The organism is Pseudomonas sp. Q11, from assembly GCF_024494355.1.
Classification (GTDB): domain Bacteria; phylum Pseudomonadota; class Gammaproteobacteria; order Pseudomonadales; family Pseudomonadaceae; genus Aquipseudomonas; species Aquipseudomonas hefeiensis.
In genome coordinates, this window is sequence record NZ_JAKNQY010000013.1 from 93,721 (window position 1) to 150,779 (window position 57,059).

55 protein-coding genes, 1 tRNA gene and 1 pseudogene (1 of these 57 running past the window's edge) are annotated in these 57,059 nt (G+C 60.2%); 21 read left to right on the plus strand and 36 right to left on the minus strand.

From position 1 onward, the window contains the following. The first annotated feature begins 283 nt into the window (after positions 1-283). Together MA884_RS15435 and MA884_RS15440 are read left to right on the plus strand one after the other, a co-directional pair. On the plus strand, positions 284-1,471 hold the full coding sequence (locus MA884_RS15435) for a cyanate transporter (protein ID WP_256231332.1): 1,188 nt from the start codon (positions 284-286) through the stop codon (positions 1,469-1,471). 111 nt (positions 1,472-1,582) lie between these two features. Further along, positions 1,583-2,494: a DMT family transporter gene (locus MA884_RS15440; protein WP_256231333.1), complete on the plus strand. Its 912-nt coding sequence runs from the start codon at positions 1,583-1,585 to the stop codon at positions 2,492-2,494. A gap of 6 nt (positions 2,495-2,500) precedes the next feature. Here the strand turns inward: MA884_RS15440 and MA884_RS15445 are convergent, their stop codons facing one another. From MA884_RS15445 to MA884_RS15470, 6 genes are read right to left on the minus strand one after another with little or no spacing between them, the layout of a single operon-like run. Next, positions 2,501-3,922, minus strand: a complete 1,422-nt coding sequence (locus tag MA884_RS15445) for an amidase (protein WP_256231334.1) — start codon at positions 3,920-3,922, stop codon at positions 2,501-2,503. Next, positions 3,919-5,259, minus strand: a complete 1,341-nt coding sequence (locus MA884_RS15450) for an aspartate aminotransferase family protein (protein WP_256231335.1) — start codon at positions 5,257-5,259, stop codon at positions 3,919-3,921. The genes MA884_RS15445 and MA884_RS15450 overlap by 4 nt, the downstream gene beginning before the upstream one ends. Continuing rightward, positions 5,237-6,361 carry an aminotransferase class III-fold pyridoxal phosphate-dependent enzyme gene (locus tag MA884_RS15455; RefSeq protein WP_256231336.1) on the minus strand — a complete coding sequence of 375 codons (1,125 nt, stop codon included), beginning with the start codon at positions 6,359-6,361 and terminating at the stop codon, positions 5,237-5,239. Before MA884_RS15455 ends, MA884_RS15450 begins: the two co-directional genes overlap by 23 nt. 8 nt (positions 6,362-6,369) lie before the next feature. Then, positions 6,370-7,251 (minus strand): TauD/TfdA family dioxygenase, encoded by an 882-nt coding sequence (locus tag MA884_RS15460; RefSeq protein WP_256231337.1) that lies wholly within the window; start codon positions 7,249-7,251, stop codon positions 6,370-6,372. After that, the gene (locus MA884_RS15465; protein WP_256231338.1) at positions 7,226-8,791 is read right to left on the minus strand and encodes an AMP-binding protein; all 1,566 of its coding nucleotides are present in this window, start codon (positions 8,789-8,791) and stop codon (positions 7,226-7,228) included. The genes MA884_RS15460 and MA884_RS15465 overlap by 26 nt, the downstream gene beginning before the upstream one ends. After that, positions 8,788-9,405, minus strand: coding sequence for a thermostable hemolysin (locus tag MA884_RS15470; protein WP_256231339.1), 618 nt, complete (start codon positions 9,403-9,405; stop codon positions 8,788-8,790). The genes MA884_RS15465 and MA884_RS15470 overlap by 4 nt, the downstream gene beginning before the upstream one ends. A 171-nt stretch (positions 9,406-9,576) precedes the next feature. On the opposite strand from MA884_RS15470, the gene MA884_RS15475 reads away from it, so the two are divergent. Then, on the plus strand, positions 9,577-10,512 hold the full coding sequence (locus tag MA884_RS15475) for a LysR family transcriptional regulator (RefSeq protein WP_256231380.1): 936 nt from the start codon (positions 9,577-9,579) through the stop codon (positions 10,510-10,512). Positions 10,513-10,640: 128 nt separating this feature from the next. Here MA884_RS15475 and MA884_RS15480 read toward each other — a convergent pair. The 18 genes from MA884_RS15480 to MA884_RS15565 all read right to left on the minus strand — a co-directional run bounded on the left by MA884_RS15480 (position 10,641) and on the right by MA884_RS15565 (position 24,435). Beyond that, positions 10,641-10,716, minus strand: a tRNA-Lys gene (locus MA884_RS15480). Positions 10,717-10,779: 63 nt separating this feature from the next. Then, positions 10,780-11,454 (minus strand): 7-cyano-7-deazaguanine synthase QueC, encoded by a 675-nt coding sequence (gene queC, locus MA884_RS15485; RefSeq protein ID WP_256231381.1) that lies wholly within the window; start codon positions 11,452-11,454, stop codon positions 10,780-10,782. A gap of 19 nt (positions 11,455-11,473) precedes the next feature. After that, a complete protein-coding gene (queE, locus tag MA884_RS15490) occupies positions 11,474-12,121 on the minus strand; it encodes a 7-carboxy-7-deazaguanine synthase QueE (protein ID WP_256231340.1) in 648 nt (215 codons plus the stop codon). A 166-nt stretch (positions 12,122-12,287) separates the two neighbouring features. After that, a complete protein-coding gene (gene ybgF, locus MA884_RS15495; RefSeq protein WP_256231341.1) occupies positions 12,288-13,118 on the minus strand; it encodes a tol-pal system protein YbgF in 831 nt (276 codons plus the stop codon). Between the two features lie 6 nt (positions 13,119-13,124). Beyond that, on the minus strand, positions 13,125-13,622 hold the full coding sequence (gene pal, locus MA884_RS15500) for a peptidoglycan-associated lipoprotein Pal (RefSeq protein WP_256231342.1): 498 nt from the start codon (positions 13,620-13,622) through the stop codon (positions 13,125-13,127). Between the two features lie 52 nt (positions 13,623-13,674). Beyond that, a complete protein-coding gene (gene tolB, locus MA884_RS15505; RefSeq protein WP_371134782.1) occupies positions 13,675-14,976 on the minus strand; it encodes a Tol-Pal system beta propeller repeat protein TolB in 1,302 nt (433 codons plus the stop codon). Further along, positions 14,973-16,016: a cell envelope integrity protein TolA gene (gene tolA, locus MA884_RS15510; protein WP_256231343.1), complete on the minus strand. Its 1,044-nt coding sequence runs from the start codon at positions 16,014-16,016 to the stop codon at positions 14,973-14,975. The genes tolB and tolA overlap by 4 nt, the downstream gene beginning before the upstream one ends. Next, positions 16,016-16,468: a protein TolR gene (gene tolR, locus MA884_RS15515; protein WP_162277330.1), complete on the minus strand. Its 453-nt coding sequence runs from the start codon at positions 16,466-16,468 to the stop codon at positions 16,016-16,018. Before tolR ends, tolA begins: the two co-directional genes overlap by 1 nt. A gap of 23 nt (positions 16,469-16,491) precedes the next feature. Beyond that, entirely contained in the window at positions 16,492-17,187 is a 696-nt protein-coding gene (gene tolQ / locus MA884_RS15520) for a protein TolQ (protein ID WP_047227067.1), read from the minus strand. Continuing rightward, positions 17,177-17,644, minus strand: a complete 468-nt coding sequence (gene ybgC / locus MA884_RS15525) for a tol-pal system-associated acyl-CoA thioesterase (RefSeq protein WP_256231344.1) — start codon at positions 17,642-17,644, stop codon at positions 17,177-17,179. Before ybgC ends, tolQ begins: the two co-directional genes overlap by 11 nt. A 127-nt stretch (positions 17,645-17,771) precedes the next feature. Continuing rightward, on the minus strand, positions 17,772-18,833 hold the full coding sequence (gene ruvB / locus MA884_RS15530) for a Holliday junction branch migration DNA helicase RuvB (RefSeq protein WP_047227069.1): 1,062 nt from the start codon (positions 18,831-18,833) through the stop codon (positions 17,772-17,774). Next, a complete protein-coding gene (gene ruvA, locus MA884_RS15535; RefSeq protein ID WP_058542614.1) occupies positions 18,834-19,442 on the minus strand; it encodes a Holliday junction branch migration protein RuvA in 609 nt (202 codons plus the stop codon). It lies immediately after the preceding gene. Between the two features lie 114 nt (positions 19,443-19,556). Next, positions 19,557-20,081, minus strand: coding sequence for a crossover junction endodeoxyribonuclease RuvC (ruvC, locus tag MA884_RS15540; protein WP_030140802.1), 525 nt, complete (start codon positions 20,079-20,081; stop codon positions 19,557-19,559). Between the two features lie 168 nt (positions 20,082-20,249). Continuing rightward, entirely contained in the window at positions 20,250-20,996 is a 747-nt protein-coding gene (locus MA884_RS15545) for a YebC/PmpR family DNA-binding transcriptional regulator (protein WP_256231345.1), read from the minus strand. Between the two features lie 118 nt (positions 20,997-21,114). Then, on the minus strand, positions 21,115-22,890 hold the full coding sequence (aspS, locus tag MA884_RS15550) for an aspartate--tRNA ligase (RefSeq protein WP_256231346.1): 1,776 nt from the start codon (positions 22,888-22,890) through the stop codon (positions 21,115-21,117). A 75-nt stretch (positions 22,891-22,965) separates the two neighbouring features. After that, on the minus strand, positions 22,966-23,187 hold the full coding sequence (locus MA884_RS15555) for an FmdB family zinc ribbon protein (protein ID WP_003178589.1): 222 nt from the start codon (positions 23,185-23,187) through the stop codon (positions 22,966-22,968). A 253-nt stretch (positions 23,188-23,440) separates the two neighbouring features. Beyond that, positions 23,441-23,755 (minus strand): ribbon-helix-helix domain-containing protein, encoded by a 315-nt coding sequence (locus MA884_RS15560; protein ID WP_256231347.1) that lies wholly within the window; start codon positions 23,753-23,755, stop codon positions 23,441-23,443. A 206-nt stretch (positions 23,756-23,961) separates the two neighbouring features. Continuing rightward, positions 23,962-24,435, minus strand: coding sequence for a Dps family protein (locus tag MA884_RS15565; RefSeq protein WP_256231348.1), 474 nt, complete (start codon positions 24,433-24,435; stop codon positions 23,962-23,964). 371 nt (positions 24,436-24,806) lie between these two features. Between MA884_RS15565 and MA884_RS27885 the strand changes: the two genes are divergently transcribed. Next, positions 24,807-25,412 (plus strand): cold-shock protein, encoded by a 606-nt coding sequence (locus tag MA884_RS27885; RefSeq protein WP_305388417.1) that lies wholly within the window; start codon positions 24,807-24,809, stop codon positions 25,410-25,412. Positions 25,413-25,482: 70 nt separating this feature from the next. Here the strand turns inward: MA884_RS27885 and MA884_RS15575 are convergent, their stop codons facing one another. Together MA884_RS15575 and MA884_RS15580 are read right to left on the minus strand one after the other, a co-directional pair. After that, positions 25,483-25,689, minus strand: a complete 207-nt coding sequence (locus tag MA884_RS15575) for a SlyX family protein (protein WP_214915133.1) — start codon at positions 25,687-25,689, stop codon at positions 25,483-25,485. Between the two features lie 4 nt (positions 25,690-25,693). After that, entirely contained in the window at positions 25,694-26,119 is a 426-nt protein-coding gene (locus MA884_RS15580) for an HIT domain-containing protein (RefSeq protein ID WP_256231349.1), read from the minus strand. A gap of 854 nt (positions 26,120-26,973) precedes the next feature. On the opposite strand from MA884_RS15580, the gene MA884_RS15585 reads away from it, so the two are divergent. Further along, complete coding sequence (locus tag MA884_RS15585) at positions 26,974-28,257, plus strand: OprD family porin (RefSeq protein WP_256231350.1); 1,284 nt, start codon at positions 26,974-26,976, stop codon at positions 28,255-28,257. Positions 28,258-28,407: 150 nt separating this feature from the next. On the opposite strand, the gene MA884_RS15590 is transcribed toward MA884_RS15585, so the two are convergent. Next, entirely contained in the window at positions 28,408-29,250 is an 843-nt protein-coding gene (locus tag MA884_RS15590) for a mechanosensitive ion channel family protein (RefSeq protein ID WP_256231351.1), read from the minus strand. Between the two features lie 181 nt (positions 29,251-29,431). Further along, positions 29,432-29,917, minus strand: a complete 486-nt coding sequence (locus tag MA884_RS15595) for a YajQ family cyclic di-GMP-binding protein (protein WP_256231352.1) — start codon at positions 29,915-29,917, stop codon at positions 29,432-29,434. A 142-nt stretch (positions 29,918-30,059) separates the two neighbouring features. On the opposite strand from MA884_RS15595, the gene MA884_RS15600 reads away from it, so the two are divergent. The 3 genes from MA884_RS15600 to MA884_RS15610 are packed head-to-tail and all read left to right on the plus strand — an operon-like array spanning position 30,060 to position 33,644. Next, positions 30,060-30,977 (plus strand): putative 2-dehydropantoate 2-reductase, encoded by a 918-nt coding sequence (locus tag MA884_RS15600; RefSeq protein ID WP_256231353.1) that lies wholly within the window; start codon positions 30,060-30,062, stop codon positions 30,975-30,977. A gap of 46 nt (positions 30,978-31,023) precedes the next feature. Then, a complete protein-coding gene (locus MA884_RS15605) occupies positions 31,024-33,060 on the plus strand; it encodes an ATP-binding protein (RefSeq protein WP_256231354.1) in 2,037 nt (678 codons plus the stop codon). A gap of 2 nt (positions 33,061-33,062) precedes the next feature. Beyond that, complete coding sequence (locus MA884_RS15610; protein WP_256231355.1) at positions 33,063-33,644, plus strand: cob(I)yrinic acid a,c-diamide adenosyltransferase; 582 nt, start codon at positions 33,063-33,065, stop codon at positions 33,642-33,644. A 141-nt stretch (positions 33,645-33,785) separates the two neighbouring features. Here the strand turns inward: MA884_RS15610 and MA884_RS15615 are convergent, their stop codons facing one another. The 4 genes from MA884_RS15615 to secA form a co-directional block, all read right to left on the minus strand. Then, positions 33,786-34,730: a Nudix family hydrolase gene (locus MA884_RS15615; RefSeq protein ID WP_256231356.1), complete on the minus strand. Its 945-nt coding sequence runs from the start codon at positions 34,728-34,730 to the stop codon at positions 33,786-33,788. Continuing rightward, the gene (locus MA884_RS15620) at positions 34,727-35,359 is read right to left on the minus strand and encodes a glutathione S-transferase family protein (RefSeq protein ID WP_256231357.1); all 633 of its coding nucleotides are present in this window, start codon (positions 35,357-35,359) and stop codon (positions 34,727-34,729) included. Before MA884_RS15620 ends, MA884_RS15615 begins: the two co-directional genes overlap by 4 nt. 160 nt (positions 35,360-35,519) lie before the next feature. Continuing rightward, positions 35,520-36,737: a bifunctional glutamate N-acetyltransferase/amino-acid acetyltransferase ArgJ gene (gene argJ, locus MA884_RS15625; RefSeq protein WP_256231358.1), complete on the minus strand. Its 1,218-nt coding sequence runs from the start codon at positions 36,735-36,737 to the stop codon at positions 35,520-35,522. 122 nt (positions 36,738-36,859) lie between these two features. After that, entirely contained in the window at positions 36,860-39,595 is a 2,736-nt protein-coding gene (gene secA, locus MA884_RS15630) for a preprotein translocase subunit SecA (RefSeq protein WP_256231359.1), read from the minus strand. A 307-nt stretch (positions 39,596-39,902) separates the two neighbouring features. Here secA and MA884_RS15635 point away from each other — a divergent pair, with 307 nt between their 5' ends. Then, on the plus strand, positions 39,903-40,358 hold the full coding sequence (locus MA884_RS15635; protein WP_256231360.1) for a DUF721 domain-containing protein: 456 nt from the start codon (positions 39,903-39,905) through the stop codon (positions 40,356-40,358). A gap of 208 nt (positions 40,359-40,566) precedes the next feature. Here the strand turns inward: MA884_RS15635 and MA884_RS15640 are convergent, their stop codons facing one another. Beyond that, the gene (locus MA884_RS15640; protein ID WP_256231361.1) at positions 40,567-42,054 is read right to left on the minus strand and encodes a helicase HerA-like domain-containing protein; all 1,488 of its coding nucleotides are present in this window, start codon (positions 42,052-42,054) and stop codon (positions 40,567-40,569) included. Between the two features lie 188 nt (positions 42,055-42,242). Between MA884_RS15640 and MA884_RS28055 the strand changes: the two are divergent. The 5 genes and pseudogenes from MA884_RS28055 to MA884_RS15660 all read left to right on the plus strand — a co-directional run. Next, positions 42,243-43,274: pseudogene (locus MA884_RS28055) on the plus strand (cache and HAMP domain-containing protein); the annotation flags it as partial. Positions 43,275-43,367: 93 nt separating this feature from the next. Then, a complete protein-coding gene (locus MA884_RS28060) occupies positions 43,368-44,132 on the plus strand; it encodes a methyl-accepting chemotaxis protein (RefSeq protein ID WP_371134783.1) in 765 nt (254 codons plus the stop codon). A 187-nt stretch (positions 44,133-44,319) separates the two neighbouring features. Beyond that, the gene (locus tag MA884_RS15650; RefSeq protein ID WP_256231363.1) at positions 44,320-45,441 is read left to right on the plus strand and encodes a glycosyltransferase family 1 protein; all 1,122 of its coding nucleotides are present in this window, start codon (positions 44,320-44,322) and stop codon (positions 45,439-45,441) included. Positions 45,442-45,457: 16 nt separating this feature from the next. Further along, the gene (locus MA884_RS15655) at positions 45,458-46,225 is read left to right on the plus strand and encodes a DUF2334 domain-containing protein (RefSeq protein WP_256231383.1); all 768 of its coding nucleotides are present in this window, start codon (positions 45,458-45,460) and stop codon (positions 46,223-46,225) included. Next, on the plus strand, positions 46,222-47,217 hold the full coding sequence (locus MA884_RS15660) for a lysylphosphatidylglycerol synthase transmembrane domain-containing protein (RefSeq protein WP_256231364.1): 996 nt from the start codon (positions 46,222-46,224) through the stop codon (positions 47,215-47,217). Before MA884_RS15655 ends, MA884_RS15660 begins: the two co-directional genes overlap by 4 nt. A 7-nt stretch (positions 47,218-47,224) precedes the next feature. Here the strand turns inward: MA884_RS15660 and MA884_RS15665 are convergent, their stop codons facing one another. After that, positions 47,225-47,416 carry a hypothetical protein gene (locus MA884_RS15665; RefSeq protein WP_256231365.1) on the minus strand — a complete coding sequence of 64 codons (192 nt, stop codon included), beginning with the start codon at positions 47,414-47,416 and terminating at the stop codon, positions 47,225-47,227. Between the two features lie 58 nt (positions 47,417-47,474). Continuing rightward, entirely contained in the window at positions 47,475-48,323 is an 849-nt protein-coding gene (gene purU, locus MA884_RS15670) for a formyltetrahydrofolate deformylase (RefSeq protein ID WP_256231366.1), read from the minus strand. A gap of 304 nt (positions 48,324-48,627) precedes the next feature. Here purU and mvaT point away from each other — a divergent pair, with 304 nt between their 5' ends. Further along, positions 48,628-49,005: a histone-like nucleoid-structuring protein MvaT gene (gene mvaT / locus MA884_RS15675; protein WP_256231367.1), complete on the plus strand. Its 378-nt coding sequence runs from the start codon at positions 48,628-48,630 to the stop codon at positions 49,003-49,005. A 97-nt stretch (positions 49,006-49,102) separates the two neighbouring features. On the opposite strand, the gene sbcB is transcribed toward mvaT, so the two are convergent. Beyond that, a complete protein-coding gene (gene sbcB / locus MA884_RS15680; protein WP_256231368.1) occupies positions 49,103-50,530 on the minus strand; it encodes an exodeoxyribonuclease I in 1,428 nt (475 codons plus the stop codon). A gap of 493 nt (positions 50,531-51,023) precedes the next feature. On the opposite strand from sbcB, the gene MA884_RS15685 reads away from it, so the two are divergent. The 6 genes from MA884_RS15685 to MA884_RS15710 all read left to right on the plus strand — a co-directional run. Continuing rightward, on the plus strand, positions 51,024-51,749 hold the full coding sequence (locus tag MA884_RS15685) for an RDD family protein (RefSeq protein ID WP_256231369.1): 726 nt from the start codon (positions 51,024-51,026) through the stop codon (positions 51,747-51,749). Continuing rightward, positions 51,746-52,720, plus strand: coding sequence for a stage II sporulation protein M (locus tag MA884_RS15690; protein ID WP_256231370.1), 975 nt, complete (start codon positions 51,746-51,748; stop codon positions 52,718-52,720). Before MA884_RS15685 ends, MA884_RS15690 begins: the two co-directional genes overlap by 4 nt. After that, positions 52,707-54,245, plus strand: a complete 1,539-nt coding sequence (locus MA884_RS15695) for a DUF4129 domain-containing protein (RefSeq protein WP_256231371.1) — start codon at positions 52,707-52,709, stop codon at positions 54,243-54,245. Before MA884_RS15690 ends, MA884_RS15695 begins: the two co-directional genes overlap by 14 nt. Next, positions 54,242-55,405, plus strand: coding sequence for a DUF4350 domain-containing protein (locus tag MA884_RS15700; protein WP_256231372.1), 1,164 nt, complete (start codon positions 54,242-54,244; stop codon positions 55,403-55,405). The genes MA884_RS15695 and MA884_RS15700 overlap by 4 nt, the downstream gene beginning before the upstream one ends. Next, positions 55,402-56,406 (plus strand): MoxR family ATPase, encoded by a 1,005-nt coding sequence (locus MA884_RS15705; protein ID WP_256231373.1) that lies wholly within the window; start codon positions 55,402-55,404, stop codon positions 56,404-56,406. The genes MA884_RS15700 and MA884_RS15705 overlap by 4 nt, the downstream gene beginning before the upstream one ends. A 235-nt stretch (positions 56,407-56,641) precedes the next feature. Next, positions 56,642-57,059: the 5' end (the start) of a DUF58 domain-containing protein gene (locus MA884_RS15710; protein WP_256231374.1), read on the plus strand. It continues 914 nt past the right edge of the window; 418 of the gene's 1,332 nt are visible here — the first part of the coding sequence; the start codon lies at positions 56,642-56,644; the stop codon falls past the right edge of the window.

Below are 57,059 nucleotides of genomic sequence, written 5' to 3' on the forward strand. Positions count from 1 at the left end.
GCGGTTCAATGTGGGAGCAAAGCTTGCTCGCGAGGACTGAGCCACATTCAACATGGATGCAATCTGCCCCCGCGCTGTCGCGAGCAAGCTTTGCTCCCACAGAAGATGTGTTGAACATGGATGCACGCTAGCGTACCCGCCATCGCGAGCAGGTTCGTACACAGGGGCGGTGGCCAGACCGGCTAGTGAACCAGCTGATTTTTAAATACCCCCCACCAGATTTCAGTTTGCTCCGCCCCTCACATCCCAGCCTAAATGGAGCTTTATTCAGCAAGGCTCTGTTATGGAAAACGTTCGAACTTCAAGCACCCACGCCGTCTGGCTGATGGTCAGCGTGGTGTTGGTGGCACTGAACCTGCGCCCCTCTATGGCGGCGGTCGGGCCGTTGTTGTCAGCCATTCGCGGCGAGGTGCCGCTGAGTTTCAGCACCGCTTCGTTACTGACCATGTTGCCGGTCATGGCCATGGGCCTGGCGATGTTTTTGGGCATGCGCATTGCCCTGCGCATCGGTGAGCACCGCACCATCGTGCTGTCGCTGCTGATCATCGGTATCGCCACGGCATCGCGCCTGTACCTGGACAGCGCTGCCGAGCTGATTATCAGCGCGGTGCTGGCGGGGATCGGCATCGCCCTGATCCAGGCCGTGATGCCGGCACTGATCAAATCGCGCTTCGCCAACAATGTCTCGTTGTTCATGGGCCTGTACGTCACGTCCATCATGGGCGGCGCGGCGATTGCCGCGTCGTTTTCACCGTTCGTCCTGGCGCAGACCGGCAGTTGGCGTATCGGCCTGGCGATCTGGGCACTGCTGGCGCTGATCGCCCTGGGCTGCTGGTATGCCCAGCGCGCGGCCGTCACGCCTTTGCCCGAAGCTGCGGCGCAGCGCCAGGAATCGTTTTTCAGCAATTCGCGGGCCTGGCTGCTGGCGATCTTCTTCGGCCTCGGCACCGCCTCCTACACCTGCGTACTGGCGTGGCTGGCACCGTACTACGTGGAGAAAGGCTGGAGCGAACAGCACGCCGGCCTGCTGCTGGGGTTCCTCACCGCGATGGAAGTATTGTCCGGCCTCGTCACCCCGGCGATTGCCAACCGCAGCCAGGACAAGCGCCTGGTCCTGGCCGTTTTACTAGCCCTGATCATCGCTGGTTTCTGCGGCCTGATCCTCAGCCCGGACCGCTTCAGTCTGTTGTGGCCTTGCCTGCTGGGGCTGGGCATTGGCGGTCTGTTCCCGATGAGCCTGATCGTGTCCCTTGATCACCTGGACAACCCACGTCGGGCCGGTGGTCTGACGGCGTTCGTGCAAGGTATCGGCTACCTGATCGCCGGGCTCTCGCCGTTGATTGCCGGGATGATCCGCGATCAGTTGGGCAGCTTCGAATGGGCCTGGTGGTCGCTCACAGCGGTCATGGCGCTGATGATCGTGATGGTCCTGCGCTTCAATCCCAACCAATACGCGCGACATATCAGCTAGTTGCGTCACGGGCCGCGGTTACCGCGGCCCTGTGTTTGACACTCACCCATGACGGCCGGCCAATTTGTCTTTCATGACGTTCCGGTATTTGAAAGCAGGAATAAGACCTTGATGAAAAACGTCGGTTTTGCGGCCGCTCACTGGGGCATGCTCATCTGGGCGATGCTGATCGCGGCGTCATTTTTTGCCGCGGCGCAGGTCAGTCAGTCAATCGATCCGATCCTGCTCACGGGACTGCGACTGCTGTTTTCCGCCCTGATGTTCCTGCCGTTGTTACTCCTGAACAACACCTCGCCGGTCTCCGGCAAAGGCCTGCTGGCCCACGCCGTACTTGGCCTACTATTGGCGACGTACTTCGGTTCGTTGTTCGAAGCGTTGCGCTACACCTCGGCGGTCAATACCGCGACGCTGTACACGCTGGTGCCGTTGATGACCTTGTTCTTCGAGGTATTTCTGTTGCCCAACCCGAGCCTCAAGACCCGCCTGCTGCCGATGTCGGTCGCGGCGATCGGCGCTGTGCTGCTGACCCTCAAGGGTTCGGCCCCGGGACAATTGCCGGCACTCTATCCCGTGCTGGTTTTCGGTGCCGGCTGCCTGGCGATGGCGTTGTATTCACCCCTCAGCCAACGATTCAAGGCCACCGCGCTGAAAGGTCGCGACCCGGTGACGATGACGTTCTGGAACATGCTGTTCGGTGCGCTGTTTCTGCTGGTGTTTTGCCTGTTCAGCGGCGGCTGGCGCAGCGCTGTGCAGTTGTCGACGCTGGACATCGGCTGGCTGATGTACCTGGCCGTGTTCGGCACCCTCGCCACGTTCTGGCTGTTGCACCGGGCAATCGGAGTGATCGCGCCGTCCACGGTGATTTCCTATGTCTACCTCAGCACCCTGTTCGTGACCGTGCTGCACTGGTTCTGGCTCCGGCAGCTACCGTTGATGATCGAGATCCTCGGTGCTGCACTGGTGGCTATCGGCATGTTGGCACTGGTGCTCAGCAGCCGTAACGCCAGAGCCGTTACGGCTTGAGGGTGGTCAGTACGTCGATGCCGGACGGGGCGTAACCGGACTCCAGCGCTCCAGCTCACGCTCCAGGAAAGCGGCCACCGCCAACAACCGTTCTTCCTGCCAGTGGGGTCCGACAATCTGGATGCCGATGGGCATCCCGGTGGCCGGGTCAGTTCCGGCGCGGATCACCACGGCCGGGGAACCGCTGAGGCTGAACGGGAACACGAAGGCATACTGGTCGCGATCCTTCAGGGACTCTCCATGGCGGAACGCGACGTCCGGAAAGACCGGGCAGATGAACAGGTCGTGCTGCTTGAAGAACTTCGCCAGTTGATAGCGAAACGTATCGATCATGATCCAGTCGCGTTTGACTTCATCCACGGTCAACTCCACCGCCTCGCTCATGTCCAGCAGTTGAGCGATGGCCGGGGTAAAACGTCGCTTGTTCATGGACTCGAACAGTTGCCGCCAGCCGCGACCGGCGTCGGCGCCGGTGATGAATACCCGCCACAGCACATCGCAGGCCTCATCAAGCATCGGCGGCGCGACCGTACTCACCTCGGCCACCACCGGGCCCAGGCACCGTTCGACGTGTTGCAAGACCTGGCTCACCGCCGCGCTGACCGGCGTGCGGCTCGACGCCGAGAACAGCGCCACCCGCAGGCTGGCCAGCGGCTCGCTGTCGGCGAACGGTACATCGACGGTGTCCGGATCCTGCCCGTCGGCACCGCTGATCAATTGGCCGAGCAGCGCCAGGTCATCGACATAGCGGCCCATCACGCCAAAGGCCGAGGTCATGTGAAACAGCCCGGAACGGTCATTGGGAAACTGACCGGTCAACGGCACCCTTCCCTGGGTCAGTTTCAAACCACAGATGCCATTGAAGTGCGCCGGTATCCGCACACTGCCGCACGCATCGGACGCCAGCCCGGCCGGCGAACATCCTGCAGCGATCGCCGCCGCCTCACCGCCGCTGCTGCCGCCGGCGGAGCGTTGCAGGTCGTGGGGGTTCAGGGTCCGGCCGTAGACCAGGTTTTCGGTTTCGAAGGCCATGCACAGCTCGGGCACATTGCTGATGCCCAGGATGATCGCCCCGGCCTGGCGAAGCCGAGCGACGGCCGTTGCGTCCTGCTCGCTCGGCTCGCCCAACAGCTCCCCCAGCCCCCGGGACATCTTGAACCCGCGCACATGCAGGACATCCTTGATGGTGATGGGAATGCCATGCAACGGACCGCTGATCTGGCCAACGCGCGCCATCTCGTCCGCCTCGCGGGCCTGGCGCCGCAGTTCCTCGACCGGCGCCAACTGGATCAGTGCGTTGATCTGCCGGTTACGCTCAGCGATGCGTTGCAGGTAAAACTCCAGCAACGTGACACTGGTCAGTACGCCACGTCGCAGCAAACCGGCCATTTCCCGCAGGGTCAGCGTATCGGGGTTGAACAGGCTCATGACGCCTCCTTGCCGCGCAGCCACTTGTTGGGCAACTGATACATGTTGCGCACCACCAGGGAAAACGCTTTCACCGCCAGCGCCGGGCGCCGATCGATGGCTTGCAGGGACTCTTCGATCATCGCCAGGACATGCCGCAAGGCTTGCGGGGTGATGTTCAGCGGCGGATAGAACCGTAACACCGGGCGTTCGGCCTTTTCATTCATCGAATGCCCGGCGTGGACGCCACGCTTGCCCAGTTCCATGCTCATCAGGGCCTCATAGACCGAACCACGCAGGCGCAGGCCCGTCATCAAGCCTACGCCCGGCACATCCTCGACGATGTGCGGATAACGCAAGGCCAGTCGTTGCAGGCCGTGGCGCAGCACCCCGCCGTTGACGCGCGACAACTCCACCAGGTTGTGTTGCTCGATGTAGTCGATGGCCGCGAGCGCCGAAGCGCAGGCTAGCGGATGCCCGCCATTGGTTCGCGTGTCGGGTTCGATTTCGCTGAGCGGATACTGGGTGGCCAGGCGCTGGCTGTACATGGCACAAGCGAACGAGGTGTAGCCGCCGGTCAGGCCCTTGGAGAGGATCATGATGTCGGGCACCACGTCGTCATATTGCACGGCGAACCATTTGCCGCAGCGCCCGAAACCGGTTTGGATTTCATCCGCCACCAGCAGGGTGCCCGTGGCGTCGCACAAGGCTCGAAGGTTGGCCATGTAGCCCACCGGGGGCACCTGTAGATGAGCACCGCCCAGGATCGGCTCGACGTACACCGCACAGACACCCTCGCCCATGGCCTTTTGCAAGGCGGCGAAATCGCCGTAGGGGACACACGTTACGTCGGGGCAAGCGATGCCATAACTGCTGTGATGCTGTTGCTGGCCCAGAATGCTCATCGCTGCCAGGGTCTTGCCATGGTAGGAGCCGCTCATTACCACGATCCCGCGCCGCTGGGGCTGGATCCGCAGCGCATAACGCAGGCTCTGCTCGACGGCCTCGGCGCCCGAGACCATGAATTGCACGTCGCCCCATTCTCCCGGCACCAGTTGGCAAAGCCGCTCGGACAGTTTGTCTTGAAGCGGATGGCGCCGGCCTTCCGGGACCCAGGCCAACTGATTCAATTGCGTCTGCACCTGCTCACGCACCGTCGGGTTGCGATGCCCGACGATAAACACCCCGTAGCTGCACGCACAATCAATGAAGCGCTTGCCGGTGTGGTCGGTGACATGAATGCCATCGGTCTGCTGTTCAACGCTGGTCTTGCCCAGGCGATACAGCTTGGCCGCCGATGCGCTCCAGTACCGCTGGCAATCATCCAGCAGTTGTTCATGCGGCCTGAGTAAGGACATGGCTTAGCGTCTCCTTGATGAGGTGGGCGGCACGTTGAATCTGTTCGGGACGTGCAGTGATCGGGCAGCGCAAGATCAATTCGCGGCCCTGGGGTGGGCTGATATAAACGCCTTGCTGGTAAAGCGCTTCGCACAACAGGGACGGTTGCAGATCATCGGCCAGCGGCAGGCTGACCCAGCCGCCCACGGCTACGGCACCGAATGAAGCAAGGGTTTGCGCCAACTGCTGACCGTTCTCCAGACAATGACGAGGCGAGTCGTGGGCCTGCACATAGTCCAGGGCGGCCAGGGCCGCGACACACGCCATCGGGTTACCGGCGGTGGTGCTGCCGTGTTTGGCCGGACTGCTTCGCCCATAGACCTGCCAGGCCATGCGCTCGCTGCAGGTATAGGTGCCGATGGGAATCGCGCTGCCCCCCAAGGGTCCCCCAAGCACGACAATGTCCGGGACAGGACGATAACGCTGGAAACCGAACAGCGTACCCAGGCTACCGAGGCAACTGTGGGTGTCGACCGCGATGACCGGCGCGCAAGCCTGTGCTGCGCGGGCATGCAACTGCTCGAGCAGGGCAGGATCGAGCAGTTGCAATCGGCCATTGGCGTCCACGCGGATGTTGCTGTGGCACACCGCGAAACAATCACTCCAGTCCACCGTGTCCAGGTCAGCGAGATGCCGAATCGCCACTCGCTTGAACCCTAGAAAATTCTGCACGGCCAGATCATCTTGCGCGGCGCTGAGGCAACGTCCGTAGGTCAGCGCGCCATAATCACCACCCTGGATGAACACGATGGTGTTGCCCTTGGGCTTGAGGCCCTTGCACAACTTCAATGCACCCTCGAACGCCTCATCCCCGGAGCTGCACACATAAGAGTTGACGAGCGGCGCGGGCAGCAGCTCGGCCAGGCGTCGGCACAAGGCAATCAGCGGTTCGGACATCAGCACCCGGTTGGATAGCCCCATGATGTCCGCTTGGCGACTGACCGCCTCGATCACGGGCGGCACCTGGAAACCGAATCCGCCGGTCAGGTCGATAATCTGCCGGCCATCGCCGTCGAGGTAGGTCTCGTACTGTCCGCTGATGATGTATTTGTTGTTCTTCATGATGAGTCTCAGCGATAGCTCAAGGCGTTGAAGATGCGTCGACGTTCGTCGACGATGGTTTCACGACCGTGCATGACCCGACGGTTGTCGATCATCACCACGTCATGGTCGCGCCAGCCAACCGGGCAGGTGTACTGGCCGGACACTTCGGCAATTTCCAGCAGAAACCCGGCAGGGATCGGCTGCCCACCCACGGTGTCGATCACCGGAGCTTCGTAGTTGAAGGACGGTCCCAGGATGCTGTTGGCAAAGGCCGGACGCTGGCTGAACGCGGACGTGAGGATCGCCGGGGTGCTGAAGGCGTAATGAATCGAATCATCGGCCGGGTTGAAGGAAATAACCGTCTGCGGGTCCTCCCCGATGATTTGCCACAGATCCTCGATTTCGACGGCCGCTGGGTCCGACAACGCTGGCGAATAGTGGCAAACCAGGCGACGCCATTTTTCCCCCGCAACGGTACGGCTGTAACGGATAGGGTTTTCTTCAAAAAATCGGCGGCAGGCTGGGGACAGTTTCGCCAACACCTTCTCACCGTCACACAACGTCGTTTGCGAGCCCTTGCGTGGTGCTTCCTGGCAATAGAACCAAGTCATGTCCGGCCAGAACGGCGAGTTGCCGTTTTCACAGTGCAGACCAACCGCCTGATGCCCGGCGTCCACCAACTGTGCCGCGCCGCCCACCATGACACGGGCCGGATCCAGGCTCAGCCGTGAGCTGTTTTGCGTGACGTAGGCGCTGAAATCTTCAGCACTGTGGATACAGTTGCGAAACAGCACGACCCCGTAATGACCCAGCAGCTCATACAGCTCGCTCTTGCCCAGGCTGGCAAAGTGGTGCGACTCGACGATGGAGATGTCCGCGGTTTCAAAGTGAAAGGCAGGTGTGGTCATTGGATGCAGTCCCTTGCAGAGTGGAAAAAACAGTGGCGATGTCGGCGCGTTTCGGTCGGCCGGTAACGGTGTAAAGCTGCTCGATCAACGGGTCATCCTGGGTTAATAACCAGAGTCGACTCGGTCGTTCGATGTCGGAAAAACGCCCGGCGGACCAGGCCACCAGTTCATCGCGCGCCGGTGCCGACTCGACACACAGCAACGCCACCAGGCCGTGGCGCTCATCGAAAAACACCGCGGCATCGTTGACGCCGGGGTATTTGCGATACTCCAGCTCAACCTGTTCGGGGCTGACGTTGCGCCCGTTGGGCAGGCAGATCACGTTCTTCTTGCGCCCGTGCACGTAGAGGTAGCCATCAGCGTCCAGCGCTCCCAGATCGCCGGTGTCCATCCAGCCATCACCGGACATGGAGCAGGCGCTGGGGTCCGTGCCGGAATAGCCGCTGAACAGTGAGCTGCTCTTGACCTCGATGGTCTGGTCAGCGCCGATACGCACCTGGACATGGGGCAAGGGTTTGCCCACGCTGCCCAGGCGCTGCTGTTCGAAGGTGTTCATGCTGACCACCGAGGCGTTCTCGGACAGGCCGTAGCCTTGGTACACAGCAATGCCCCGCTCAGCCAGACCGCGCAGCACATCGATGCTGACCGCCGCGCCGCCGCAGGTAATATGCACACCCGATTGCAGATAGCCCGCCAGGCGCTCGCCCTGCTCGCCTCCCTCGTCCATTTGTTCCAGGAAGCGATTGACCATGACCGGCGGCACCGTCAAGGCCGTTGGCTGGACCTGCAGGATCCAGTCGACCAGACGCTGTGGCGAGGCCCCTGGCTCGCCGAGCAATGCTTCGTTCGGCGGCAAGAAATGCACGGTTCCGCCCGCCAGCAACGGCAGATAGGCGGCAGTCACCTGTTCGAGCAGCAAACTCAAGGGCACCAGCGACAGGTAACGGCGATGAGCATCGGCGGGCATGCGTTGACGCAGCGATGCCAGCACCGCACCGACCGCCTGATTGCTTAACTGCACGCCCTTCGGCCGACTGGTCGTGCCCGAGGTGTGAATGATTTTGCAGATCCAGTCGTCGTCACCGTTGGGCCTGTGCAACAACGGCTGTTCGATGACCGGCTCGCTGATGTGGCGCAAACGGCTTTCAGGGAAATTCAACTTCCAACGCTGCGCCAGTGTCCGCTGCCCGGCGGCATCCACCACAAACCCGTCGCAACGCTCGGCCAGGTGTTCAGCCTGGGCCTGGCTGAAAGCCAACGGCAACGGTAACGCGGTAATCCCGGCAAACAGGCAAGCAAGGTCGGCCACCAGCCAGTCACTGCTGTTACGCGTGGCAACTCCCAAGACCACATGATCGCCATGGGCCGGGCTGGGGAAACGCCGTTGCAGTTCGGCGGCCAGATTGAGCGCCCGATGTTCCAGCTCGCCATAGGTCAATGCCACCGGCTCGCTGCCCGCGGCCGACCAGTCCACCGCGCAGACAGCCTGGCGATTGTCTTGCAACGCTCTTTGCAAGTGATGGATAAACCCTGCGCTCATGGCTGCGCCCTCGCCAGTGAATCGCTGGGCAGTTGGGTGAACGAGGTGTTGAGCGTCATGGCCGCGAAGCGCGAGCGCTGCGGGTCTACCCGGATGAACCCGGTGACCGGCAATTTGGAGTAATAGGTCCCCCAGTTCTTGCCACCGTCTTCGGTCAGGCGTGTAGGGTCTGCTGTCAGCAGCGGCTCGAAATCGATCTGGCAACTTTCCATCATTTGCCGAACCCGGGGCGTCACCGTACACAACAAGTAATGCCCGCCCATACACCAGGACAACAGGGGAATCATGTTGACCAGAATCATCCCGGCCGTCAGGTGATGGGAGATCAGGTTGCCGATCTCGACAATGTTTGAACGGTCGATCGCTTTCTCCTGGCGCTGGGACAAAATCACTTCTATCGGTTGCGCCAGGTATTGCTCGGAGAACAGTGTGCGGTGGTCCGCGAACGTAATACCGGCACAGGCAAGAATACGGTCCGACGGATCCTGGGTGACCGCAAAGTATTGTGGGTTCGGCTCAACCGATGCCGAATAAGAACTGCGAAATTTCTCTTTCACTACTTCAGTGGCTTGCACCCATAACGGTGTCTTAGTTTCTGCGACGCGAATTTGCATATCGTCCTCCTCCGTCCTTGTGCAGGATTTCTATAAAAAGCGAGGCGAGCATATTTAAGAAAATTCCCACAAGCCATTTAAAAAATAAATGCCTTCCGCTAATATATAAATAAACCCCTTTGTCATAAAAACAAGGGACGCTACCTGATGGATTGCGCCGAGAAGGATCTTATGCTCAATAGTAATTTGCTTAGAAAGCTGGACATGCAGGACCTGATGGTGTTTGTCGCGGTGTACGAGCAAAGCAGCGTCACCGAGGTGTCCGAGACCCTTTGCGTGAGCCAGTCAACCGTGAGCTACTGCCTGAAGAAGCTGCGCACAAGTTTTGAAGATGAGTTATTCATCAATACCCGTAGTGGCATGCGGCCCACGAACAAAGCCACGGCCATGTACAGCCATGTACTCACCATCCTAAAAACCATTAATATATGCCACTCCGGCATTCAAACTTTCGACCCGACCCAAAAAGAAATAACATTCAATATCTGCGCCCCGGAGTATTTTGAACTTCTTATACTTCCCCAGTTAGTGAAACGATTCATTGGCAGTCGTTTCCCCGTCATCATTAACATCACGAAATTCCACAAAGATATTCCAGTTGACGAACTGATGGAGGGTCGCTTCGATCTGGTCATTTGTTTCGGCCCCAACTTTCATCGCGGCGCCAAGGGATTACGATCGCAAATATTGCTGGAAGATGAGTTGGTCTGCGTGGTCGATAAAGACTTTACGCTGCCCAAGGAGGAATTTGATTTGGAGGCGTTTGTTGCCTGCCAGCATGTGTTTCCGACGCCCTGGACGTCCGACACCAACATGGTGGATGGCTGGCTCGCCCGGCAAGGCTACAACCGACAGATTGTCGCCCGGGCCAACAGCTACGTGGCAGCACTGAATATGATTCCCGGGACCGATTTCATCCTGACCCTGCCTCGGCGCATCCAGGCGTTGACCTGCGATGAAGGCAAATACAGCCATCGCAGGCCGCCAGCGGGCTTACCGAATTTTACGCTGGATATGATGTGGAGCGAGAAACCCGGTCAGGACAACGCCAACATCTGGTTTCGCGAACAGATCGTGAAGGTATGCGCCGAGGACGGCCTGCTTTAACGAGCCCAGGGAACCACTCGAATCATCGAGTGGTTCCGTTTTTTCGAGCCGCGACTTTTCTACAGGCAAAAAAAAATCCGGAAATCCTCACTTTCGTGGGCCTTCCAGACTTTTAAAACTGCAAAAAATGGTGGGTCGTGTGGGATTCGAACCTACGACCAATTGGTTAAAAGCCAACTGCTCTACCAACTGAGCTAACGACCCGCTGTGTGGTGGCGCGTATAATACTGATTTCTAAGGACTATTCAACACCTAATTTGAAATAAATCAAAAATAAGGGGTTGGATCGCTCACACCCGCCGCCGCGAAGCCTTCGGCACGCAGGCGACAGCTGTCACATTTGCCGCAAGCACGCCCCTGATCGTCAGCCTGATAGCAAGAAACGGTGAGCCCGTAGTCCACGCCCAGCTTCACCCCGGCCCGGACGATATCGGCCTTGCTGAGATTCTGCAGTGGCGCCTGAATGCGGAAGCCCTGCCCTTCTACACCGGCCTTGGTCGCCAGGTTGGCCATGCGCTCGAACGCTTCGACGAACTCCGGACGGCAGTCCGGGTAGCCGGAATAATCCACGGCGTTGACCCCAATGAAAATGTCACGGGCGCCCAGCACCTCGGCCCAGCCCAGCGCCAGGGAAAGAAACACGGTGTTGCGCGCAGGTACGTAGGTCACCGGAATGCCTTCGCTCGGCGCTTCGGGCACGTCGATAGCGCTGTCGGTCAAGGCCGAGCCGCCAATGCCGTTGAGGTTCAGGCCGATCACCTTGTGTTCGACGACGCCCAGGTCCCGGGCTACCCGTTCAGCGGCGTGCAGTTCAGCGCGATGACGCTGGCCGTAATCGAAACTCATGGTGTAGCAGCGGTAGCCCTCGGCGCGAGCCATGGCCACGACCGTCGCGGAGTCCAGACCGCCGGACAACAGGATGACCGCACGTTTTTCTGCAATGTTCGAGTGTTCAGTCATATCAGCGCCCCGGCTCGTCGTTCCAAAGATATTTATGCAGCTGCAATTGCAGGCGCACCGGCAAATTGTCCGCCACCACCCAGTCAGCCAGCTCCCGGGCGTTCAGGTCATGATGACTCGGCGAAAACAACACCTCGCCGGCCCGTTGGTCGAGACCGTACTGAATCAGCTTGGACACGGCCCAGTCATAGTCTTCCCGCGAACAGATGACGAACTTGACCTGATCGTTGGGCGTCAGCAGCTCGATGTTCTCGTAGCGGTTGCGATGGGCCTCCTTGGACCCTGGGGTCTTCAGGTCGACGACGCGGCTGACCCGCGGGTCAACCGGCGAGATGTCCAAGGCGCCGCTGGTTTCCAGCGAGACCTCGTAACCGGCATCGCACAACCGCTTGAGCAAGGGGATGGCGTTGGGTTGCGCCAGTGGCTCGCCGCCCGTGACGCAGACGTAACGTGGGCGATAGCCAGCCACTTGCTCAAGGATATCGTCCAGGGCTCGCAGGGTGCCGCCACTGAAGGCGTAGGCACTGTCGCAGTATTGGCAACGCAACGGGCAGCCGGTGAGGCGCACAAATACTGTGGGCAGCCCGGCCGTTCGCGTTTCACCCTGCAACGAGTAAAAAACTTCGGTGATTCTCAATGTGTCTTGCATAGTCGCCACGGGCGTAACAGCTAAACAGGCTGTCCGCCTCCGTCAGGCACTTCAAGAAACCCCGCCGACGCGCAGATCCCAAGAAGCGTGTTCCATAAAAAGGGCGTGAATTCTAACGAAAAAACCCGCGACAAGCGCGGGTTTCTTCGAAACGGATCAAACAGCCTCACATACGCTGCAAGTCACGCTGGGCCAGTTGGGCGGCGGATGTGCCCGGGTATTGGGCCACCACCTGCTCCAGAATGCCCTTGACCTTGTCGGTGTGACCCAGGCGACGCTCCACGTCAGCGAGTTTGTAGAGCGAGTCCGGCACCTTGGCGTGCTTGGGATAGAGCTGCGAGACCTTGGCGAATGCCTGACCGGCACCTTGCAGGTCGCCCTTGGCCAGATTCACTTCACCCAGCCAATATTGGGCGTTACCCGCATACTGGCTGTTGGGGTATTTGCGAAGGAAAGCGGCAAAAGCCAGGCTGGCCTTGTCGAAATCCTTGGCCTTGATCAGATCGAAGGCAGCATCGTAATAGAGCTTTTCCTTCGCCGGATCAGCCGGCTCGCCACCGGCGGCAGGTGCTGGAGCGGCTGCCCCCGCGCCTGCGGCTGCGCCAGGGGCGTTCAAGTCGCCACCGGCTGGAGAATTCTCAGGAGTCGCGGCAGGTGCAACGCCGGTTCCTATGCGCCGATCAAGATCCTGGTATCGCTCCAGACTTTCCTGCTTCATGCGCGAAACTTCATTTTGCAGAACTTCGATCGCGCCCTGTTGGCGTGAAAGCTGCTCTTGCATTTGCTGCAGTTGGTTGAACAGCTGGCCCTGTGCCGAGACAGGGGCCGAAACCCCTCCCCCGGCATAGGCGCCGCTCGTACCGTAACCTGCAGGCGGATAATTGCTAGCGCTATTGTTATAGCCGGAATCATTATCGACCACGGGAACCGCAGCCCACACCGCAAGCGGCGCAAGGCTGAGAGCCAGAACAGTTACAGCACGGCGGCACGTTCGCATGTCGAATTACTTACGCAGTTCGACGCGACGGTTTTGAGCCCAGGACTGTTCGTCGTTGCCGGTAGCAACTGGACGCTCTTCGCCATAGGAAACCAGTTCCAGCTGAGCTGGGGAAACACCTTGCAGTACCAGGTAGCGTTGAACGGCTTTCGCACGACGCTCGCCCAGTGCCATGTTGTACTCACGAGTACCACGTTCGTCGGTGTTGCCTTCCAGAACGATGCGAGCACCGTTCGCCTTCAGGTCTTTGGCGTGAACGTCCAGAGCGCGCATGGCTTCTGGCTTCAGGTCCGAGCTGTCGTATTCGAAGTAGAAGGTGGTGATTGCGCGCAGAGCAGCTTCTTCGCTCATGGAGCCGTCAACTGCACCCGTGTTAGCGCCGTAACCAGCGTTTGGATCAACAGCGCCTTCACCGGCGTTGTCGCCGCCTTTGGACGAGCAACCTACAGCTACAGCCATGGCCAGAGCCAGCGCAGCAAATTTACCAAACTTCAGCATTTCCATCGTGAAACTCCTAATGAACCCCAGTGTGTTAAGTAAAACGTGTTGCGCCGCGTCAGTTCAGGTAAGGGGACCAGGACGGTTCTCTGACTTCGCCTTGTGCGGTAGGAAGCGGGAGCCTCACGCGTCCATTAATGGACACGAGCATCAAGACTCCCCGGCCCTGCTGGCGGGTGGCGTAGATTACCATGGTGCCGTTGGGCGCAACAGTAGGCGACTCGTCCAGAGTGCTATCAGTGAGGATCTTTACACTACCGCGCTGCAGATCCTGGGCCGCCACCTTGAAATTGGTAAAGCCATCCTGGCGATGGATCATCACCAGGGTCTTTTCGTCCGCCGACAGTTTAGGGTTGGCGTTGTAGTTACCGACGAACGTCACGCGTTCGGCACCGCCACCACTGGCGCTGGTCTTGTAGATCTGCGGCTTGCCGCCACGGTCTGAGGTGAAGTAGATGGTCGAGCCATCCTTGCCCCAGAACGGTTCGGTGTTGATGCCGGGACCGTTGGTCACGCGAGAAATCGCCCGCGAAGCCAGATTCATCACATAGATGTCCGGGTTACCGTCCTTGGACAGCACGAACGCCAGGCGCGTACCGTCCGGCGACCAGGCTGGCGCACCGTTCAGGCCTTCAAAGTTGGTGATTTGCTCACGGCGACCGGTGTCGATGTGTTGCATGAAAATACGCGGACGCCTCTGCTCGAACGAGACGTAGGCGATGCGTTTGCCATCGGGGGCGAAACGCGGCGACAGGATCGGCTCGCGCGATTGCAGCAGGGTCACCGCGCGAGCGCCGTCATAGTCGGAACGCTGCAGGGTGTAGCGGGTGTTTTTCTCGGAGAAGCGCTCGGCCGTCACGTAGAGCATGCGGGTAGAGAACGCGCCCTTGATGCCAGTGAGTTTCTCGAACGACTGGTCAGAGATGTAGTGCGCCATGTCGCGCAGTTGATCGACGCTGCCCGACACACTGCCGGTCAGCACTTGCTGCTCGGTGGCGACGTTGAACAGGGTGTACTGCACCTGCAGGCGACCGCCGGCCGGCACGATGTTGCCGACCATCAGGTACTGGGCGCCCAGGGCCTTCCAGTCACGGTAGATGACTTCGCTCGCCTGGGTCGGCAGGCTGATCATGTTCTGCTTCGGAATCGGCGCGTAGTAACCCGAGTTACGCAGGTCATTGCCGATGATTTCCGCCATGTCGTCCGGCAGGACGCTACCGCCCTGCCAGCCGAACGGTACGACGGCGATCGGGGTCGCCCGGTCGCTGCCGCTGGTGACCAGGATGTTCTTTTCCTCTGCTACCGCTATCCCTGCCAGGCAGCAGATAACGACCAGCATTGATCGAAGAAGGTTTCTCACAAGGCTAGATCCTCAGGTGTGAATGTCATCTTGAATGAACGATAGGGAGCAAAATCGCTCGGTTTCATTCCTTGCATTTCCGTCAATCGCCCAATGTTCTTGACCGCCGCGACCGCCGAAGCGTCGAACGGGCCGTCACCGCTGGACTTGGACACGCCGACCGAGGTAACCGTACCGTCGGGCAACATGCCGATTTGTAATACTACCGTCATGCCTTTGCGTGCCGAAGGTGGACGAGCCCAGCCTTCCGCCGCTCGGGCGCGAATCAAATCATCGAAACTGCCGGCGACTTCATCGCCCTGCTCATCAGCCAATGCCTGCTGACGCTCTGGCGTGTCGGAAAGCAAATCTGCCAAGGCCTGGGCCTTCTTCTCTTCGGCGGATTTACGCGCTGCGTCCTGAGCCTTTTTCTTGGCGGCGTCGGCGGCGGCTTTCTTCTTCGCGTCTTCGGCGATTTTCTTTTTCGCCTCGTCAGCTTCAGCTTTCTTCTTGGCGTCTTCGGCCGCTTTTTTCTTCGCGTCCTCGACAATCTTTTTCTTCGCTTCTTCAGCGGCCGCTTTCTTGGCCTCTTCTTCAGCGGCTTTCTTGGCTTCTTCTTCGGATTTCTTCTTGGCTATATCAGCCAATTGTTTCTCTTCTGCCTTTTTGGCCTCGGCGGTCTTCTTCGCTTCGTCGGCTTTCTTGGCTTCGTCAGCCTTCCTGGCTTCTTCGGCCTTTTGAGCCGCCTGCTCTTTCTTTTGTTCCGCAGCTCTTATCTCTTCCTGCTCGACCTTCTTTTGCTCCATCTGCTCGACTTCGGTCTGGCGCGCGGCGGATTTCTTCGCCTCACCGGCAAGCTTCTGGTTGGTCTGCGTGGTGGCCTGGCTCTTGGACTTGAGCTGATACAGGGTCGCCTGCACGATCGGCTTGGCCGGCGGCAGCTCTGGGGTCATGGCAAAACTGACGAACAGCATGCCAAACACCAGCACATGCAGGCCAATCGCCCAGACACTAGGCCAGAAGTAGCTTTCCGAGGCGGACGGCTCTCGCTGTTGCTGCATCAGGGCGCCTCAGTGATTAAGCCAACATTACCGACCCCGGCTTTTTGCAGGCCGCCCATGGCGCCCATCACGGCACCGTAGTCGACGGTCTTGTCGCCGCGAATGAAGACCTGGGTGCGCTTGCCGTTGCTGTTGCCGGCATTGATGATCTTGGTCACCGCATCGGTCATCTGCGGCAAGGTCATGGCCCGGTCCTGCTGCTTCTCGGTGTCGACTTCGCTGCCAAGGTTCCAGTAGTAGGTCTTGTCAGCCTTGATCGAAATGGTCAGTACCTGGGTGTTGTTGTCCTGCGGCAAGGCTTCGCTGGAAACCTTGGGCAGATCAACCTTCACGCCCTGATTGAGCATCGGCGCGGTCACCATGAAGATGACCAGCAGCACCAGCATCACGTCGATGTAGGGCACCACGTTCATCTCGGCAACCGGCTTGCGCTTTTTTCGGGCTCGAGCGATTAAAGCCATTGGGAAATACCTGCTTATTCTTCGCTGGTGTGCACTTTGCGGTGCAGGATCGCCTGGAATTCATCGGCGAAGGTGTAGTAACGACTGGTCAGCGTTTCGCTGCGGGCAGCAAAGCGGTTGTACGCGATAACCGCCGGGATGGCCGCGAACAGACCGATGGCGGTGGCGATCAATGCCTCGGCGATACCCGGGGCCACGGTGGCCAGGGTCGCTTGCTGGGCAGTGGCCAGGCCACGGAAGGAGTTCATGATCCCCCAAACGGTACCGAACAGGCCGATGTACGGGCTGACCGAACCGACGGTAGCCAGGAACGGCAGGCCCTGCTCGAGCTTTTCTTCCTCGCGGGAAATGGCGACGCGCATGGCACGGGCCACACCTTCCATCACCGCCTCGGGGTCCACGCCTGGTTGCTGGCGCAGACGGGAGAACTCCTTGAAGCCGGCGCGGAAGATCTGTTCGACACCCGAATCCGGGTCCGGGTTGCTGCCGGCCTGACGGTAGAGTTTGGACAGGTCGATACCGGACCAGAAGCGCTCTTCGAAGCTCTCCAGGGCACGGCGACCGGCGCGCAGCATGTTGCTGCGCTGAAAAATCATGATCCATGAGGTCACCGATGCGGCTACCAGGATCAGCATTACCAACTGCACCACAACGCTGGCATTGCTGACCAGGCTCCACATGGAGGAATGGTCGACGACGTTAGCTTCCACGCTTTATCTCCTGCTCTGAGTATGTACCGGCGCCGCTCACGCCGGCAAAGGCCGCGCGTAGAGCTTCGGGAATGGCCCGGGGTTTCAAACTATGGGTGCGCACACAGGCCACCAGAAACTGCCCTTCACAGAGCAGCGCATTATCCGTAGCCCGCCTGACCTGCTGCTTGAAGCGCAGGCTGACACGGTTCAATTCGATGACATCGGCACTTACCAGAAGCTCGTCGTCCAGTCGCGCCGGCGCGTGGTAGCGCGCTTCGCTGGAATGCACGACGAATAACAGGTCCTCCCCTGCCAGCGCGGATTGGGCAAAACCCAGTTCCCGCAGCCGTTCGGTTCGAGCCCGTTCCATAAACTTGAGGTAATTGACGTAGTAAACGATGCCGCCGGCATCGGTGTCCTCGTAATAAACGCGACAGCGATGTGCGAACGACTCCAGCCCGTTTTGCGCGCGCATACTCTAGTGCTTACTCCTCAGGTTGCCAATCGGCCAGGCAACTGTTTTTTCATTCTCGAATGCAATGACGCTCCGGGTGTCGTCTGGGACAGCACGAACCTGAAAAAAGTCGCTGCACAGAGGTCGTTCAATCGTCCACGGCATCGAGGAATTCGTCTACCACCGGCATCTCACCCATTCGTGTCGGGATGTTTAAGCCGAAATGCAGATAGGCGTGACGAGTTACCACACGCCCGCGAGGGGTGCGCATGATGTAACCCTGCTGGATCAGGTACGGTTCCAGCACATCTTCGATGGTATGGCGCTCTTCGCTGATGGCCGCCGCCAGGCTGTCCACCCCCACCGGACCGCCGTCGAATTTCTCGATCATGGTCAGCAGCAGGCGCCGGTCCTGGTGGTCAAAACCACGTTCATCGATGTCCAGCAGGTTCAGCGCCAGGTCGGCAATCGGCTTGGTGATGTGGCCCTTGGCGCGGACTTCGGCGAAATCCCGGACCCGACGCAGCAGCCGGTTGGCGATGCGCGGCGTCCCCCGCGCCCGACGGGCGATCTCATAAGCGCCATCCGGGTCCAGCGGCAACCCGAGAATGCCTGCCGATCGACCGACAATCGTCGCCAGATCGGCGTTGTTGTAGAACTCCAGGCGCTGGACGATACCGAAACGGTCCCGCAGCGGGTTGGTCAACATGCCGGCGCGAGTCGTGGCACCCACCAGGGTAAACGGCGGCAGATCCAGCTTGATGGAACGTGCCGCCGGCCCCTCGCCGATCATGATGTCGAGCTGGAAATCCTCCATGGCCGGGTACAGCACTTCCTCGACGATCGGCGACAGCCGATGGATTTCGTCGATGAACAGCACATCATGGGGCTCAAGATTGGTCAGCAGCGCCGCGAGGTCACCCGGTCGCTCCAGGACCGGCCCGGATGTACTCTTGATCGACACGCCCATTTCCTGGGCAATGATGTTGGCCAGGGTGGTCTTGCCCAAACCGGGCGGGCCGAAGATCAAGGTGTGGTCCAGGGACTCGCTGCGACCACGGGCAGCCTGGATAAACAGCTCCATTTGCTCGCGAACGGCCGGCTGACCGATGTAATCGGCCAGGCTGACGGGGCGGATCGCACGGTCTTGTACTTCTTCACGGTCACGGGGGGCGCCCGTGGCGGCGATCAGACGATCGGCTTCAATCACTTAAATCATTCCCTTCAGGGCACGACGAATCATATCTTCAGTGCTCAGGCCTTTTTCCTTGATAGCGGAAATCGCCTTGCTGGCCTCCTGCGGCTTGTAGCCCAGGGAGATCAGGGCGGTGACCGCATCGTTTTCCGCACTGACCGCAGGTGCTGGCGCGTCCGGTTGGTTAGGCACCAGCGCGAACATGGCCGGCACCGCTTCCCAGGCCTTGAAGCGGTCCTTGAGTTCAACCAGCAGGCGCTCGGCGGTTTTCTTGCCCACACCTGGCACCTTGGTCAGGGCTGAAGTGTCCTGGGACTGCACGCAGCGCACAAGCTCGTCGACTTCCAGGCTCGACATCAAGGCCAGGGCCAGTTTCGGACCGACACCGTTGAGACGGATCAGCTCGCGGAAGAAATCCCGTTCGCGCTTGCCGACGAAGCCATAGAGTAACTGGGCATCCTCGCGCACGACCAAATGGGTGTGCAGCGTCAGCGGTTCACCGACCGACGGCAGGCGATACAACGTGGTCATGGGCACTTCAAGCTCATAACCCAGGCCATTTACATCCAGAATCAGGTGCGGCGGCTGTTTTTCAGCCAGGGTGCCGCGCAAGCGTCCAATCACGTTTCAGATCCTTGGGCGTAGGCCAGCTGCGGGCTGGCGAGTAATGGCCGGAGCATGCAGGCCGACGACACAGGCGCAAAATGCTCGGGCTCACGAAAGATTGCGCTGATGCTATCAGAGACGCAGGCGCCCGCCACGACTGCGTGCGGCTCCCAAGCCATGAGGCAACAGGCTGGAGCGGGTATGGGCATGGCAAATGGCGATGGCCAGGGCGTCGGAAGCGTCTATCTGCGGCTTGCTGACCAGTTTCAGCAAATGCATCACCATCATTTGCACCTGCTCCTTGTTCGCCGCGCCCGTTCCAACGACCGCCTGCTTGACCTGGGTCGCGGTGTACTCAGCGATTTCCAGGTTTTCCTCGGCACCGGCGACAATGGCCGCCCCACGGGCCTGCCCCAGCTTCAGGGCAGAATCGGCGTTGCGCGCCATGAAGACCTTTTCGATGCCCATGGTAACCGGGCCGTAGGTCTGGATGACTTCGCGCACACCGCGATAAACGATCTGCAAGCGCTCATGCAACTCACCGGCACCGGTACGGATACAGCCTGAAGCGACGTACACGCAGCCACGCCCGGTATCACGAACCACGCCGTAGCCGGTGATGCGCGAACCGGGGTCGATACCAAGGATTAAAGTCATAGCGCCTGCGGTTTTAAGGAGTTGTTTGAACCTGTGGGAGCGAGCCTGCTCGCGAAGGCGATCTTCCTGCAACATTTTTGCAAGCTGGACCACCGCTATCGCGAGCAGGCTCGCTCCCACATAAAGCACCTACGCCAATTTGAACGGGCCGTCGCACCAACAGCGCTGTCAACCTAGCTGTTCAGCCACCGACTCCGGAATCTCGGCATTGGAGTAGACGTTCTGCACGTCGTCCAGGTCTTCAAGCATGTCGATCATCTTGAGGACCTTCTCAGCGCCCTCCAGGTCCAGTTCGGCGCTGGTGGTCGGTTGCATGACGATTTCCGCGTCGGCGGGCTTGAAACCGGCCGCCTCCAGGGCATTGCGCACGGCGTAGAAGCTGGCGAACGAGGTGAACACGTCGAACGAACCGTCTTCATGACTGACCACGTCATCGGCGTCGGCTTCCAACGCCGCTTCCGTCAGGGCATCTTCATCAAGGCCCGGCGCAAAACTGATCTGCCCCTTGCGCTCGAACAGGTATGCCACCGAACCGTCAGTGCCCAGGTTGCCACCACATTTGCTGAAGGCATGACGCACAGCGGCGGCGGTACGGTTGCGGTTGTCGGTCATGCACTCGACCATCACCGCTACGCCACCCGGGCCGTAACCTTCGTAGGTCAGCTCTTCCACGTTGTCGGCTTCGGTCGCGCCCGCGCCACGAGCGATGGCCCGGTCGATAATGTCGCGACTCATGTTCGCACCCAGCGCCTTGTCCAGGGCCAGGCGCAGACGTGGATTGGAACCCGGATCGCCGCCACCCTGGCGGGCAGCGACCGTCAGCTCACGGATCCACTTGGTAAATATCTTGCCCCTCTTGGCATCCTGACGTTCTTTGCGGTGCTTGATGTTCGCCCACTTGGAATGACCTGCCATAACTCGCTCCGGTTTCTCTTTGAAACTTGCCCGCCCTGCGCTCGCGCAAGAGCCGGCAACCAGAAATATCGACCCCAATGAAAAGGCGCATCCGAAGATGCGCCTTCAGGTGTCGGCCTTACTCAGCCTTTGGCTGTTCACGCAGACGGATGTGCAACTCGCGCAGTGCCTTGGCATCCACTACACCCGGCGCCTGGGTCATGACATCCGCCGCGCTCTGGGTTTTCGGGAACGCGATCACTTCACGGATCGACTGGGCGCCGGTCATCAGCATCACCAGGCGGTCCAGACCAAAGGCCAGGCCACCGTGGGGCGGGGCACCGTACTTCAACGCATCGAGCAGGAAGCCGAATTTCTCTTCCTGTTCCGCTTCGCTAATACCCAGCAGACGGAAGACCGCCTGTTGCATTTCCTTGCGATGGATACGGATCGAACCGCCACCCAGCTCGGTGCCGTTCAAGACCATGTCGTAAGCGCGCGACAGGGCGGTGGCCGGATTGGCCTCCAACGCCTCAGGTGAGCACTTCGGCGCGGTGAACGGGTGGTGCAGCGCGGAGAAACTGCCGTCGTCATTCTCTTCAAACATCGGGAAGTCGACGACCCACATCGGAGCCCACTCACAGGTCAACAGCTTCAGGTCGTGACCCAGCTTGATGCGCAGTGCGCCCAGGGCCTCGCTGACGATCTTGGCCTTGTCGGCGCCGAAGAACACGATGTCGCCATCGACAGCACCCACGCGATCGAGGATCACGTTCAGGTTGGCTTCAGGAATGTTTTTCACGATCGGCGATTGCAGGCCGTCAACACCCGCGGCGCGCTCGTTGACCTTGATGTACGCCAGCCCCTTGGCACCGTAGATGCCGACGAACTTGGTGTAGTCATCGATCTGCTTGCGCGGCATGCTTGCCCCGCCTGGCACACGCACGGCTGCGATCCGGCATTTCGGGTCGTTGGCCGGGCCGCTGAAGACCTTGAAGTCGACGTCCTTGAGCTGGTCGGCCACGTCCACCAGTTCCAGCGGGTTACGCAGGTCCGGCTTGTCGGAACCGTAGCGACGCATGGCCTCTTCGAAGGTCATGTGCGGGAACTCGCCGAATTCCAGACCCAGCACTTCCTTGAACAGGTTGCGGATCATGCCTTCGGTCAGGCCCATGATGTCTTTTTCGTCGAGGAAGCTGGTCTCGATGTCGATCTGAGTGAATTCAGGCTGACGGTCGGCACGCAGGTCTTCGTCGCGGAAACACTTGGCGATCTGGTAGTAGCGGTCGAAGCCGGCCACCATCAACAGTTGCTTGAACAACTGCGGCGATTGCGGCAAGGCGAAGAAGCTGCCGGGGTGGGTACGGCTCGGCACCAGGTAGTCGCGAGCGCCTTCAGGCGTTGCGCGGGTCAGGATCGGCGTTTCGACGTCGAGGAAGCCGTTCTCGTCCAGGTAACGACGGATGCTGGTGGTCATGCGCGAACGCAGACGCAGCTTCTCGGCCATTTCCGGGCGACGCAGGTCGATGAAGCGGTAGCGCAGGCGGGTTTCTTCGCCCACGTCGGAGTATTCGTTGAGCGGGAACGGCGGGGTTTCCGCTTCGTTGAGCACTTGCAGCTCATAGCCCAGCACTTCGATCATGCCTGAGGTCATGTTGGCGTTGCCGGCGCCGGCCGGACGCAGGCGCACCTTGCCGGTGATCTTGACCACGTATTCGCTGCGCACACGGTCGGCGGCGGCAAAGGTTTCAGCGCGGTCCGGATCGAACACTACCTGGGCCAGGCCTTCACGATCACGGATATCGAGGAAAATCACCCCGCCATGGTCACGGCGACGATGGACCCATCCGCAAAGAGTAACTTCCTGACCTTCCAGGCTTTCGTTCAGTTGGCCGCAATAATGGCTGCGCATCATGGTAGTGGTTTCACTTCTCGTAATTCGAAATTCGGTTGGAGGCCCTGCCCGTGCAAGAACTCGCGCGTGTTCAACTCAGTCAGCTTTGTCGCCACCGGCCAGGTTCTTCTTGGCGCCGGTCTTGAAGTCGGTTTCATACCAGCCGGTGCCGCCGAGGCGGAAACCTGGCATGGACAGCATCTTTTTCAGTTCCGGCGCCTGGCAGGCAGGGCAATCGACCAGCGGTGCCGCGCTGATCTTTTGAATGGCTTCCATCTGATGACCACAGGAAGCACATTGATAGTCGTACATCGGCATGGGGGTTGTCTCGGCGATCAGGTTACTCGCGCAAAGGCTGGGCTTTGCGGCAAAGAGCGGGATTATATCCATTAAATGCGGCCTGTGCAGCCGTAAGACCGCACAGCCATCGCCGCGTAGGTGCTGCGTAGGAGCTGACGAGTGCAACGAGGCTGCGATCTTGCCCCAGACACTTGAGTCGCAAGCGAAAGATCAAGATCAAAAGATCGCAGCCTTCGGCAGCTCCTACGCCGCACCATGATCCAATCCCTGCCTATTTCAAACTGTGCACCACACAAACCACGCGCACTAAACCGCTGAAGTTGCGCACCCCGCCATGGCGCAGGTGCACTTCCCGGTCCACATGGGAGAGCAGCGTACTGACAGAACAGCTGTTGAGCTGGGCCATGTCACCGAGAATATCCCAATAGACCTGCTCAAGCCGAAGACAGGTGGCGAACCCGTTCAGGCGGATCGATCGGGCCAGGGGGCGGGCCAGTTGCATATCGAACCCTCGGACGAACGGGTCGATGGTAATAGGGTGAAAGTGCCCATGCACACCCTCCCCGGGTTCTTTTCCTTGATTCATACCGTTGACACTCCTTTGCCATACGAGCCTCTCAGTTGGAACAACCAATCTGTGGCTCTATGGAAGCTCAACGGCATCGCCATATCCAGATGACTTTATGACCATCGGCGTAGGACAAGCCAGCAGCAGGCAGGCGACGAATTACGACGTCCTACACAAAGTGCAGACGATAATGCCAGCGCCCCTGTCATCCCCTTGTTTGGCGCTTACCGGTCTTCCAACAGTGCGCGCAACATCCAGGCGGTTTTCTCATGGACCTGCATGCGCTGGGTCAGCAGATCGGTGGTCGGTTCGTCACTGACCTTGTCCGACAAAGGAAGGATGCTGCGGGCCGTACGCGTCACGGCTTCCTGACCCTCGACCAACTGGCGAATCATGTCTTCGGCGCCAGGCACACCCTCTTCTTCCTTGATAGAAGACAAACGTGCATACACAGAGTAGGCGCCCGGCGCGGGAAAGCCGAGGGCGCGAATGCGCTCGGCAATCAGGTCCACCGCCAGCGCCAGCTCGTTGTATTGCTCCTCGAACATCAGGTGCAGGGTACGAAACATCGGCCCCGTGACGTTCCAGTGAAAATTATGGGTCTTGAGGTACAAGACATAGGTGTCCGACAGCAGGCGTGAAAGCCCGTCGACGATGGACTTGCGATCTTCTTCACTGATCCCGATATCAATTGCCATGATGGTTGATCTCCTGCGGTGATGAATTCGACAGCGGCCCTTCAACTCTAGCGGGTGTTGCCGCCGGCAGCCTGCGACAAATCGCCAGCCCTCCTGAACCGACAAGCCGGGACACCGGACGGTTCCGAGAAGGCGGGAAGATTCAACGCCTTTGTCTGACACCTGCCGCCGTTGCGCCGACGAACAGCGTGGTACGGGTTTGAGAAGGCCGGGGCTTTGCTGTTAAATAGGCAGTGTGTCGCTACGCCTATTTTTCCGGGCATGGCGCATAGGCTGATTCGGGAATGTGTCCAACGCCTCTCTATTGTTCCGAAGCGAACCGCCCCGACCAGCTCTTCCTTGTGATCCGTCTTAACCGTGAGTCAATCAAAATGTTGAAAATCGTCCACTTGCTAATGGGCGCAGCTGCCCTGCTGCTGTCCTTCATCCCTAGCCTGGGTTCCGAAGCCACGCCTTACCTGCAACATCCCGATGCGCTTTACCTGGCCTTTTTCGGCCTGCTCAACCTCACCCTTGCACCTGTTATCCCCTACTGGAACAAAGGTCCACGTCATCAACTGCAAAACCTGGTCAGCGTCTTGCTGGTGCTGGCCGTTGCCCTGCAAACCCTGACCCTGCTGGCACCCATGCCGCAAATCGCCGGTCAACCGGCCGTGCTGTTCAGCCTGACCGCAGCACTGCTCGCCGTGGCACTGCACCTGGCTGTCAGCTTCTATAAGAAGTCGTCACCGGCCGCCGCACCGCAGAACTACGACATGTCCAACCGCGATACCGGCACCGTGAAGTGGTTCAACACGTCCAAGGGGTTCGGTTTCATCTCCCGCGACTCCGGCGATGACATTTTTGTGCATTTCCGGGCCATTCGTGGCGAAGGCCACCGCGTACTGGTCGAAGGCCAGCGCGTGGAGTTCTCCGTGATGAACCGCGACAAGGGCCTGCAGGCCGAAGATGTGATCGCCGCGCTACCGCGCCGCTGATCCCAAGCGTAAAAAAACCGCGATGCAGCCAGGCTGCTCGCGGTTTTTTATCGCCTGCCGTTCCGGTCGGTCAGTAGTGAGGCGGAGGCGCTTCTTCTTCAAAGGTTTCGAATTGCCCGGCCATCTCTTCCTGGCGCTTGAGCAAAGCGGCCATTTGCAGCTGCAGGCGCTCGACCACTCGCTGCTGCCCCACCAGCACGTCATTTAATGCCTGGATAGTGTCATCCTGAAACGCCAGGCGGCTTTCCAGATCCGTTACACGCTCTTCAAGGTTCATGGTCTCAGTCCTCCAGAAACTTGAAATCATCGGTCAGGGCCGCTCGCAGTCTGTCGCGAATGACCGTCACCTGTTCAGTAGTATAAGGCCTGGCCGGGTGCTTGCCCCAGACCGGCGCTGGCCAGGCCGCGTCATCACGTTTTCGCACGATGACGTGCATGTGCAACTGGCTGACTACGTTACCCAAAGTTGCAACGTTCAGCTTGTCTGCATTGAACGAGTCCTTGAGGGTTTCGGCCAGGACCGTGGTTTCCTTCCACAGCTGCCGCTGGTCGGCGTCATCCAATTGAAACAATTCGCTGATACTTTCCCGTCGCGGCACGAGGATGAACCACGGGTAATTGGAGTCGTTCGACAAGAGCAACCGGCACAGCGGGAAATCACCCATGACCAACGTGTCTTGTTGCAGTTGTGGATCTAAAGCAAACACCGCGCACACTCCTCGCTGGTTATCGTTTTTGCCCGACGCAGCAGGCCTGCGTCGGACACAGAAGCGCAGCATACCCTTGAACGCCGAAGGGTTCACTGCGTACAGTCATGACCCTGTCCGATGCTTTTTTTAGAGCGCGCGCACCAACTCAGCGCAGCCGGCAACACATCAGCTTGAGACGGGCGCTGCGAACACCGCCTCCTGCACCGGACCTGTAAAATTTTCGTACAAGGTAGAGATTTTTTGCACCAAAACAGCACAACGCGTCTACGCTCAGTGCACGAAGCATCCGTGATCTACCCACCGACAGGGTGAACCGGTAACGTTTTTAGTTGTCGCGAGGCGTTTAACGGCTGTAAACACGAGAGCGACACAGCAGTCAACCCTAATTAAAACAAGGCCTTTGGAGCCCGGTTTCATGAGGTTTCACCGCGCCAGCAGGAAGAATGTGAAAAAAACGTGAACAAAAACCGGGTTTGAGCATGCTTGTTGCATTCATCCCCACATCGTCTACAGGGCACCGCTGCAAGCGAGAACCTGCAGGCTTGAGAATAAAGTGGCAAGGCTGCCCTCAAGGAGCTTCAAGCGCAGTAATAAAGGACTCTTTACACCGTCGCCGGAAAAAAGAAGCAACTTCGAGTTGTAAGTCCGATTGCGCCGGAACAGCTGAAATACGACATGGATCGAGCCATTGGCGACAGGGTCGTAAAGAAGCTGAAAGATTGGATGGGCAAGTATCGCCAATGAATGTCGTCGTGATATAAGTTCGCGCCGACACAAAAAGAAAGAGCCGCCCAGATAAAAAAACAGGTGGGACGGCAAGACTCTTCTAAAAACCAAAGGAGCAAATCACGATGCGCGTGATGAAGTGGAGCATGATCGCACTGGCTGTTTCGGCCAGTACCTCGCAGTTCGCAATGGCCTCTTCCCAGGAAGAATCCAAGGGCTTTTTTGAAGATCAGAGCCTGAACGTTCTGAGCCGTATGCTGTACATGAATCGTGATTTCAAAAACGAAACTGACCAAAGCTATCGTGAAGAAGCCGGCCTTGGTGTACGCGCCATTTACGAATCGGGCTTTACCCAAGGTACCGTCGGCGTAGGCGTTGACGCTTTCGCATTGGGCTCGGCCCGCTTCGACGGCGGCTCGGGTCGTGCCGGTAACGGTTTGTTCGCCGCGGACAGCGATGGCGATCTGGAAAAAACTCAATCGAAGGCTGGTGGCGCGGTTAAATTCCGCCTGTCCGACACCGTCCTGAAATACGGCAACCAATTCACCAGCAGCCCAGTATTCTCCACCGACGACAGTCGTCTGCTGCCTGAAGTTGCCACCGGCACCTTGATCACCAGCAACGAAATCAAGGGCTTGGAGCTGAGCGCAGGTCGCTTCACTTCCTTGAGCAATCAAACTGGCATGGGCCGTGACAGCATCAATGGTCGTGACGGCGTTACTGGCATCCGTAACCCTGGCCTGACCTCCGCCAACATTGCAGGCGCAACCTACCAGTTCACCGACAATTTCGTAGCTGGCGTGGCTGCTTCGGACGTTGAAGATTACTTCAAGAAGAAGTACATCAACCTGAACTACACTCTGCCAATCAACGAAGATCAGTCTCTGAACTTCGACTTCAACGGCTACGACAGCAAGAGCCAGGGTCAAGAGCGGGGCGGCGATGTCGACAACCGCATCTGGTCCCTCGCTGCTGCCTATAGCATCGGCGCACATAAGTTCACCGTGGCTCACCAGCGCTCCACCGGTGACACGGGCTACGTTTACGGCGTTGACGGCGGCGGCACTATCTTCCTCTCCAACTCCGTCCAGTACTCCGACTTCGAAAAACAAGACGAGCGCTCCTGGCAGGCTCGCTACGACCTGAACATGAAAACTTATGGCGTTCCTGGCCTGAGCTTCATGACCCGTTACATCACCGGTGACAATATTGAAGGTATTGGCGGCGAAGAAGGTAAAGAGCACGAGTGGGACTTCGAAACCAAATACGTGATGCAAAGCGGACCAGCCAAAGACCTGTCTTTCCGCATTCGTAGCGCGTTCTATCGTTCGAACGATGCCGTTGACCCCTCCCGCAACGACAACAACGACTTCCGCTTCATCGTCGAATACCCTCTGAGCATCTTGTAATTCAGCGGTCATTCGATAGTTACACCGGCAACAAATAAAAAACCGCTCACCTGATTCAGGTGAGCGGTTTTTTTGTGCCCATCATATGTCAGCTTAAAAGCAACTTCGTAATTAGCAAGCTAACTAACATTAGCCTCATGAGCCGAAGCGTTACTGCGCTGCCCCTTCGTGGACCATACGAATAACCCGCTGTGGAAACGGAATATCGATCCCCGCGTCCTTCAACCGGTCCCGGGCCTGTTCATTGAACATGAACATCACGCTCCAGTAATCCGCGGTCTTGACCCATACCCGCAACGACACCGTGATCGAACTGTCGCCCAAGGTCGAAATCACCGCTTCCGGCGCCGGGTCACTCAGCACGCGCTCATCCTTGGCCAGTTCCAACAACACTTCGCGAGCCTTTTGCAGGTCCGCTTGGTAATCCACGCCTACATCGAACACCACTTTGCGGGTCGGCTGGCGATTGGTGTTGATGATGATGCCGTTCGACAGGTTGCCGTTGGGCACGATGACGGTTTTGTTGTCACCGGTACGAATCACGGTATGGAAGATCTGGATGCTGTCGACCGTACCGGCCACGCCCTGGGCCTCGACCCAGTCACCGATGCGGAACGGGCGGAACAACAGAATCAGCACACCGCCGGCGAAGTTCGCCAGGCTGCCCTGCAACGCCAAGCCGATCGCCAGGCCTGCCGCACCGATAGCCGCGATGAACGAGGTGGTTTCAATGCCGATCATCGACGCCACGCTGACGATCAGCAGGATCTTGAGGATGATGTTCGCCAGGTTACTGATAAACCCTTGCAGCGCCAGGTCGGCATTGCGCAGTGCCAGCAGTCCGCCGAGTTTGCGGGTTACCTTGTTGATCAGCCACCAGCCGATGGCCAGCGTAATCACCGCCAGCAGCACGCGGCTGCCGTACTCCATGATCATGGGGATCCAGGCCTCGGACGCCTTGATCAAGTTGTCCACTTCAGCGTTCAAGTCCATCTACCTCTCCTTTATTCCTGCTACCACGTAAGACCGATGCAAACACCTTGCTCCCACCGCACCGCTGCCGCTGCGTAGAAGCTGCGTAGGAGCTGTCGAGTGAAACGAGGCTGCGATCTTCCCCCCCCCCGAACCTCAAGCGAAAGATCAAAAGATCGCAGCCTTCGGCAGCTCCTACGTATCAGTCACGGAAGTTATTGAACTGCAAAGGCATGCCGAATTCCTTGCCCCGCAGTGCCGCGATGGCTTCCTGCAAGTCATCGCGCTTTTTGCCGGTGACGCGCACTTGCTCACCCTGGATGGCGGCTTGCACCTTGAGTTTGGCGTCCTTGATATGAACAACGATTTTCTTCGCCAGTTCCTTATCGATGCCTTCCTTGAGCACGGCTTCCTGCTTCATCAGCTTGCCCGAGGCATAGGCGTCCTTGACCTCCAGGCACTGCACGTCGATCTTGCGCTTGACCAGGGCCAGCTTGAGGATCTCGATCATTGCCTCAAGCTGGAAGTCGGCCTCGGCGGTCAGGTTGACGGTCAGGTCCTTCTCCTTGAACTCGAAACTGCCCTTGCCCTTGAGGTCATAACGACGGTCGAGTTCCTTGACGGCGTTTTCAACGGCGTTGGTGACTTCGTGTTTGTCCAGTTCGGATACCACGTCGAATGACGGCATGTAGTGTTCTCCAATAAAAAAGACGCGCCCGTAACAAAGGCGCGTGCTTGGCTTGTGGTTAAAATCGGGCTCATTATAACGGGTCTTTTCCTGTCGACACTGCGAGCCCCCCGATGCCTGCGCCAAACCGAGTAAAAAACTGATGCCTACTACCTGGCATGTCCTGGGGGCCGGCAGCCTCGGCACGTTATGGGCGGCGCGCCTGGCCCGGGCCGGTCTGCCGGTGCGGCTGGTACTGCGCAATGAACAACGGTTGCAGGCCTATCGGGCCGCCGGTGGCCTGACGCTGGTGGAACAGGGCCAAGCCCGGCATTACCCGGTACCTGGGCAAACAGCCGACGCCCCTGAACCGATCAAACGCCTGCTCCTGGCCTGCAAAGCCTATGACGCCGAAGCGGCCGTGGCTTCCGTGGCCCATCGCCTGAGCGCCGATGCGGAGCTGATCCTGCTGCAGAACGGCCTCGGCAGTCAGGACGCGGTCGCCAATCGTGTTCCCCAGGCCCGTTGCATCAGTGCCTCCAGTACCGAAGGGGCGTTCCGCGACGGTGACTGGCGCGTGGTGTTCGCCGGCCACGGCTATACCTGGCTGGGCGATCCCGCCCACCCGGTGGCACCGATCTGGCTGGACGACCTCAACGCCGCCGGTATACCCCACGAATGGACGGCGGACATCCTCACCCGGCTCTGGCGCAAACTGGCGCTCAACTGTGCGATCAACCCGCTGACCGTCCTGCATCACTGCAAGAACGGCGGCTTGCAGGCACATCACTGCGAAGTGGCGACCCTCTGCGCAGAACTTACGGACCTGCTGGAGCGCTGCGGCCAGCCCATGGCGGCCGAAGACCTGCAGCCGGAAGTCGAACGGGTCATTCAGGCCACCGCCGCCAACTACTCCTCGATGTACCAGGACGTCGCCCATGGGCGCCGCACCGAAATCAGCTACCTGCTCGGCCACGCTTGCAAGGTTGCCGGGCGCCATCAGTTGACGGTGCCACATCTGGAACAAGTGCGTCAGCGACTGATTGCCCACTTGAACAACCTCGGATTGCCCGGCGACTGAGCAGCGGCTACGCTGGCCCACGTGTTCCTTTTTAACGAAGAGTCCGATGCCATTGCGCCAGCGCCTTGAAAACCTCCCGGTCGGCCAGAAACTGCTGGCCGCCCTGCTGGTGTTGTTGACCACCGTTCTGCTGGTGGCCAACCTGACCTTTATCAGCGCCGCCTATTACATTTCCCAGGAAAGCATGGCGCCCCAAGCCCTGCAGACCATCGGTCGGCTGGTGGCCAACCCAAGCCTGATCGCCGACGCCCTGCAATCGCCCCAGACCGCCCAGCGCCTGCTGGATGAGCTCAACAGCTACGCACCCTTGCGGGCCGCTGCGTTGTATGACGGCGAGGGCGCACGCCTGGCCCAACTGCAACAGGGCGAAAAGCTCAAGCTGCCGGACCATTACCGCCATATGCAGGCGTGGCAAGCCAGTGAGTTTCGCAGCAACCAGGTCATCACCCTGCCCCGTCCGGGGACGGCGCCGGGTCACCTGTTGCTGGTGGCCAGCAGCGAACTGCCGACGGCGTTCTACACCGGCACCCTGACCGCCAGCCTCGGCATCCTGATTTTCAGCGTGTTGCTGTGGCTGGTCATTGCCCAGCAGATCAAGCGCCTGATTACCCGACCGATTCATCAGCTCGAAGAGCTGTCACGCCAGGTCACCCGCGAGGAGAACTATTCACTGCGCGCCGCCCGCGGCAACCACGACGAAATCGGCAGCCTGGCCGAGGCGTTCAACACCATGCTCTCGCGGATCGAAGCCCGGGAGCAGCAACTCAAGCGCGCGCGGGACGATTCCCAGGCCGCCTACGACCAGGCCCAGGGCCTGGCCGAAGAAACCCGCCACACCAATCGCAAGCTGGAGCTGGAAGTCCAGGTGCGCAGCAAGATCGAGAAAAAGCTCACCGGCTTTCAGAACTACCTCAACAGTATTATCGACTCCATGCCCTCGGCCCTGATCGCCCTCGACGAACAGCTGTATGTCACCCAATGGAACCAGGAAGCCAGCGCCCTTTCGGGCACGCGCCTGGACGAGGCGCTGAACCAGCCGATCTTCCTCGCCTTCGAACCGCTCAAGCCTTACCTGCCACAGCTCAAGCAAACGGTCGAACAGCATACGGTGGCGAAGATCGAACGCGTCACCTGGACAAAGGACGACGAGGCCCGGCACTACGCCCTCACCTTCTATCCACTGATGGGCGGTGCCGGGCGCGGCGTGGTGATCCGCATCGATGACATCACCCAGCGCCTGTCGCTGGAAGAAATGATGGTGCAGTCGGAGAAAATGCTCTCGGTCGGCGGCCTCGCGGCGGGCATGGCCCATGAAATCAACAACCCGTTGGGAGCCATCCTGCACAACGTGCAAAACATCCGTCGGCGTCTGTCGCCGGAACTGCCGAAGAACATCGAACAGGCCGAACAACTGAATATCGAACTGCAAAGGGTGAACCTTTACCTGCAAAGCCGGGAAATCCCGCAGTTGCTCGATGGCATCCAGCAGGCCGGGGCCCGGGCGGCGAAAATCGTCACCCACATGCTCAGCTTCAGCCGACGCAGCACCCGGCAGATGGCCCCCTGCGACCTGCCGGCGCTGATCGATCAGGCGGTAGAGATCGCCGGGAACGACTTCGACCTGGCGATCGGTTTCGACTTCAAAGGCCAGGCGATCACCCGGCAGTTCGACCCGAACCTGGGCCCGGTGCCCGGCACCGCCAACGAGCTGGAGCAGGTACTGCTCAATCTGCTGAAAAACGCCGCCCAGGCGATCCACCAACGCCAGGACGACAGCGAACCCGGCCGCATCATCCTGCGCACGCGGCTGAACCCACCGTGGGCGGAGATCCAGGTGGAGGACAACGGCATCGGCATGAGCGAGAACGTGCGTAAACGCACCTTCGAGCCGTTCTTCACCACCAAGGAAATCGGCCAAGGGACAGGGCTGGGGCTGTCGGTGTCGTATTTCATCATCACCAATAACCACAAGGGCCAGATGGAAGTGCAGTCGGCGCCGGGTCAGGGCACCTGCTTCACCTTGCGCCTGCCGTTGACCGGTACTTCAATGGTGCCGCAGGAACACAAGCAACTGGAGCGCTGAACATGGGCTTTCGTCTGTCGAAGATTTACACCCGCACCGGCGACAAAGGTGAAACAGGGTTGGGAGATGGTCGCCGCGTAGCCAAGGATCATCCACGGGTCGAGGCCATTGGCGAGGTGGACACGCTCAACAGTCAGTTGGGATTGTTGCTCGCCAGCCTCGCGGTAGAGGCAGCTGAGTATCCCGCGCTACAGGAGCTGATCGAGGTCTTGGCGCCTTGTCAGCACCGGCTGTTCGACCTGGGCGGTGAACTGGCGATGCCGGCTTATCAGGCCTTGAACGTGCTGGAAGTCGAGCGCCTGGAAGCAGCCATCGATGCATGGAACGAAGAAGTCGGGCCGCTGGAGAATTTTATCCTGCCCGGCGGCTCGACACTGATCGCCCAGGCCCACGTCTGCCGCAGCCTGGCCCGTAGCGCCGAACGCCGTTGCCAGCAGTTGAACGCCGTCGAGCCGTTGGCCGGGCCGGGGCTGGCGTATATCAATCGGTTGTCGGATCTGTTGTTCGTCGCCGCGCGGGTCGTTGCCCGGCGACAAGGGGTGGCGGAGGTGCTGTGGGTGGCGGCTGCCAAGCCTGGGAGTTGAACTGGGTCGCCTGTCAGGACCTCATCGCGAGCAGGCTCGCTCCCACATGGGATTTGTGGTGTAACCAATATCCATGTCACGCAACAGATTCTCTGTGGGAGCGAGCCTGCTCGCGATGAGGCCCGCGAACACCCCACCCAATCAAGCCTCAGGCCAAAACGCCCGAATCCCCGCCACACCCTGCGCCCCGGCCTCCCAGGCTTTTTGCCGTTCGTCAGGCCCCACTCCGCCCAACAGATACACCGGCCTGTCGAAGCCCTCGATCAACCGCGAAGCCTCTTCCCAACCCAGCGGTTGGGCCTCGGGATGGGTCTGGGTCGGTTGTACCGGCGAGAGCGTCACGAAGTCCACGTCCATCTGCTGCGCCAGGGACAGCTCTTCTGCGCTGTGGCAGGAGGCGGCCAACCAACGGTCTTTGCCAAAAGGTCGACCGGCTGCAGCATGCTTGCGCAATTGCGCGGCGGTAATGTGCCAGCCAGCGGACGGGAAATCCCCCAGCCATTCGAAAGGCCCCTTGAGCATCAACTGGGCCTTGCCGGCGCACAAACCTGCCGCATCCACCGCCAGATCGCGATACTTCGGGTCGTAGCCGTTGGGGGCGCGCAACTGGAGCAGTTTGATCCCGCCGGCGATAGCCTTCTGCATGCCGCGCAGCAACTGCGGCGTTTCGAGGCCTTCAGGGGTGATCAAATACTCGCCGGGCAAACGAGCCGCCGCGACGATCGGCTGGTTGGCCGCCGGAAACTCATGGTTCAAAAGCTCCCGGGCAGTGACCCAGGCCAGCGGTTGCCCTTCGGCACCATGGGGCTGGCCGGTGAACGCTGAGACGTCCCAGACATCCAGCAGTACCTGTTTATCCGGATAATCGTGGCGCACCTTGATCAACGGCCGGGCCGTACTGACCACAATGCCCAGTTCTTCATGAAGCTCCCGGGCCAGGGCGGTTTCGACGGACTCACCCGCCTCGACCTTGCCACCGGGAAACTCCCAAAGGCCGCCCTGGTGCTGAGTGTCGGCCCGCCGGGCGATGAGGATTTTGCCGGCAGCGTCACGAATGACCGCCGCCGCTACATGGACTCGTTTCACCGCGCTGTTTCCTCCAGACCGGCCTGTTGCCACGCCTTGAACGCCGGCCATTGATAGATAGTTTCGACATAGGCCGCATCGACCTCGGGCAGCTCCACCTGATAGGTGCGCAAGCGCACCGCCACCGGCGCGAAGAACACGTCGGCCAGGCTCAAGCTGCCAAACAGGTAGGGCCCGGCTTCAGTGGCCGCCGCACGGCATTCGGCCCACAGTGCCAGCATCCGCTGGATTTCCGCCTGAACCTCCGCCGGCATGGGCACCAGCGGCGCATCGTGGGCCAGGTCAAATGGCATGTTGCTACGGATTGCAAAAAAACCGCTGTGCATTTGTGCACAGGCCGAACGCGCCTGAGCCCGGGCGGCTACGTCCCTGGGCCAGAGGCCGGCGTCTGGAAACTGTTCAGCCAGGTATTCGGCAATCGCCAGGGAGTCGGCGATCACCCCAAATTCGGTCTTGAGCAACGGGACCTTGGCGGTGGCTGAATACTTGAGCAGCTTCTCGCGGGTGTCGGGCTGGTCGAGCCTGACCAGCTCTTCGGTGTACTTTGCGCCCGTCAACGCCAGGGCCAGCGCGCCGCGCAGGGACCAGGAGGAGAGGTGTTTGTCGCCGATGATCAGGTGCAGGCTCATGTCTGGAATCCTTTCTTGGGGTGTTGTGGAGGCTGTACTGGCGCCATCGCGAGCAGGCTCGCTCCCACAGTGGATCGGTGGCGTGAACAGGTCCAGGTCACCCAACCAATCCCTGTGGGAGCGAGCCTGCTCGCGATGGCAGCAACTCGGTCCCGAACTGTTAAGTCCGATACTCAGCGTTAATCTTCACATACTCGTGGGACAGGTCGGTTGTCCAGATGGTTTCGCTGCAATCACCACGCCCCAGTTCGATACGAATGGTGATTTCTTCCTGCTGCATCACCGCCGCGCCCTGGGCTTCGGTGTAGGTGGCGGCGCGTGCGCCTTGGCTGGCGATGCAGACTTCACCAAGGAACACGTCGATCTTGCTCACATCCAGCTCCGGCACACCGGCACGGCCGACGGCGGCGAGGATCCGGCCCCAGTTCGGGTCGGAGGCGAACAGCGCGGTCTTGATCAGGGGCGAATGCGCCACGGTGTAGCCGACATCCAGGCATTCCTGATGATTGCCGCCACCGTTGACCTGCACGGTCACGAACTTGGTCGCGCCTTCACCGTCACGGACGATGGCCTGGGCCACTTCCATGCACACCTCGAACACGGCCTGCTTCAGGGCGGCGAACAGCGCACCGCTGGCTTGGGTAATTTCCGGCAGGTCGGCCTTGCCGGTGGCGATCAGCATGCAGCAGTCGTTGGTGGAGGTGTCGCCGTCGATGGTGATGCGGTTGAACGACTTGTTGGCGCCGTCGAGCATCAGGTCTTGCAGCACCTGGCGAGAGACTTTGGCGTCAGTGGCGATATAACCAAGCATGGTCGCCATGTTCGGGCGGATCATGCCGGCGCCTTTACTGATGCCAGTGACGGTGATGGTTACGCCGTCGTGCTGGAACTGGCGGCTCGCGCCCTTGGGCAGTGTGTCGGTGGTCATGATGCCGGTGGCGGCAGCGGCCCAGTTGTTTTCCGACAGGTCATCCAGAGCGGCCTGCAACGCGCCTTCGATCTTCTCGACCGGCAGCGGTTCCCCGATCACACCGGTGGAGTACGGCAGCACCTGGCTGGCGGCGACGCCGGTCAGCTCGGCCAGTTTGGCGCAAGTGCGCTCGGCGGCGGCCAGGCCTGGGGCACCGGTGCCGGCGTTGGCATTTCCGGTGTTGGTCAGCAGATAACGCACCGGTCCCTGGGCACGTTGCTTGGCCAGGATGACGGGGGCGGCGCAAAAAGCGTTGAGGGTGAACACGCCGGCAACTGTCGAACCTTCGGCGCAACGCATGACCACGACATCCTTGCGCCCTGGGCGCTTGATGCCCGCCGAGGCGATACCGAGTTCAAAACCGGCAACTGGGTGCAACGTTGGCAACGGACCAAGACCAACAGCCATGAATGCGCTCCTAAATAGATGTAATCGAAGCCGTCTTCATCGAGACGACAAAACAAATGGCAAAACGCCGCGACGGCGGAAGGCCTGTCGCGGCGCGGGTCGTTCAGCGTTTGAAACGGGTGTTACTGAATCTGCCCGTGACAATGCTTGTATTTCTTGCCCGAACCGCAATAGCACAGTTCGTTGCGGCCCAGCTTCTGCTCGTTGCGTACCGGAGCGGTCGCCAGGGCAACATCTACCTCGGCGCCCTCCTCCCGGGCAACTTCCAGGCCTGGGGCCTGGGCGTGCTCGAACTGCATGCGCGCGGCCAGCGCTTCGGCTTCCTGACGCAGACGGGCTTCTTCTTCGACCGGGTCTTCGCGGCGAACCTGAACGTGAGACAGCACGCGGATCGAGTCGCGCTTGATCGAATCCAGCAGCTCGGAGAACAGCGTGAAGGACTCGCGCTTGTATTCCTGCTTGGGGTTCTTCTGGGCGTAACCACGCAGGTGGATACCGTGGCGCAAGTGATCCATGGTCGACAGATGGTCTTTCCACAGGTCGTCCAGCACCCGCAGCACGATCTGCTTCTCGAAGGAACGCAGCGCTTCTTCGCCGGCCTGGTCTTCCTTCTCGTTGTACGCGGCGATCAGTTCGGCGAGCAGCTTCTCGCGCAGGGTTTCTTCGTACAGGTGATCGTCTTCGTCCAGCCATTGCTGGATCGGCAACGCCACGCCGAAGTCGCTCTGCAAGGCAGCTTCCAGACCGGCGACATCCCACTGCTCAGGCAGCGACTGCGGCGGAATGTGGGCGCTGATGGTTGCGTTGAGCACGTCCTGGCGGAAATCGGCGATGGTTTCGCCAATGTTGTCGGCGGCCAACAAACTGTTACGCATGTGATAAATCACTTTACGCTGTTCGTTGTTGACGTCGTCGAACTCCAGCAATTGCTTACGGATATCGAAGTTGCGGCCCTCGACCTTGCGCTGGGCTTTCTCGATGGCGTTGGTGACCATCCGGTGTTCGATCGCTTCGCCAGGCTGCATGCCCAAGGCCTTCATGAAGTTCTTCACCCGATCAGAGGCGAAGATACGCATCAGGCTATCTTCCAACGACAGATAGAAGCGGCTGGAACCGGCATCGCCCTGACGACCGGCACGGCCACGCAACTGGTTGTCGATACGGCGCGATTCGTGACGCTCGGAAGCGATCACCTGCAAACCACCGGACTCGAGCACCTGCTGATGACGCTTCTGCCAGTCGGCCTTGATCTGCGCGATCTGCTCGGGCGTCGGGTTTTCCAGGGAGGCGACTTCCACTTCCCAGTTGCCGCCCAACAGGATGTCGGTACCACGGCCGGCCATGTTGGTGGCAATGGTCAGCGCACCCGGGCGACCGGCCTGGGCGATGATCTCGGCTTCCTTTTCGTGGAACTTGGCGTTGAGGACCTTGTGCTCGATGCCTTCCTTATTGAGCAAGGCGGACATGTGCTCGGAGGTTTCGATCGTGGCGGTACCCACCAGGATAGGACGGCCCTGGGCCATGCACTCCTTGATGTCGGCGATGATTGCCGCGTACTTCTCATCGGCGGTGAGGAACACCAGGTCGTTGTAGTCTTTACGGGCCAGCGGCTTGTTAGGCGGGATCACCATCACTTGCAGGCCGTAGATCTGATGGAATTCGAACGCTTCGGTGTCGGCGGTGCCGGTCATGCCGGACAGCTTGTTGTACAGGCGGAAGTAGTTCTGGAAGGTGGTCGAGGCCAGGGTCTGGCTCTCGGCCTGGATGTTCAGACCTTCCTTGGCTTCGATGGCCTGGTGCAGGCCTTCGGACAGACGACGGCCCGGCATGGTCCGGCCGGTATGTTCATCCACCAGCACGACCTGGCCGTCCTGCACGATGTACTCGACATTGCGATGGAACAGCTTGTGGGCACGCAGGCCGGCATAGACGTGGGTCAGCAGGCCCAGGTTATGGGCCGAGTACAGGCTCTCGCCTTCGGCCAGCAGGCCGACACGGGTAAGCATTTCTTCGATGAACTGGTGACCGGCTTCGTTGAGCTCGACCTGACGGGTCTTCTCGTCGACCGTGTAATGGCCGGCCTTGGTCACTTCACCTTCGACTTCTTCGACGTGAAGTTCCAGCTGCGGGATCAGCTTGTTGATCTCGATGTACAGCTTGGAACTGTCCTCGGCCTGACCGGAAATGATCAGCGGGGTACGGGCTTCGTCGATGAGAATGGAGTCGACTTCGTCGATTACCGAAAAATTGAGTTCACGCTGGAACTTCTCTTCCAGGCTGAACGCCATGTTGTCGCGCAGGTAGTCGAAACCGAATTCGTTGTTGGTGCCGTAGGTGATGTCCGACGCGTAGGCGGCGCGCTTTTCTTCCGGCGGCTGGAACGGCGTGACCACGCCGACCGTCAGGCCGAGGAATTCATACAGCGGGCGCATCCAGTTGGCGTCGCGGCGGGCCAGGTAGTCGTTGACCGTCACCACATGCACGCCCTTGCCGGACAGTGCGTTGAGGTAGACCGCCAGTGTTGCCACCAGGGTCTTGCCCTCGCCGGTACGCATTTCGGCAATCTTGCCTTCGTGCAAGGTCATGCCGCCGATCAACTGAACGTCGAAGTGACGCATGCCCATCACCCGCTTGCCGGCTTCACGGGCAACCGCAAAGGCTTCGGGCAGGAGCTGGTCAAGGGTTTCCCCCTTGGCGATGCGGTCCTTGAATTCGGCAGTCTTGGCGCGTAACTGATCGTCCGAAAGGGCCACCATTTGCTCTTCGAAGGCATTGACGATCTGTACCGTCTTGAGCATGCGTTTGACTTCACGCTCGTTCTTGCTTCCAAAAAGTTTCTTTAACAAAGGCGCAAACATATCGGCAGGATCTTCCACACTAAAGGGATGGAGGGCGGCCCCGTGAGTCGCCCGTGCAGCCCTCATGGCCGCATGCGAACGAGCATTCTACCCGGAAACGATGGTGAGGAAAGTGGCGTTATTCCACGATGCTGGCACAGCGCTGTGACGGGGCCTCCCTAAAATAAGGGCTTTTACGGGAACTTCAACCCACAAACGAGAGAAGTTATTCATTGATTGCGCGGGTAAGGTCGCCCCTGGCGAGCGGTCGCGGCGCACCTGGCGCTTTCTGCTACCATGGCGTCCCAGTCACTTGCGGTATTCGTTAATGGCCTTTCGCCCTCTTCCAGCCAAGGTTCCCGCCGTTCTGCTGCGCGAAGCCAAACCGCTGAAAGCCATCTTCGGCCACGCCAAACGACTGGGTCACTTGCAGCGCCTGCTGGACAGCCAATTACAGCCTGCCGCTCGCGAGCATTGCCACGTGGCGTCCTGGCGCGAAGGCAGCCTGCTGCTGATCGTCACGGACGGTCACTGGGCCACGCGCTTGCGCTATCAGCAAAAGCGCCTGCTACGGCAACTGCAGGACTTCGAGGAATTTACCGGCCTGACGCGGATTCTGTTCAAGGTACAACCGCCCACGGTACAGGTCGCCGTCAAGGGGCACACGCTGGATTTGTCCACCGATGCAGCCGCCACCATCCAGGCCACCGCGGACGGCATCACCGACCCCAACCTGCGGGCGGCGCTGGAGCGGTTGGCGGCGCATGGGCGACCCAAGGATTGAATCTGAATATCTCTGTTGGATGATCGACCGCCTTCGCGAGCAAGCCCGCTCCCACAGGGGATCTTCGCTGGACTCAGATTCTGTGTACGACACAGATCAATTGTGGGAGCGAGCCTGCTCGCGATAGCGGCAAGTCAGTCGACACATCTGTCGCCAGTTGAATCGCCATCGCGAGCAGGCTCGCTCCCACAATTTGAACTGTGTCGAGCTACCGGCGCTTTTTGCTCCCCAGCAATGACCCCATCAACCCGCGCACCAGTTGCCGCCCCAACTGATTGGCGGCCTGGCGCATCGCCGACTTCAATGCCTGGCCGGCCGCCGTACCGAGAAATTCCCCGGCCTTGTCGGTGAAGCTCGGTTCTTCAGCGGTCGCTGTGCCTTGTGCCTCTTCGGCTTGCGGCTCCAAGCCCTTACGCCCCATCAGCACTTCATAAGCCGATTCGCGATCGATGGGTTTTTCATAGCGCCCCTGCAACGGCGAACCGGCAATCAACCCGGCACGCTCGGCCTCGGTCAACGGTCCGATCCGCGACTGTGGCGGCGCCACGAGCACACGCTGGACCATCTCCGGCGTGCCCTTTTCCTGCAAGGTGCCCACCAGGGCTTCGCCAATACCCAGTTCGGTGAGCACCGCCAAGGCATCGAATTGCGGATTGGGCCGAAAACCGTCCGCCACCGCCCGCAGGGATTTCTGCTCCTTGGTGGTGAAGGCCCGCAGCCCGTGCTGGATGCGCAACCCCAACTGCGCCAGCACGTCGTCCGGCAAGTCTCCTGGCGACTGGGTCACGAAGTACACTCCCACACCCTTGGAGCGAATCAGCCGCACGACTTGTTCCAGCCGCTCTTGCAATGCCTTGGGGGTATCGGCAAAGAGCAGATGGGCCTCATCGAAGAACAGCGCCAGCAGCGGTTTGTCCGCATCGCCGCGCTCGGGCAATTGTTCGAACAACTCGGCCAGCAGCCAGAGCAGGAACGTTGCGTAGACTTTGGGTGCCTCATGGACCAGGCGGCTGGCGTCCAGCAAATGGATGCGACCGCGGCCGTCGCTGGCCGGTTGCAGGATGTCTTCAAGCTGCAAGGCCGGCTCACCGAACAACGCATCCGCGCCTTGTTGCTCTAATGTGGCCAAGCGCCGCAGCAAAGCCTGGCTGGAGCCGGTGGTCATCAAGGCGGCGTCGTCCCCCAGCAGCTCGGGGTTGTCCCTGAGGTGATTGAGCAACGCCTTCAAGTCCTTGAGATCCAGCAGTAACAGGCCTTCGCGGTCGGCAACCTTGAAGGCCGCGTACAACGCCGATTGCTGGCTATCCGTGAGCTCCAACAGGCTGCCGAGCAACAGCGGGCCCATTTCACTCAGGGTAGTGCGCAGCGGATGACCGGATTTGCCGTGAATGTCCCACAAGGTCACCGGATAAGCCTGGGGTTTGTGGCCAAGCCAGGACATGCCGGCGATACGCTCGGCGACCTTGCCCTGGGGATTGCCGGCGGCACCGAGGCCACACAGGTCACCCTTGATGTCTGCGGCAAATACCGCCACGCCGGCATCGCTGAACGTCTCGGCCAGGCGTTGCAAGGTGACGGTCTTGCCGGTGCCGGTGGCGCCCGCCACCAGACCATGACGGTTGGCCAGGCGCATGGCCTGGCCGATGGGTTGGCCGGCAAGGTCGGCGCCGATAACAAGTTGCGATGAGTCAGGCATTTCGTCACCTGTGGTTAATCTATGGCCTTGCATGGCCGATATCTGAAGCGACAGACCCTACTGAAAACAAGGTCGGATAATTCCCTAAGGAGAGAAGGAAATATCAGCTTTTTTTCACTATGAAGCCATTTTTGCGCGCTTATATATAAGCACGCTTAGCGTATCAAGACCTTAGCGGACCCCGAGCCATGAATAAAAACCTGCGCTTTAGCCATAAAATTCTAATTGCCGCCGCGCTCATCGTGATTGCTGCCTTTGCGTCCTTCACCACGTACAACGATTACCTGCAACGCAACGCCATCCGTGACGACCTGGACAGCTACCTGCATGAAATGGGTGCTGTCACGGCAAATAACATCCAAACCTGGCTAACCGGCCGCATCCTGCTCATCGAGAACCTGGCCCAGAACATCGCCGTCACCCCCGACCCGACCAGCGTCACCCACCTGCTGGAGCAGAAAGCGCTGACCTCGACTTTCATGGCGTCCTACCTTGGCGATGCCCAGGGCAGTTTCATCATTCGCCCCGATGCGAAGATGCCTGACGGTTTCGATCCGCGCGTACGTCCCTGGTACAAAGGCGCACAAAGCAGCAGCACCTCGACCCTGACCGAACCCTACATCGACGCTGCCAGCGGCGGGCTGATCATTTCCATCGCCAGCGCCGCGAAAAACGCCACGCAAAATGTCGGTGTCGTCGGCGGCGACCTGAGCCTGCAGACCATTGTAGACAACCTCAAGACCGTGGATTTTGATGGCATGGGCTATGCCTACCTGATCAGCGCCGACGGCAAGATCCTGGTACACCCGGATAAAGCCCTGGTCATGAAGACCCTGGCCGAAGCCTACCCGACGAACACCCCGAAGATCAGCGACCAGATCAGCGAAGTCACGGTCGATGGCCATACGCGCATCGTGACCTTCACGCCGATCAAAGGCCTGCCCTCGGTGAACTGGTATGTCGGCGTGTCGGTGGATAAAGACAAGGCCTACTCGATGCTCAGCGATTTCCGTACCTCGGCCGTCGTAGCTACGGTCATTGCCGTGGCGTTCATTATTGCGCTGCTGAGCATGTTGATCCGCTTGCTGATCCAGCCGTTGCATGTGATGACCCGCGCGATGGAAGACATCGCCGATGGCGACGGCGACCTGACCAAACGCCTGACGATCCAGAACCAGGACGAATTCGGCATTCTGGGCACGGCGTTCAACCGTTTCGTGGAGCGTATCCATACCTCGATCCGCGAAGTGTCCTCCGCCACCGAACACGTCAACGAAGTCGCCTTGCGGGTGGTGAGCGCCTCGAACTCCTCGATGGTCAATTCCGACGAGCAGGCCAGCCGCACCAACAGTGTCGCTGCGGCCATCAATCAATTGGGCGCCGCCGCCCAGGAAATCGCCCGCAATGCAGCGCAAGCCTCCCATCAGGCCAGTGACGCTCGAGGCCTGGCCGAGGACGGCCAACAGGTGGTGGATCGCAGCATTGCCGCGATGAATCGCTTGTCCGACTTGCTGAGTACTTCGAGCAGCAACGTTGAATCGCTGAACAGCAAAACCGTGAACATCGGTCAGATCCTGGAAGTGATCACCAGCATTTCCCAGCAAACCAACCTGCTGGCTCTCAATGCCGCGATCGAGGCGGCCCGGGCCGGTGAGGCCGGGCGCGGGTTTGCCGTGGTAGCCGATGAAGTGCGCAACCTGGCCCACCGTACCCAGGAATCGGCGCAACAGGTGCAGACCATGATTGAGGAGTTGCAGGTCGGCGCCCGGGATTCGGTCACGACCATGAACGACAGCCAGCGCCACAGCCAGGAAAGCGTGGAAATCGCCAACCTGGCCGGCGAGCGCCTGAACAGCGTGACCCAGCGTATCGGCGAAATCGACGGCATGAACCAGTCAGTGGCCACCGCCACTGAGGAGCAGACGGCGGTGGTGGAATCCATCAATGTGGACATCACCGAGATCAACACCCTGAACCAGGAAGGTGTGGAGAACCTGCAATCGACATTGCGAGCCTGTTCAGACCTTGAGCAGCAGGCGGCGCGGTTGAAGCAATTGGTGGGCAGTTTCCGTATCTGACGCCATCGCGAGCAGGCTCGCTCCCACAGGGTTTTGTGCACAACACAGATCCACGGTGGGAGCGAGCCTGTTCGCGCGATAGGCCCCTCTCAAACAACCCACTGCTGACCGACATCCCGCCGCACATAACCCCAACCGAACATCTATTCTTACTAAAGGTCAACAAAGGAGAATACAGACCGGAGGGATGTTCATCGTGCACATAGCGGACATAACCATGTTCTACGCCCCCGCCAGCGGCGGCGTGCGCACTTATCTGGATGCCAAGCACCGGCGCCTGAGTGATCGGCCCGGAATTCGCCACAGTCTGTTGATCCCCGGCGCGCATCTGAGCGAACACGACGGGATTTATAAGGTTCCGGCCCCCGCGCTACCTTTCGGCAAGGGCTATCGCTTCCCGCTTCGCCTGGCGCCTTGGCGCAATGTCCTGCGTGATTTACAACCGGATCTGATTGAAGTCGGCGATCCCTACCTGACCGCATGGGCCGCCCTGGATGCCCGGCGCCAGCTCGATGTACCGGTGATCGGGTTCTATCACTCCGACCTGCCGCTGCTGGTCAGCAACCGCATGGGCAACTGGTTCACGCCCAACATCGAAGCCTATGTCAGCAAGTTGTACAGCAATTTCGACCGGGTCCTGGCGCCGAGCCAAGTCATGGCCGACAAATTGATCGGGCTGGGGGTCAAGAATGTCTACGTGCAACCTTTGGGCGTGGACCTGCAAACCTTCAACCCCACCGCCCGCGACCCGGAACTGCGAGCTGAGCTGGGGATCGCCGAAGACACGCACCTACTGATTTTCGCCGGTCGCGGTTCCAGGGAAAAAAACCTGCCGGTGCTGCTCAAATGCATGAAACGCCTGGGTGAACGCTATCACCTGCTGTTGGTGGGCTCGTCCATGCCCGCGGTGGTGCCGGATAACGTTACGGTGGTCGATGAATTCTGTCCGGCAGCGCAAGTCGCCCGGCTCATGGCCAGTGCCGATGCATTGGTGCATGCCGGCGACCAGGAAACCTTCGGTCTGGTGATTCTCGAAGCCATGGCCAGCGGCATCCCCGTGGTGGCGGTGGCAGCCGGGGCCTTCACCGAAATCGTCCACGAAGACTGTGGCCTGCTGTGCACGCCCAATAATCCACAGGCCATGGCCAACGCCGTACGGCAACTGTTTGCCGACGGCTGCCAGCGACGCGGTGTGCTGGCACGCCAGCATGTGGAGCGTCACTACGCCTGGGACTCGGTGGTCAACAGCCTGTTGGGGCATTACCACAGCGTACTGGGTGAACAACTGCCCCTGTTGGCCAATGGTTGAGGTGAAGTCCGTGTCGATGAATCACTCGCCCAGCCTGCTATTGGTGCTGCACGACGTGGCGCCGCAAACCTGGCCCGACTACCAGCCCTTCGTCGAAGCCGTCGATGCCCTCGGCCAGGTGCCAATGACCTGGCTGGTGGTGCCGGACTTTCACCACGCCAACGCGCTGGAGGATCACCCAGGTTTTCGGCGCCTGCTCGACGGTCGGGTCGAGCGCGGCGATGAACTGGTGCTGCACGGCTATTACCATTGCGACGACGGTCCGCCGGCGACTCGTCCCAAGGACTGGTTCATGCGCCGGGTGTACACCCACGAAGGCGAGTTCTACAGCCTGTCCGAGGAGGCCGCCCTCGCCCGCCTGCGCGCGGGTGTCGAAACTTTCCAGCGTTACCAGTGGCCGCTGGAGGGTTTCGTCGCTCCGGCCTGGCTCATGAGCGAAGGCACGCGCCAGGCACTGCGCCAGTTGCCACTGAGTTACACCAGCGATCCCCAGCATCTCTTTCGCTTGCCGGACTTCACGCCGATCGACGCCCCGGGACTGGTATGGAGCGCCCGCAGCGCCTGGCGCCGTGGCCTTTCCAAAGTCATCAATGATCAACGTGAACAGCGCTGGCGCCAGGCACCGGTCATTCGCCTCGGCCTGCATCCCGTCGACATGCGCCATGGGTTCTCCCGGGATTATTGGTTGCGCACCCTCGAACGCCTGCTCAACGACGGCCGCGTACCGATGACCAAGGTCCAATGGCTGGCGACCCAGGGCCTGCCGGTCAGCAGCGCCGCATGAAACGGCTGATCTGGCTGAGCGCCGCCTTGCTCATGGCGTTACTGGTGCCGTGGCTGATGGGTGGTGGGGAGATGTGGTCGCGGGTGCAGCGCTTTCCCTTGTCGCTGCTGCTGACCATGCTCGGCATGATTGTCCTGTGCTGGGGCCTGAATTCCGTACGTCTGCGTTTGCTGCTGGGTGAACACCGCGGGCGCGTCGGCCGGCTGAAAAGCATTGGCGTAATCATGTCCACCGAGTTCGCCATGTGTGCAACGCCCGGCGGCAGTGGCGGGCCACTGACACTGATGGCGTTGCTGGCGCGCAATGGCGTGCGTCCGGCTCATGGCAGCGCGGTGTTTGCCATGGATCAGTTGAGCGATCTGCTGTTCTTCTTCTGCGCCTTGGTCGGCATCCTGTTTTATGCCTTGTTCCAGAACCTCAGCCAGAGCATCGAATGGATGCTGGCATTGAGTGCCTTCTCGTTGTTTGGCGGACTGTTCGGCTGCGCGCTGGTGGCCCGCTACCACCGCAAACTGATTCTGCTGGGTGCTCGGTTATTGCGACATTTGCGGGTAAAAACCGCCACTCGCCAACGCTGGGGACGCAAGATCCTGCACTTTCTGGCGGCATTTACCGACACCCTGAAATTGCCCCGTCAGACCCTGTTTCAGGTCTTCGGCCTGACGTGCCTTCACTGGGCCCTGCGTTACAGCGTGTTGTATCTGGCGTTGAGAGGACTGGGGGCGGATTTGCAGTGGGCCTGGAGTTTCCTGATCCAGATGCTCTCCTTGAGCGCGGGGCAGTTCAGCCTGCTGCCGGGCGGCGCCGGGGCGGCAGAGTTGACCTCGGCGGCGCTGCTGGCGCCCATGGTGGGCAAATCCACCGCGGCAGCAGCCATTCTGATCTGGCGAGCGGTGACTTATTACTTTTATCTGGTCGCCGGTGGGCCAGTGTTCTTTTTGATGGTCGGGCGACCGTTGATCAAGAAGCTGATCAAGCTGCGACAGGCGTGACTTCCATTTAGACATCACCGCTTTCAGGCTTCGTAGGCGCTTGTTCGTCCTCGGGGTGCGTTTGTTTCCACAGTTGCGCCGCGTCGGGAAAGTCCGTGCCATCTTCTGGACTCAACGCTTCAGGATCGTAACGGCTCAGGCAGCCCTCGCCCAAGGTGGCCGGGGCTCGGGAGGTAGCTTTTTCCAACGGATCGGTCATGGCGAACCTCATGAAAAAAGGGCCTGGTGATCATTCCCCCAGGCCCTTTGCAGTGTAGTCAGAACACCACGGTCTTGTTGCCGTGCACCAGCACCCGGTCTTCCAGGTGATAACGCAAACCCCGCGCCAGTACCATTTTTTCCACGTCACGGCCGAAACGCACCATGTCTTCGATGCTGTCGCTGTGGCTGACGCGCACAACGTCCTGCTCGATGATCGGCCCCGCGTCCAGCTCTTCGGTCACGTAGTGGCAGGTGGCGCCAATCAGCTTCACGCCACGCATCGAGGCCTGGTGATACGGCTTGGCACCGACGAACGAGGGCAGGAAACTGTGGTGGATATTGATGACCTTGTGCGCGTATTCGCTACACAGGGCTGGTGGCAGGATTTGCATGTAGCGGGCCAGCACCACCACCTCGGCATCGTGCTGCTTGACCAGCCGCGAAACTTCGGCAAATGCCGGCTGCTTGTCCTGAGGGTCGACCGGGACGTGGTAATACGGGATACCGTGCCACTCCACCATGCTGCGCAAGGCGTCATGGTTGGAAATGACACAGGCAATGTCGCAATCAAGCTCATCGCTGTGCCAGCGGTGCAGCAAATCGGCCAGACAGTGGGACTCTTTACTGGCCATCAGCACCACGCGTTTTTTCTGCGCGGTATCGGTGATTCGCCAGTCCATCGAAAACTCTTCGGCAATCGGCGCGAACGCCTCACGAAAGGCTTCGATGCCGAAGGGAAGCGAGTCGGCACGAATCTCGTGACGCATGAAAAACCAGCCACTGTGAGTGTCCGAGTGATGGCTCGCTTCAGTGATCCAACCGTTATGGGACGCCAGAAAATTACTGACTTTAGCAACGATGCCGACGCGGTCCGGGCAAGCGATCACCAGCCGAAAAGTGCGCATTAGGGGAACTCCAGAACTTCACAAAGGCGGCCATTCTAGCCATTGCGCGGCAAAACTGCAGTATCGATGACAGGCCGCGCACATTTGTGTACCCCGCCAGCAATGGGGGCGGACCTTTGGCAACACGCTATATTTGTGAGCCGATGTGAAGACTGTGTTTCAGTATTTAACTGCAACGCCGTTTTTGTGAGGCCGCACTAATTAATTAAATAAAACACCGGTTAAATGTTTACTTGATGAAACTGTCTGATTACTATTGCCTCACTGTCTCCTTGTCACCCGCGTCCTACATAAGGTAGTCCTCATGTCCTTGATCAATGAATACCGCAGCACCGAAGAAGCAATCAAAGAACTGCAAGAACGTCTGAAAGCCCTGTCCGCAGACGACAAGCTGCAGAAAGAACTGGAATTCGAAGGCAAACTGCGCACGCTGATGGGTGAATACCAAAAATCGCTGCGTGACATCATTGCCATGCTGGATCCAGAAGCCAAATCGGGCAAAGCAACCCGTGGCGCGGTAAAAACTACCGGCACCAAACGCGCTCGTAAAGTTAAGCAATACAAGAACCCGCACAACGGCGAAGTCATCGAAACCAAAGGTGGCAACCACAAGACTCTGAAAGAGTGGAAAGCCAAGTGGGGCGGTGACGTGGTTGAAGGCTGGGCTACCCTGCTGGGCTAAGCCTCGCCGGTTCGCGCCGCTTTAAGCGAACAAGAACAACGCCAGCGATTGCTGGCGTTTTTCATGCCTGTCATTTACCCATTTCAATCATCACCACTCAAAGGCTTAAACGTTTACGCAATTGCTGGCTGTAGCCCTGCCACTCTACGAGAACCTCACGCTGCAATGGCGTAGAAACGGCCATCCATTCCCCCATCGCCTCATCAAAACTTTGCAAGGTATTAGGCGCGCCCCATTCCGGGGAGGACAAACGTTGCTGACAGAAAAGTCTCCAGTGTTCCTGCTCTTCGGCGGTCAACGTGTCCGGGAAGTTGCGCGCGCGATATCGGAACAATAATTGCGGCAAACGCTCATCATCAAAAGGCCAGCGCTCTTGCGCCAATTGAGCAGGATCAGCCATGCGCACTTGTTCACACAATCGACGATCGCGGTCGCCGATGAAGCCCGCGTATAACTGCTGCTCGGGATCCTCACTGGCCGTGAAATCCTCGCCACCATAAATAGCCTCAAGTTTGTCCTGCCAAACTTGCTGTGCGTCAGTTAGCCGCAGCGCACGCGCCTTGTAAACGTCCATGTCCAGTTGCAGCCGCTGCTGGTCCTCGGCACGCAGCACCGACAGCGGCGCGACCACCGGGCACTTGTTGATATGAATGAGCTTGAGAGGCACCGGCAACTCACCTTCGAGCAGTTCTTCACGGCGGGTATACAACCGCTGACGCAGGGTTTCGGCATCGTGGTCGAACAGGCCTTGGGGGTCCATGTGCAGGTCGCAGACAATCAGGGCATTGCGATTTTTCGGGTGCCAGGCCAATGGCAAAACAACACCGATATAGTTCCGCGCAGCCGAGAAACGCCCGGAAATATGCACCAACGGCTGCAACAGGCGGAGCTGATCCATGACTTTCTGTTTGCTGCGTAACTGGAACAGCCAGTCGTAGAGCCTGGGTTGTTTCTGGCGGATCAGTCGGGCCAGGGCGATCGTCGCGCGCACGTCCGATAACGCATCGTGTGCCTGGCCGTGGTCGATACCATTGGCGGCGGTCAGGCGCTCGAGCTTGAGCGTGACGCGGCCCTCCTCTTGCGGCCAGACAATGCCTTCGGGGCGCAGCGCATACGCGGCGCGCACCAGGTCGATCAGATCCCAGCGGCTGTTGCCACCCTGCCATTCCCGCGCGTACGGATCGAAAAAATTCCGGTAGAGGCTGTAGCGGGTCATTTCATCGTCGAAGCGCAGGGTGTTGTAACCGGCGCCACAGGTGCCAGGCGCGGCCAGTTGCGTGTGGACACGGGTCATGAAATCGGCTTCGCCCAAGCCTTTTTCGGCCAGGCATGCCGGCGTGATACCGGTAATCGCACAAGCCGCCGGATGGGGCAGGATGTCATCGCTGGGCCGGCAATACAGATTCACCGGCTCATCGATTTCATTGAGTTCGAAATCGGTACGGATCCCCGCCACCTGCAAGGGTCGGTCGCAACGCGGGTTGATGCCGGTGGTTTCGTAGTCGTACCAGAAGATGGAAGTCACGGGTTGTTCCTGGGTTGAAGACTGGCGAAGTCTAGGCCTTCGAGCCCACCCACGGCCAGCGCTGCATACTTTTTGAAATCCAAATGGGAGCTAAGACAGACACCAGATCCGTGAACACTGAACCCCTCCTGTGGGAGCGAGCCTGCTCGCGATAGCGGTATGCCTGAAACGGTGATGTTGGATGTGCCGCCGTCATCGCGGGCAAGCCTTGCTCCCACAGTTTTCCGAGTCGTTCGCAGATCCACATCCACCACAAATCCACTGTGGGAGCGAGCCTGCTCGCGATAGCGGTCTGCCTGAAACGGCGATGTTGGATGTGCCGCCGTCATCGCGAGCAGGCTCGCTCCCACAGTGGTTCTACTTTGTGTTCGGGGCCTGAATCCTGTTGCAAGCCATGAAATGACATACATAGTTATGTCGTTTGCTCGCACGAAGACTGCTAGCATCGGGGCCGAGATTGAACGTTCGAACCGGCCCATCACTCAGGTTGCCCATGCTCGAGAGACCAGCACAGCAAAGGAACGCGACGCTGCCCCCGGCACTGGATACGCGGTATCAGGTTGAAACGCCCGAAGGCATCGACCTGCCACTGCGCCCGGCGGGGTTGATGTCTCGTGCGCTGGCCTTTGCCATCGACCTGGGCATACGCGGGCTGGTCCTGGGGCTGATGTTCATCATCCTGGCGTTTTTTGGTGAACTGGGCATTGGCCTGGGCTCCATCCTGCTGTTCGTCGTCAGTTGGTGGTACATGGTGCTGTTCGAGGTGCTGAACCAGGGACGCTCCCCCGGCAAACAGATCATGGGGTTACGAGTGGTGCAGGACGACGGCAGGCCCATCGGCTGGTCCGCCTCATTGATCCGCAACCTGCTGCGTTTTGTCGACATGCTGCCCTTCGGCTACACGTTCGGGGCAATCAGTTGCCTGCAACATCCTGCCTTCAAACGCCTGGGAGACCTGGCAGCCGGCACCCTGGTGGTGTATCGCGAGCAACCGGTCAAACGTCCCGCGCTGCCCCCGGCGCAGCCGATACGGCCACCTTTTGCCCTGAGCCTGAACGAGCAACGCGCCGTGCTGGGTTTCGCTGAACGCCAGGCTGAACTGTCCGAAGCGCGGGTCAACGAACTGGCGACCATCCTGGCCGCGCCACTGAACGTCCAGGCCCCCAAAGCCGTGGCCGAACTCAATGGCATCGCCCGTGGCCTGCTGGGGCCAACATGAAACAAAGCCTGTTCGAAAGCCGCCACCAAGGGGAATGGGACCGCCTGTCCCGGCAACTCGATCAACTGGAGCGCAGCCGCAACGTGCCCCAAAGCGGCGACTTTCCTGCCGCCTACCGCAGGCTTTGTCATCATCTGGCGCTGGCCCAGGCACGCGGTTACAGCAGCCTGCTGGTCGACACACTGCAACAGTTGGCGCTGCGCGGCCACCAGCAACTCTATCGGGACCGCAGCCGGCCATCGACCAGCCTTTCGGCGTTTATCCTGGCCGGTTTCCCCCGACTCGTGCGGGAACAATGGCGTTTCGTACTGGCCGCCGGGGTGATGTTCATGGGCAGCCTGATCGGTATCGGGCTGCTGGTCTATCTGTTTCCGGAACTGGTCTACAGCCTGTTGAGCGCCGAAGAAGTCAGCCAGATACGCGGCATGTACGACCCGGCCGCCGGGCACCTGGGGCGTTCGATCGAGCGGGCCTCCAGCGAGGACTGGGTCATGTTCGGCTACTACATCATGCACAACACCGGCATCGCCTTTCAGACCTTCGCCAGTGGCTTGATGTTTGGCCTGGGCAGCGCGTTCTTCCTGTTTTTCAACGGCCTGACCATTGGTGCGGTGGCCGGGCACCTGAGCCAGATCGGTTCGGGTGGGACATTCTGGTCGTTCGTGATTGGCCATGGCGCCTTCGAACTCACCGCCATCACGTTGGCCGGTGCCGCCGGCCTGCAACTGGGCTGGGCGTTGATCGCGCCGGGGCGCCTCACTCGAGGCGAGGCCTTGCGGATCGCCGCCGGCAAAAGCGTGTTGATGGTCGGCGGCGTGATGCTGTTGCTGCTGATTGCCGCGTTCATCGAAGCGTACTGGTCCTCCAGCGCCGTGACAGCCGCCACCAAATACACGGTCGGCGCCTTGTTGTGGCTTTTGGTGATCAGTTACCTGGCGTTTGCCGGACGGGCCCGCCATGCGCCTGAGTGATGCCACCGTGGTCATCCGCCCGCGCACCACCTGGGAAGCCATGGACCTGGGCGTGCTGATGAGCCAGCAGCATCGACGTTTGCTCATGACCAGTTGGGCCGTTGTCACCTTGCCGCTGTTTGCCCTGTTGTCCCTGCTGCTGTGGGATTCGCCATCCCTGGCGATGTTCCTGTTCTGGTGGTTGAAACCGGCCTTTGACCGTTTGCCCCTGTACATCCTCTCCAAGGCGCTGTTTGGCGAAACACCAACGTTGAAACAGGCCGTGCGCCAGTGGCCTACGCTGCTCAAACCCCAGTTGCTGGCGAGCCTGACCTGGCGACGGCTGAGCCTGAGCCGCAGCTTCCTGATGCCCGTGGTGCAACTCGAAGGACTCGACGGCGAGGCGCGCGAACAGCGCTTGCGGGTGCTGCTGCAACGCAACCGTGGTGCAGCGCAATGGCTGACCGTGATCGGTGTCCACCTGGAAATCGCCTTGTGGTTCGGCCTCATGGCCTTGTTCTACCTGCTCGTGCCGCAGCAGGTAGAACTGCAATGGAACTGGCAGACGCTGATCGCCGTCGCCGAGCACGACTGGTTGTGGCTCGAGCACCTGATCAACCTGTTGTATCCCCTGCTGCTGATCGTCTGGGAGCCGGTGTATGTCGCCTGCGGCTTCAGCCTCTACCTGAACCGGCGCACCCTACTCGAGGCCTGGGACATCGAACTGGTATTCCGGCGCCTGCGCCAACGTCTGAGCAGCACGGTCCCCGCGCTGATGTTGCTGGCACTGCTGCTGTTGCCGCTGGCACCGCCGGCCTGGGCCGCCGAAGACAGCACCGCCCCCGACAGCCCGCGGCTGCTCAACCAACCTCTTACCAGCGAGGCCTCCAGGGACAGCATCAAGGCGATCCTCCAGGCCCCGCCGTTCAAGAACCCGGAAACGCTTACCCGCTATCGCCTGGGTGAAGAAACCGCCGAAACGCCCGAGACCGACGAAGCGCCGGGCTGGCTCAAGGCATGGTTCAAATGGATGAGCGGCCAACGCTTCGACATCGCCGCCGCGCTGATCCAGATCGTACTGTGGGCCTGCCTGGTGGCGGCGATTGCCTGGCTGGCCTGGCGCTACCGGGAAAGGCTCAGGGCCTTGGTGAATCTGCGACCGACAAAACGCCCACCCGTGGCACGACCGGTGCCGGCGCAGATGTTCGGCCTGGATATCCGCGAAGAGAGCTTGCCGGACGACGTGGCCACCAGCGTTGAACAACTATGGGCCGCGGACCCTCGCCAGGCGCTGGGGCTGCTGTATCGGGCCTTGCTCAGCCGCTTGCATCATGACTTTGCGATGCCCTTGAAACCGGCCGACACCGAAGGCCAGGTGCTGCAACGCATCGAACAGCTGGAGCATGAACGCCTGCTGACGTTCAGCCAACACCTGACCCAGCACTGGCAAAACATTGCGTACGGCCATCGCCCGCCGCCGCCCCATCTGCAACAGCAACTGTGCGACGACTGGCGCGGATTGTTCGGGCCGCAGGTGTCTCGATGAATCGCCGCGCAGGGCTGTTGATCGGCGCAGGGGTGGCCGCGCTGGTGTGCGTCTTGGGCTTCTACCTGTTCCTGAAAGCGGTGCCCTATCAGGAAACCATCGATCACGGCCCCTCCCCCGAGGCCCAGGCCAATCCCTACCTGGCAGCCGAACATTTCCTGCGCCGGCAGGGCATAAACGTCGAGCACGCCAATAACCTGGACGTCCTGCCCAACCTTGAGCCTGATCAGCGCAGCCTGCTGTTGTTGGGTGAACGCACCCACATGACCCCACGGGAAGTCGACCAGTTGATGAACTGGGCCCAGGCCGGTGGACGATTGCTGTTTGTCGCCGAGGCCTTGTGGGATAACAGCACCGCCAGCAGCGGCGACTTATTGCTCGACCGTGTGCGCCTGCGTCAATTCCTGAGCAAGGACCTCAAGGCGCCGGAGCCCGAACTCATCAAGGATCGCTACCCCAAGCTGACCAAGCTGTACCTGGAGGACGAAGAAGCGCCTGCGTATGTCGGCTTCGACACCGACTTCCACCTCGAAGACCCGCAGAACCTCGCCCAGGCCTGGGCCAACAGCGCGTTGGCGACCCACATGATGCAACTCAACCACGGCCTGGGCTCGATCACCGTGCTCACCGACGCCGAGCTGTGGAAGAACGACCATATCGACCAATACGACAATGCCTGGCTGCTCTGGTATTTGAGCGCCGACACGCAGGTGACGCTGCTGTACGACATCGATCACGACAACCTGCTGACCCTGCTACTGCGCTATTTCCCCCAGGCCTTGGTGGCGCTGCTGGCCTTGATCGCCCTCTGGCTCTGGCGTTCGGCGGTGCGTCAGGGCCCACTGCAACAACCGGCCTCCAAAGCGCGGCGCCAGTTGGAGGAACACCTGCAGGCCAGCGCCGCTTTTCATCTGCGCCACAATGGCCGGCAACATCTGCTGCACAGCTTGCAACAGGACGTGCTGCGCCGGGCACGCCATCTGCACCCCGGTTTCGAACAACTGGCCGTGGCCGAGCAATGGCAAGTGCTCGCCCGCCTGACCCGCCAACCCACGCGGGCCATCAGCCAGGCCTTAAGCCCCCGACCGCAACAGCGCATGTCCAGCGCTGAGTTCTGCCGTCAAGTCGCCCATCTGCAAACCCTCAGGAATGCCTTATGACTGAAGAGAACGAACCTGCCGGCGGCCAGACCCACGCCGCCCAACAGCGCCAGCGCGCCAGTCAACTGGCCCAGGCCATCCGCACCGAGTTGCACAAGGCGGTGGTCGGCCAGGCCGCGGTAATTGACGATGTGCTCACGGCCCTGATCGCCGGTGGGCACGTCTTGCTCGAAGGAGTTCCAGGATTGGGCAAGACGCTGCTGGTACGCGCCCTGGCCCGCTGTTTCGGCGGCGAATTCGCGCGCATCCAGTTCACCCCCGACCTGATGCCCAGCGACGTCACCGGACACGCGGTGTACGACTTGCAGAGCGAGCAGTTCAAGCTGCGCAAGGGGCCGGTGTTTACCAACCTGCTGCTGGCCGACGAAATCAACCGCGCCCCGGCCAAGACCCAGGCCGCGCTGCTCGAAGCCATGCAAGAACGCCAGGTCACCCTCGAAGGCCGCGCCTTGCCCATCGCCCAACCGTTCATGGTGCTCGCCACCCAGAACCCGATCGAACAGGAAGGCACCTACCCGCTGCCGGAAGCCGAGCTCGACCGTTTCATGCTCAAAGTACGCATGGACTACCCTGACGCCGACCAGGAATTGAACATGGTCCGTCAGGTCAGCCGTTCGACCCGGGCCGACATGCTCGATGTGCAACCGTTGCGCACGGTGTTGCAGGCCAAGGACGTGCAAGCGCTGCAACGCATCGCCAGTGACCTGCCGATGGACGATCAGGTGCTCGACTACGCCGTGCGCCTGGCCCGCACCACCCGCAGCTGGCCAGGACTGACCCTGGGCGCCGGGCCCCGTGCCTCGATTGCCCTGGTACGTTGCGCCCGGGCCCGGGCATTGTTGCGCGGCGGCGAATTTGTCGTGCCGGATGACATCAAGGGCTGCGCCCTGGCCGTGCTGCGCCACCGGGTGCGGCTGGCGCCGGAGCTGGACATCGAAGGCCTTTCGGTGGATCAGGTGCTGGGGCAACTGCTCGATCAAGTGCCAGCGCCGCGGTTGTGAGGAGGCGGCCTGTGCCAAAAACACCTTTTGTGCCAAGAGCACTTCTTGAGGCAAGAGCGCTTTCTGTGGCGAGGGAGCTTGCTCCCGCTGGGCTGCGAAGCAGCCCCCTGGTTTTGCCTGGCACAGCGCAAGGGGACGCTACGCGTCCAGCGGGAGCAAGCTCCCTCGCCACAGGAAACCTCTTGGCAGCAGACTCTTTTATCAAAGCAAATACCCTCTCCAAGGGAACGCCCCCATGAAACCCTCGCGCCTGCTGCTGACCTGGCTCGCCATTCTGCTGGCCCTCGGCATCGTGCTGGGCACGTTGCGGGCGCAGGGCTTTGCGGTTCCATCGATGTTGTTGTCGATCCACTGGGGGCTGCTGCTGGCCCTGCTGGCCCTGGCCATACTCGATGCCGTGCGCCTCAAGCGCTTGCCCTCGCCCCGGGTGCAACGGCAGATGCCCGGCAGCCTGGCATTGGGTCGCTGGAGTGAGATACGACTACAGATCAGCCATGACTTTGAGCAGCCGCTGAACGTTGAGATCTTCGATCATGTTCCCGACGGCCTGGACTTCGAAAACCTCCCCCTGTCGGTCGAGCTGAAACCCGGTCAACACAGCCAGATTGGCTACCGCCTACGCCCGCTCAAGCGCGGTCACTTCAGCTTTGAAC

Coding starts and splice junctions, on each gene's coding strand:
- MA884_RS15435 (WP_256231332.1), top strand. CDS start 284: ATGGAAAACGTTCGAACTTCAAGCACCCACGCCGTCTGGCTGATGGTC.
- MA884_RS15440 (WP_256231333.1), top strand. CDS start 1,583: ATGAAAAACGTCGGTTTTGCGGCCGCTCACTGGGGCATGCTCATCTGG.
- MA884_RS15445 (WP_256231334.1), bottom strand. CDS start 3,922: ATGAGCCTGTTCAACCCCGATACGCTGACCCTGCGGGAAATGGCCGGT.
- MA884_RS15450 (WP_256231335.1), bottom strand. CDS start 5,259: ATGTCCTTACTCAGGCCGCATGAACAACTGCTGGATGATTGCCAGCGG.
- MA884_RS15455 (WP_256231336.1), bottom strand. CDS start 6,361: ATGAAGAACAACAAATACATCATCAGCGGACAGTACGAGACCTACCTC.
- MA884_RS15460 (WP_256231337.1), bottom strand. CDS start 7,251: ATGACCACACCTGCCTTTCACTTTGAAACCGCGGACATCTCCATCGTC.
- MA884_RS15465 (WP_256231338.1), bottom strand. CDS start 8,791: ATGAGCGCAGGGTTTATCCATCACTTGCAAAGAGCGTTGCAAGACAAT.
- MA884_RS15470 (WP_256231339.1), bottom strand. CDS start 9,405: ATGCAAATTCGCGTCGCAGAAACTAAGACACCGTTATGGGTGCAAGCC.
- MA884_RS15475 (WP_256231380.1), top strand. CDS start 9,577: ATGCTCAATAGTAATTTGCTTAGAAAGCTGGACATGCAGGACCTGATG.
- queE (WP_256231340.1), bottom strand. CDS start 12,121: ATGCAAGACACATTGAGAATCACCGAAGTTTTTTACTCGTTGCAGGGT.
- ybgF (WP_256231341.1), bottom strand. CDS start 13,118: ATGCGAACGTGCCGCCGTGCTGTAACTGTTCTGGCTCTCAGCCTTGCG.
- pal (WP_256231342.1), bottom strand. CDS start 13,622: ATGGAAATGCTGAAGTTTGGTAAATTTGCTGCGCTGGCTCTGGCCATG.
- tolA (WP_256231343.1), bottom strand. CDS start 16,016: ATGCAGCAACAGCGAGAGCCGTCCGCCTCGGAAAGCTACTTCTGGCCT.
- ybgC (WP_256231344.1), bottom strand. CDS start 17,644: ATGCGCGCGCAAAACGGGCTGGAGTCGTTCGCACATCGCTGTCGCGTT.
- ruvC (WP_030140802.1), bottom strand. CDS start 20,081: ATGACTTTAATCCTTGGTATCGACCCCGGTTCGCGCATCACCGGCTAC.
- MA884_RS15545 (WP_256231345.1), bottom strand. CDS start 20,996: ATGGCAGGTCATTCCAAGTGGGCGAACATCAAGCACCGCAAAGAACGT.
- aspS (WP_256231346.1), bottom strand. CDS start 22,890: ATGATGCGCAGCCATTATTGCGGCCAACTGAACGAAAGCCTGGAAGGT.
- MA884_RS15555 (WP_003178589.1), bottom strand. CDS start 23,187: ATGCCGATGTACGACTATCAATGTGCTTCCTGTGGTCATCAGATGGAA.
- MA884_RS15560 (WP_256231347.1), bottom strand. CDS start 23,755: ATGAATCAAGGAAAAGAACCCGGGGAGGGTGTGCATGGGCACTTTCAC.
- MA884_RS15565 (WP_256231348.1), bottom strand. CDS start 24,435: ATGGCAATTGATATCGGGATCAGTGAAGAAGATCGCAAGTCCATCGTC.
- MA884_RS27885 (WP_305388417.1), top strand. CDS start 24,807: ATGTTGAAAATCGTCCACTTGCTAATGGGCGCAGCTGCCCTGCTGCTG.
- MA884_RS15575 (WP_214915133.1), bottom strand. CDS start 25,689: ATGAACCTTGAAGAGCGTGTAACGGATCTGGAAAGCCGCCTGGCGTTT.
- MA884_RS15585 (WP_256231350.1), top strand. CDS start 26,974: ATGCGCGTGATGAAGTGGAGCATGATCGCACTGGCTGTTTCGGCCAGT.
- MA884_RS15590 (WP_256231351.1), bottom strand. CDS start 29,250: ATGGACTTGAACGCTGAAGTGGACAACTTGATCAAGGCGTCCGAGGCC.
- MA884_RS15595 (WP_256231352.1), bottom strand. CDS start 29,917: ATGCCGTCATTCGACGTGGTATCCGAACTGGACAAACACGAAGTCACC.
- MA884_RS15600 (WP_256231353.1), top strand. CDS start 30,060: ATGCCTACTACCTGGCATGTCCTGGGGGCCGGCAGCCTCGGCACGTTA.
- MA884_RS15605 (WP_256231354.1), top strand. CDS start 31,024: ATGCCATTGCGCCAGCGCCTTGAAAACCTCCCGGTCGGCCAGAAACTG.
- MA884_RS15610 (WP_256231355.1), top strand. CDS start 33,063: ATGGGCTTTCGTCTGTCGAAGATTTACACCCGCACCGGCGACAAAGGT.
- MA884_RS15620 (WP_256231357.1), bottom strand. CDS start 35,359: ATGAGCCTGCACCTGATCATCGGCGACAAACACCTCTCCTCCTGGTCC.
- argJ (WP_256231358.1), bottom strand. CDS start 36,737: ATGGCTGTTGGTCTTGGTCCGTTGCCAACGTTGCACCCAGTTGCCGGT.
- secA (WP_256231359.1), bottom strand. CDS start 39,595: ATGTTTGCGCCTTTGTTAAAGAAACTTTTTGGAAGCAAGAACGAGCGT.
- MA884_RS15635 (WP_256231360.1), top strand. CDS start 39,903: ATGGCCTTTCGCCCTCTTCCAGCCAAGGTTCCCGCCGTTCTGCTGCGC.
- MA884_RS15640 (WP_256231361.1), bottom strand. CDS start 42,054: ATGCCTGACTCATCGCAACTTGTTATCGGCGCCGACCTTGCCGGCCAA.
- MA884_RS28060 (WP_371134783.1), top strand. CDS start 43,368: ATGGTCAATTCCGACGAGCAGGCCAGCCGCACCAACAGTGTCGCTGCG.
- MA884_RS15650 (WP_256231363.1), top strand. CDS start 44,320: ATGTTCATCGTGCACATAGCGGACATAACCATGTTCTACGCCCCCGCC.
- MA884_RS15655 (WP_256231383.1), top strand. CDS start 45,458: ATGAATCACTCGCCCAGCCTGCTATTGGTGCTGCACGACGTGGCGCCG.
- MA884_RS15660 (WP_256231364.1), top strand. CDS start 46,222: ATGAAACGGCTGATCTGGCTGAGCGCCGCCTTGCTCATGGCGTTACTG.
- MA884_RS15665 (WP_256231365.1), bottom strand. CDS start 47,416: ATGACCGATCCGTTGGAAAAAGCTACCTCCCGAGCCCCGGCCACCTTG.
- purU (WP_256231366.1), bottom strand. CDS start 48,323: ATGCGCACTTTTCGGCTGGTGATCGCTTGCCCGGACCGCGTCGGCATC.
- mvaT (WP_256231367.1), top strand. CDS start 48,628: ATGTCCTTGATCAATGAATACCGCAGCACCGAAGAAGCAATCAAAGAA.
- MA884_RS15685 (WP_256231369.1), top strand. CDS start 51,024: ATGCTCGAGAGACCAGCACAGCAAAGGAACGCGACGCTGCCCCCGGCA.
- MA884_RS15690 (WP_256231370.1), top strand. CDS start 51,746: ATGAAACAAAGCCTGTTCGAAAGCCGCCACCAAGGGGAATGGGACCGC.
- MA884_RS15695 (WP_256231371.1), top strand. CDS start 52,707: ATGCGCCTGAGTGATGCCACCGTGGTCATCCGCCCGCGCACCACCTGG.
- MA884_RS15700 (WP_256231372.1), top strand. CDS start 54,242: ATGAATCGCCGCGCAGGGCTGTTGATCGGCGCAGGGGTGGCCGCGCTG.
- MA884_RS15705 (WP_256231373.1), top strand. CDS start 55,402: ATGACTGAAGAGAACGAACCTGCCGGCGGCCAGACCCACGCCGCCCAA.